Annotated in this window: 53 protein-coding genes (1 of these 53 only partly in view); 28 read left to right on the top strand and 25 right to left on the bottom strand. The window is 33.8% G+C overall.

Annotated elements, in window-relative coordinates; all coding sequences use genetic code 11:
* Window positions 1-52 precede the first annotated feature (52 nt).
* The 14 genes from RB618_RS08270 to RB618_RS08205 form a co-directional block, all read right to left on the bottom strand.
* Complete coding sequence (locus tag RB618_RS08270) at window positions 53-733, bottom strand: YiiX family permuted papain-like enzyme (protein WP_308068319.1); 681 nt, start codon at window positions 731-733, stop codon at window positions 53-55.
* A 99-nt stretch (window positions 734-832) separates the two neighbouring features.
* The gene (locus RB618_RS08265) at window positions 833-1,738 is read right to left on the bottom strand and encodes a hypothetical protein (protein ID WP_308068318.1); all 906 of its coding nucleotides are present in this window, start codon (window positions 1,736-1,738) and stop codon (window positions 833-835) included.
* Window positions 1,739-1,761: 23 nt separating this feature from the next.
* Window positions 1,762-2,580, bottom strand: a complete 819-nt coding sequence (gene kdsA, locus RB618_RS08260; RefSeq protein WP_111376987.1) for a 3-deoxy-8-phosphooctulonate synthase — start codon at window positions 2,578-2,580, stop codon at window positions 1,762-1,764.
* Window positions 2,581-2,810: 230 nt separating this feature from the next.
* Entirely contained in the window at window positions 2,811-3,146 is a 336-nt protein-coding gene (locus RB618_RS08255; RefSeq protein ID WP_308068317.1) for a hypothetical protein, read from the bottom strand.
* Between the two features lie 31 nt (window positions 3,147-3,177).
* Complete coding sequence (locus RB618_RS08250) at window positions 3,178-3,627, bottom strand: 2-dehydro-3-deoxyphosphooctonate aldolase (RefSeq protein WP_308068316.1); 450 nt, start codon at window positions 3,625-3,627, stop codon at window positions 3,178-3,180.
* A 19-nt stretch (window positions 3,628-3,646) separates the two neighbouring features.
* Complete coding sequence (locus tag RB618_RS08245) at window positions 3,647-4,333, bottom strand: lysoplasmalogenase (RefSeq protein WP_308068315.1); 687 nt, start codon at window positions 4,331-4,333, stop codon at window positions 3,647-3,649.
* Window positions 4,334-4,341: 8 nt separating this feature from the next.
* Window positions 4,342-5,613, bottom strand: a complete 1,272-nt coding sequence (locus tag RB618_RS08240; protein ID WP_308068314.1) for a sterol desaturase family protein — start codon at window positions 5,611-5,613, stop codon at window positions 4,342-4,344.
* A 287-nt stretch (window positions 5,614-5,900) separates the two neighbouring features.
* Window positions 5,901-6,176: an ATP-dependent Clp protease adaptor ClpS gene (locus tag RB618_RS08235; RefSeq protein ID WP_095927736.1), complete on the bottom strand. Its 276-nt coding sequence runs from the start codon at window positions 6,174-6,176 to the stop codon at window positions 5,901-5,903.
* A gap of 39 nt (window positions 6,177-6,215) precedes the next feature.
* Entirely contained in the window at window positions 6,216-7,049 is an 834-nt protein-coding gene (gene prmA / locus RB618_RS08230) for a 50S ribosomal protein L11 methyltransferase (protein ID WP_308068313.1), read from the bottom strand.
* 130 nt (window positions 7,050-7,179) lie between these two features.
* Window positions 7,180-7,932 (bottom strand): triose-phosphate isomerase, encoded by a 753-nt coding sequence (gene tpiA / locus RB618_RS08225; RefSeq protein WP_012025485.1) that lies wholly within the window; start codon window positions 7,930-7,932, stop codon window positions 7,180-7,182.
* A gap of 91 nt (window positions 7,933-8,023) precedes the next feature.
* Complete coding sequence (locus RB618_RS08220; RefSeq protein WP_308068312.1) at window positions 8,024-8,521, bottom strand: TlpA disulfide reductase family protein; 498 nt, start codon at window positions 8,519-8,521, stop codon at window positions 8,024-8,026.
* Window positions 8,522-8,845: 324 nt separating this feature from the next.
* On the bottom strand, window positions 8,846-9,511 hold the full coding sequence (locus RB618_RS08215) for an alpha/beta hydrolase (protein WP_308068311.1): 666 nt from the start codon (window positions 9,509-9,511) through the stop codon (window positions 8,846-8,848).
* 155 nt (window positions 9,512-9,666) lie between these two features.
* Entirely contained in the window at window positions 9,667-10,767 is a 1,101-nt protein-coding gene (locus RB618_RS08210) for a BT_3928 family protein (RefSeq protein ID WP_308068310.1), read from the bottom strand.
* A 72-nt stretch (window positions 10,768-10,839) separates the two neighbouring features.
* The gene (locus RB618_RS08205) at window positions 10,840-11,382 is read right to left on the bottom strand and encodes a DUF1599 domain-containing protein (protein ID WP_111283711.1); all 543 of its coding nucleotides are present in this window, start codon (window positions 11,380-11,382) and stop codon (window positions 10,840-10,842) included.
* Window positions 11,383-11,606: 224 nt separating this feature from the next.
* Here RB618_RS08205 and folP point away from each other — a divergent pair, with 224 nt between their 5' ends.
* The 3 genes from folP to RB618_RS08190 are packed head-to-tail and all read left to right on the top strand — an operon-like array spanning window position 11,607 to window position 13,942.
* The gene (folP, locus tag RB618_RS08200) at window positions 11,607-12,431 is read left to right on the top strand and encodes a dihydropteroate synthase (RefSeq protein ID WP_308068309.1); all 825 of its coding nucleotides are present in this window, start codon (window positions 11,607-11,609) and stop codon (window positions 12,429-12,431) included.
* A gap of 27 nt (window positions 12,432-12,458) precedes the next feature.
* A complete protein-coding gene (locus RB618_RS08195) occupies window positions 12,459-13,286 on the top strand; it encodes a DUF4919 domain-containing protein (RefSeq protein ID WP_308068308.1) in 828 nt (275 codons plus the stop codon).
* A 23-nt stretch (window positions 13,287-13,309) separates the two neighbouring features.
* On the top strand, window positions 13,310-13,942 hold the full coding sequence (locus RB618_RS08190; protein WP_308068307.1) for a hypothetical protein: 633 nt from the start codon (window positions 13,310-13,312) through the stop codon (window positions 13,940-13,942).
* Window positions 13,943-14,009: 67 nt separating this feature from the next.
* On the opposite strand, the gene RB618_RS08185 is transcribed toward RB618_RS08190, so the two are convergent.
* From RB618_RS08185 to RB618_RS08155, 7 genes are all read right to left on the bottom strand, one after another.
* Entirely contained in the window at window positions 14,010-14,483 is a 474-nt protein-coding gene (locus RB618_RS08185; RefSeq protein WP_308068306.1) for a CHRD domain-containing protein, read from the bottom strand.
* A 184-nt stretch (window positions 14,484-14,667) separates the two neighbouring features.
* Entirely contained in the window at window positions 14,668-15,141 is a 474-nt protein-coding gene (rlmH, locus tag RB618_RS08180) for a 23S rRNA (pseudouridine(1915)-N(3))-methyltransferase RlmH (RefSeq protein WP_111283719.1), read from the bottom strand.
* Window positions 15,142-15,328: 187 nt separating this feature from the next.
* Window positions 15,329-15,634: an antibiotic biosynthesis monooxygenase gene (locus RB618_RS08175; protein WP_308068305.1), complete on the bottom strand. Its 306-nt coding sequence runs from the start codon at window positions 15,632-15,634 to the stop codon at window positions 15,329-15,331.
* 173 nt (window positions 15,635-15,807) lie between these two features.
* Entirely contained in the window at window positions 15,808-17,223 is a 1,416-nt protein-coding gene (locus tag RB618_RS08170; RefSeq protein ID WP_308068304.1) for an adenosine deaminase, read from the bottom strand.
* Window positions 17,224-17,461: 238 nt separating this feature from the next.
* The gene (locus RB618_RS08165) at window positions 17,462-17,746 is read right to left on the bottom strand and encodes a GNAT family N-acetyltransferase (protein ID WP_308068303.1); all 285 of its coding nucleotides are present in this window, start codon (window positions 17,744-17,746) and stop codon (window positions 17,462-17,464) included.
* Window positions 17,747-17,751: 5 nt separating this feature from the next.
* Window positions 17,752-18,147 (bottom strand): OsmC family protein, encoded by a 396-nt coding sequence (locus RB618_RS08160; RefSeq protein ID WP_308068302.1) that lies wholly within the window; start codon window positions 18,145-18,147, stop codon window positions 17,752-17,754.
* 2 nt (window positions 18,148-18,149) lie between these two features.
* Complete coding sequence (locus RB618_RS08155; RefSeq protein WP_308068301.1) at window positions 18,150-19,031, bottom strand: pirin family protein; 882 nt, start codon at window positions 19,029-19,031, stop codon at window positions 18,150-18,152.
* A 247-nt stretch (window positions 19,032-19,278) separates the two neighbouring features.
* Between RB618_RS08155 and RB618_RS08150 the strand changes: the two genes are divergently transcribed.
* Entirely contained in the window at window positions 19,279-19,554 is a 276-nt protein-coding gene (locus tag RB618_RS08150; RefSeq protein WP_111376965.1) for a hypothetical protein, read from the top strand.
* Window positions 19,555-19,575: 21 nt separating this feature from the next.
* On the opposite strand, the gene RB618_RS08145 is transcribed toward RB618_RS08150, so the two are convergent.
* Entirely contained in the window at window positions 19,576-20,676 is a 1,101-nt protein-coding gene (locus tag RB618_RS08145; RefSeq protein ID WP_308068300.1) for a DNA alkylation repair protein, read from the bottom strand.
* 205 nt (window positions 20,677-20,881) lie between these two features.
* Between RB618_RS08145 and nadC the strand changes: the two genes are divergently transcribed.
* The 5 genes from nadC (at window position 20,882) to priA (ending at window position 26,431) form a co-directional block, all read left to right on the top strand.
* Complete coding sequence (gene nadC / locus RB618_RS08140; RefSeq protein WP_308068299.1) at window positions 20,882-21,739, top strand: carboxylating nicotinate-nucleotide diphosphorylase; 858 nt, start codon at window positions 20,882-20,884, stop codon at window positions 21,737-21,739.
* A 93-nt stretch (window positions 21,740-21,832) separates the two neighbouring features.
* A complete protein-coding gene (locus RB618_RS08135; protein ID WP_308068298.1) occupies window positions 21,833-22,756 on the top strand; it encodes a YihY/virulence factor BrkB family protein in 924 nt (307 codons plus the stop codon).
* A gap of 1 nt (window position 22,757) precedes the next feature.
* Complete coding sequence (locus RB618_RS08130) at window positions 22,758-23,186, top strand: DUF2147 domain-containing protein (RefSeq protein ID WP_308068297.1); 429 nt, start codon at window positions 22,758-22,760, stop codon at window positions 23,184-23,186.
* A gap of 10 nt (window positions 23,187-23,196) precedes the next feature.
* Complete coding sequence (bla-B1-FLAV, locus tag RB618_RS08125) at window positions 23,197-23,955, top strand: subclass B1 metallo-beta-lactamase (protein ID WP_308068296.1); 759 nt, start codon at window positions 23,197-23,199, stop codon at window positions 23,953-23,955.
* A 25-nt stretch (window positions 23,956-23,980) separates the two neighbouring features.
* Window positions 23,981-26,431, top strand: coding sequence for a primosomal protein N' (priA, locus tag RB618_RS08120; protein ID WP_308068295.1), 2,451 nt, complete (start codon window positions 23,981-23,983; stop codon window positions 26,429-26,431).
* Window positions 26,432-26,438: 7 nt separating this feature from the next.
* Here the strand turns inward: priA and RB618_RS08115 are convergent, their stop codons facing one another.
* Window positions 26,439-27,137, bottom strand: coding sequence for a LytTR family DNA-binding domain-containing protein (locus tag RB618_RS08115; protein WP_308068294.1), 699 nt, complete (start codon window positions 27,135-27,137; stop codon window positions 26,439-26,441).
* Window positions 27,138-27,314: 177 nt separating this feature from the next.
* Here RB618_RS08115 and rpsF point away from each other — a divergent pair, with 177 nt between their 5' ends.
* From rpsF to RB618_RS08070, 9 genes are all read left to right on the top strand, one after another.
* Window positions 27,315-27,656 carry a 30S ribosomal protein S6 gene (rpsF, locus tag RB618_RS08110; RefSeq protein WP_068842999.1) on the top strand — a complete coding sequence of 114 codons (342 nt, stop codon included), beginning with the start codon at window positions 27,315-27,317 and terminating at the stop codon, window positions 27,654-27,656.
* 5 nt (window positions 27,657-27,661) lie between these two features.
* Entirely contained in the window at window positions 27,662-27,958 is a 297-nt protein-coding gene (gene rpsR, locus RB618_RS08105; RefSeq protein WP_002987043.1) for a 30S ribosomal protein S18, read from the top strand.
* A 68-nt stretch (window positions 27,959-28,026) separates the two neighbouring features.
* Window positions 28,027-28,467: a 50S ribosomal protein L9 gene (gene rplI, locus RB618_RS08100; RefSeq protein ID WP_308068293.1), complete on the top strand. Its 441-nt coding sequence runs from the start codon at window positions 28,027-28,029 to the stop codon at window positions 28,465-28,467.
* A 128-nt stretch (window positions 28,468-28,595) separates the two neighbouring features.
* Window positions 28,596-29,069: a DUF6495 family protein gene (locus RB618_RS08095; RefSeq protein ID WP_308068292.1), complete on the top strand. Its 474-nt coding sequence runs from the start codon at window positions 28,596-28,598 to the stop codon at window positions 29,067-29,069.
* Between the two features lie 1,176 nt (window positions 29,070-30,245).
* Entirely contained in the window at window positions 30,246-40,670 is a 10,425-nt protein-coding gene (locus RB618_RS08090) for a gliding motility-associated C-terminal domain-containing protein (protein ID WP_308068291.1), read from the top strand.
* Between the two features lie 47 nt (window positions 40,671-40,717).
* On the top strand, window positions 40,718-41,650 hold the full coding sequence (locus RB618_RS08085; protein ID WP_308068290.1) for a type IX secretion system membrane protein PorP/SprF: 933 nt from the start codon (window positions 40,718-40,720) through the stop codon (window positions 41,648-41,650).
* Between the two features lie 11 nt (window positions 41,651-41,661).
* Window positions 41,662-43,599, top strand: a complete 1,938-nt coding sequence (locus RB618_RS08080; RefSeq protein ID WP_308068289.1) for an OmpA family protein — start codon at window positions 41,662-41,664, stop codon at window positions 43,597-43,599.
* A 244-nt stretch (window positions 43,600-43,843) separates the two neighbouring features.
* The gene (ligA, locus tag RB618_RS08075; protein WP_308068288.1) at window positions 43,844-45,847 is read left to right on the top strand and encodes an NAD-dependent DNA ligase LigA; all 2,004 of its coding nucleotides are present in this window, start codon (window positions 43,844-43,846) and stop codon (window positions 45,845-45,847) included.
* Window positions 45,837-46,529 carry a hypothetical protein gene (locus tag RB618_RS08070; RefSeq protein WP_308068287.1) on the top strand — a complete coding sequence of 231 codons (693 nt, stop codon included), beginning with the start codon at window positions 45,837-45,839 and terminating at the stop codon, window positions 46,527-46,529. The genes ligA and RB618_RS08070 overlap by 11 nt, the downstream gene beginning before the upstream one ends.
* On the opposite strand, the gene RB618_RS08065 is transcribed toward RB618_RS08070, so the two are convergent.
* Together RB618_RS08065 and RB618_RS08060 are read right to left on the bottom strand one after the other, a co-directional pair.
* The gene (locus RB618_RS08065; protein ID WP_308068286.1) at window positions 46,516-47,427 is read right to left on the bottom strand and encodes a metallophosphatase; all 912 of its coding nucleotides are present in this window, start codon (window positions 47,425-47,427) and stop codon (window positions 46,516-46,518) included. The two genes, RB618_RS08070 and RB618_RS08065, sit on opposite strands and share 14 nt — an antisense overlap.
* Before the next feature lie 133 nt (window positions 47,428-47,560).
* Window positions 47,561-48,340, bottom strand: coding sequence for a 5'-nucleotidase C-terminal domain-containing protein (locus RB618_RS08060; RefSeq protein WP_308068285.1), 780 nt, complete (start codon window positions 48,338-48,340; stop codon window positions 47,561-47,563).
* A 47-nt stretch (window positions 48,341-48,387) separates the two neighbouring features.
* On the opposite strand from RB618_RS08060, the gene RB618_RS08055 reads away from it, so the two are divergent.
* The 10 genes from RB618_RS08055 to coaE form a co-directional block, all read left to right on the top strand.
* On the top strand, window positions 48,388-48,900 hold the full coding sequence (locus RB618_RS08055; RefSeq protein ID WP_308068284.1) for a hypothetical protein: 513 nt from the start codon (window positions 48,388-48,390) through the stop codon (window positions 48,898-48,900).
* A 15-nt stretch (window positions 48,901-48,915) separates the two neighbouring features.
* A complete protein-coding gene (gene dapA / locus RB618_RS08050) occupies window positions 48,916-49,797 on the top strand; it encodes a 4-hydroxy-tetrahydrodipicolinate synthase (RefSeq protein WP_308068283.1) in 882 nt (293 codons plus the stop codon).
* Window positions 49,798-49,936: 139 nt separating this feature from the next.
* On the top strand, window positions 49,937-50,731 hold the full coding sequence (locus RB618_RS08045) for an outer membrane protein assembly factor BamD (protein ID WP_308068282.1): 795 nt from the start codon (window positions 49,937-49,939) through the stop codon (window positions 50,729-50,731).
* Window positions 50,732-50,740: 9 nt separating this feature from the next.
* On the top strand, window positions 50,741-51,058 hold the full coding sequence (locus tag RB618_RS08040) for a DNA-directed RNA polymerase subunit omega (protein WP_008463064.1): 318 nt from the start codon (window positions 50,741-50,743) through the stop codon (window positions 51,056-51,058).
* A gap of 7 nt (window positions 51,059-51,065) precedes the next feature.
* On the top strand, window positions 51,066-52,280 hold the full coding sequence (gene coaBC, locus RB618_RS08035) for a bifunctional phosphopantothenoylcysteine decarboxylase/phosphopantothenate--cysteine ligase CoaBC (RefSeq protein ID WP_308068281.1): 1,215 nt from the start codon (window positions 51,066-51,068) through the stop codon (window positions 52,278-52,280).
* Between the two features lie 70 nt (window positions 52,281-52,350).
* A complete protein-coding gene (locus RB618_RS08030) occupies window positions 52,351-53,235 on the top strand; it encodes a DUF4835 family protein (RefSeq protein WP_308068280.1) in 885 nt (294 codons plus the stop codon).
* 63 nt (window positions 53,236-53,298) lie between these two features.
* Window positions 53,299-54,951, top strand: a complete 1,653-nt coding sequence (gene recN, locus RB618_RS08025) for a DNA repair protein RecN (RefSeq protein WP_308068279.1) — start codon at window positions 53,299-53,301, stop codon at window positions 54,949-54,951.
* A 100-nt stretch (window positions 54,952-55,051) separates the two neighbouring features.
* A complete protein-coding gene (gene fabV / locus RB618_RS08020) occupies window positions 55,052-56,242 on the top strand; it encodes an enoyl-ACP reductase FabV (RefSeq protein WP_308068278.1) in 1,191 nt (396 codons plus the stop codon).
* Between the two features lie 126 nt (window positions 56,243-56,368).
* Complete coding sequence (locus RB618_RS08015; protein WP_308068276.1) at window positions 56,369-57,367, top strand: glycosyltransferase; 999 nt, start codon at window positions 56,369-56,371, stop codon at window positions 57,365-57,367.
* Between the two features lie 2 nt (window positions 57,368-57,369).
* Window positions 57,370-57,671, top strand: the 5' portion of a protein-coding gene (gene coaE, locus RB618_RS08010; RefSeq protein WP_308068274.1) for a dephospho-CoA kinase. 295 nt of this gene lie beyond the right edge of the window; only the first 302 of its 597 coding nucleotides appear in the window; its start codon is at window positions 57,370-57,372; the stop codon falls past the right edge of the window.

The raw sequence follows: 57,671 nt of genomic DNA, 5'->3' as shown, positions 1-57,671 counted from the left end.
TTAATTAGCAAATAAAAAAGCTAGAATGAATTAAGACTAGCTTTTTAAGATATTAATAAGTGTCTACGACTGTTTTCAATATAGTAGAATCGGCAATATCAGAAGGAGCAACGACTTTTTCCTCTAACGGAATATCGTTACCGTAACGTTCTTTTAGTATTTTCTGAACTCTTGGATCTTGCAAATTAAAATCTTTCAGCTCTCTAAGCTTAGATAATTCTATTCCTGCAGCATTTTTATAAATCTTCCAAATCAGTTCAGAACAATATATCCTGCTGTCCGTCCATTCAAAATAAGCATCATATTCTTTACCGTCGAATTGCTGACTATAATCTTTCATTTTCTGTAAAACCTGTGGACTTAAAACGCTATCGTCTTTTAATCTTTTTACCACATATTTGTTGTCTTTTCCATGTTTAATCCAATCTTCAAGAGGAGTAAGTTTTACTGGTTGAACGGCTTCAAAAACAAACCAATTTCCATCAATATCGTAAATAATGCCACAATGTGAGAATTTAGAATTCGTTGCAATTCGAACGGCTTCACATTGTTTAGATTCCGAAGTTTGAAAAATAAGATCACCATCTTTAAATTTAGAAGCAATTGTTTTTTCTTTTTCTTCTTTGTTTCCTGTAAATGGATTATTTGGAAAAACTTTTATAGCAACAAATAGCGCACAGCCAAAGCTTATGATAAAAGTAATGATCGGGAATAGATATTTTTTGAATTTCATAAAGTATAATTTAAAGTACTTTGAGTTGCAAAGTAAAAGATAAAAAAAATAGCTGCCAAATAAAATGACAGCTATTTTCTAAATATATTTTGCGAAATATTAGATTCTGAAAATACCTCCAACAGCAATGATTCGTTGGAAATAAGTAAAGTGCTGAGAAGCTTTATCCTCAGGACTTGTAGTAGTTTTAATATCTTGCATGTTGATATAACCTCCTTTTAACTCTCCTTGCACATAAAAATGTTTGAAAAAAGTAATGTTAAGACCTGCTTTTGCAGAAACCCCATAACCAGAAACATGAAAGTCATCATGACGTTCTTTACCTAAAATTGTAGTATTGGTTTTTGGATATAAAACCCCAGCGCCAATACCTTCAGTTAAGTTAATCTGGACTTTATCAATATTTGGTAAGCCAAACCATTTAGAAACATCATCAAATCTAGAAACTTCCGTATTAATGTAGTTTAAACCATCTGTATGTTCGTACATTAAAAAAGCTGGACCATTTACATTTATTTCACCATTGCCATAACCACCTTCTTTGGCTCCTCCTTGAGACATATCGACAGGAGTATTGTTGTAATTACCATTGTAAATTGATGCAGGATCATCTGAAGGCAAATTGATGTTTCCGGTAACATTTGCAATTTGATTCTGTGACATTACATATTTCATGTGGTCAACACCAATTGCAACACTATAATGATCACTGAAAAAATATCCTAATCTCAAATTAGTTTGAGGAATAGTCATATTTACAGGATTAACATAGTCTACATGCCATCCTTTTGGTTTATCATGAGCCGCCATATTCTCAACAGTAAAATTGTAATCTTTACCTCTAAAGTTTACATCAGATTTTGAGTAGCTTTCTCTATTACCGCCCCACATTACAAAGAATTTACCTTTGTTGTGTGCAGCGTATTTTTGTACAGGTATTTCTTCTTGAGCAAAGGTGTTTAAAGAAACACAAGCAAGAAGAAAAACTAAAATTTTTGTTTTCAAAGAACTTAAGTATTATATAATTATTAAAAGGCGTTTACCGTTTTTCTGATGGCTACCAACTTGTTCATTAAACCTTCAAAATAGTCTAAATGAAGCATATTAGCGCCATCACTTTTTGCATTTGCAGGATCAAAATGTGTTTCGATAAAAATACCATCAACACCAACTGCAATACCCGCTTTAGCCACTGTTTCGATCATATCAGGTCTTCCGCCAGTTACTCCAGCTGTTTGATTTGGCTGTTGTAAAGAGTGAGTTACGTCTAAAACCGTAGAAGCATATTGCTGCATAGTAGGAATACCTCTAAAATCAACAATCATGTCTTGGTAGCCAAACATAGTACCGCGATCTGTAACCATAACATTTTCGTTATTACAGTCTAAAACTTTCTGAACAGCATGTTTCATGCTTTCTGGACTCATGAATTGTCCTTTTTTCAAGTTTACCGTTTTTCCTGTGTTAGCAGCAGCCACAACAAGATCAGTCTGACGAACTAAGAAAGCCGGAATCTGCAATACATCTACATATTGTGCAGCCATATCAGCATCTTCATTGGTATGAATATCTGTTACAGTTGGAACATGAAAAGTTTCTGAAACTTTTCTTAAGATTTTTAATGCTTTTTCGTCACCAATTCCAGAAAAACTGTCAATTCTAGAACGGTTTGCTTTTTTGAAAGATCCTTTAAATACATAAGGAATCTGAAGATTGTCGGTAATACCAACTAGTTTTTCAGCAATTCTAAGAGCCATTTCTTCTCCTTCAATAGCGCAAGGCCCCGCCAATAAAAAGAAATTTCCGCTATCAGTATGCTTAATTTGTGGAATATGTTGTAAGTTCATAAAATTATTTTTTTGCAATGCAAAGGTAGTTATGATTTATGAATAGCAGATGAAGATTTAAGATTATTTTAAGAAGTCGAATAACTGACTAGGAGCTAAGTAGAATTGACGAATTGCTAAAATTTCTTTAGAATGATTAAATGCTTTTTCCGAGACAATATTAAAGCATGAAAAGAAACTAATAGATGACATTTATCATGTTTTAAAGTTTTGCAGTTTATTGCTGTTTTTTAGCTTTGAACGGCCTCTTTTTTTGATCTGTTTTCTCTCCATCTTTTGATCAAAAATTGTATTGCAATAATCAAAATCAGAATAAGAAGTAAAAAGAAAGAAGCCATAACAATGCCTAAAAGAGGCATTCCGCATCTTACTGGGTTTGGATATTGTTCGTATTGTTTTGAAAAATTGTAATTGACAATATAGCAAGAAATAATAGAGAACAAAATATAAGAAATAATGCTAATCCAAGTTACAGAACTAAGTGTAAGCGAAATTGGTTTATAGATTGTTTTAGTTCCTATTGTTAGTTGAAATAATACAGGAAGCAGAATTAATATAAAAGGCAATATTTCAAGTATAATTTTATACTTTGATGATTTATTGTTTCAACCTCAATCCTACTGGAACCATCAAAACTCCCTTTTCATAAACATTCAAATAAAGCTTAATCGGCTTTTTTTGCCCATCCCATTTCAACTCATAAACATTCAAAAACCCAGCCCCCATATTGCTTCTTTTAGTCGGAAAAGGGCAGCAGGTTTCTAATCTGGAATACGTTATTTTTTCGCCATTTGGGCCAGCTAAAGCGTTTAAGAAACGAGTTTCGTTTAAAGCTTCGTTGTTAGTGTTCTGAAAAAATATATTAATAGGATAGTCAGGATCGTAACCGTACTTTTTGTCTTTGGCAAATTGTGTTATAGAAAAAGTATTATCTTTTTTTAAAATCAAATCTGGCGCATTGTCGTCAACATTTTTTAATGTCGATTTTGTGCTTACACAAGAGGAAGCGCTGATTAATAAAACAATTAAAAGAGTTATTTTTTTCATGGTTGAGGTTGTTGGAAGATTAAACTGTTTGCTCTACTTTTTTCGGATTTAGTTTTAAAACACCAACTACAATCAGATATTGTGCCAGAAGATAAGTTAGCATGATAAAAAAAGAGCTTTTGGGAATTGGGACATAAAATTTATTTACAGCCAAAATGCTATCTGAAATTACAAAGAAAAGCGCACCAAAAAACACTAGCTGGTTTCCTGGTTTTTCCCAAACCAAAAATCCGTTGAAAGCAAATAAAAGCATGATTGAGATTATCGAAGCGTAAATAGAAACAGGAATTTCAAGATCTCCTAAATGAGGCATTAAAACAGAAATCATTCCAATTAAATATACGGCAATAAGAATGCTGCCAAATATAAAAAGTGGTTTGTTTTGTTTTTTTCTAATTCTTCTCTGTTTATTAAAAAGTATGCAATAGATAATATGTGCCATCAGGAAAAATACTAACCCTAAAATGAAATAAATCTCGCCAAGATCTGTAAAAAGCAAAATAACGTCTCCAAGCCATGAAAGTGTAAGTGCAGCCAATAAAATGTTCTGACTCGGAAATTTTCTGTAAAAATAAGCGCCAAACCCGATAATTGGTATCAAAATGGGTTTAAGAAAAAGGTCGAAACGTTCGTATCCTAAAAGTAGAATAAACAGGTAAACGATACTAAATACTGCATAAAGTTTAAAAAAAGAAGAATTTCTCATAATAGGGGTTATGAATTGATATATTGGTTTTGGTTGGTTTTAAAATCAAAATTTATAAAATAAAATGTAGTTAAAAAAGATAAGATCAGGTAGGTAAAAATAATATAATTACTAATTGGAATTACATGATTTAAACCAAACCAATCTCCATAATAACCAATAATACAAACTACAATTCCTAGTCGAATACCTTCCCATAAAAGGGCATGTCGATTTTTGTCCATTAACTCTGTGTAGCTATATATGGTTATAAAAATAAAAAAGCCATAGATAAAAATATTTGGAAGACCAATTTTGGCAATATTATCAAACAAATAGCTTACAAATAGCAATGTTATTAAAACTTGTGCAACAGACCAATATATTAATTTTTGAGAATTTTGTGTGCCGTACTTCTCAAAATTAAAAACATTTTCAATTTTGTTTACGGGATATTTTTCTTCAAAATTTTCAGGACGCCAACCTGTTGGTTTAAACCAAATAGTGAATTTGTCTTTCCACTTTGGAGCACGCCAGGCGTCTTTTATGAGTAAGCTCAAATGCTGAAAATTTATTTTAATTGGATTCCATGTGTTGGCAGGTCTCGTAATTCCGAAAACAGGAGGAACTTCGTCTAATTCTTCTTGGAAAGTGCCAAAAAGTTTATCCCAAAAAATGAAAATCTGCGAATGGTTTTTGTCCAAATATTCCGGATTAATGGCATGATGCACGCGATGGTGTGAAGGAGTTACTAAAATATGCTCCAAAAAGCCCATTTTTTTTATGTGTTTGGTATGATACCAAAATTGCAAGAATAAGTGAATAGGCAACGTAATAGCAATTACAGAAGCAGGAACGCCCAATAGCGCAGCTGGTATCAATAAAAAAGTAAAGAGATTAACTAAACTGGCAATTGGCTGACGTAGTGCGCAAGCAAGATTAAATTCTTCGCTGCTGTGATGTATAGCGTGTTTGTTCCAAAGAAAGTTAATCTGGTGTGCCAGTCGATGACTCCAATACCCGTAGAAATCAATAACAAAGAAAGCAATGCAATAGGAGAGAACATTGGTCTCTAAATGCTGGAATGCAATTTTAGAAACTAGCCATTCGTAAGAAAGAAAAGTTACGCTTAGCCCTAGAACGTCTTTAACTGAATTGGTAATTCCAGAACTTATACTAGATACGCTATCTATTAATGGAGCGGTGTCATTTTTTTTATAAATGCCATAAATTTTTTCAATAACAATTAAGGCTAAAAAAACCGGCATTGCAATAATCAATATCTTTCCGTATTCTTCCATAAAAAAAACATTCTATTTCGTTCAAATATAGAATAAAATCGAATGCTTTTTTAAATTATTGATAAAATAAAGCGTATTAATATGGTATTTTGATTTAAAATAAATTAAATAGAGAGAGGATTCTCAGACAATTGAAAAAGAAAAATAAACGGAATTGGAGTTATTGATCTCTATTTTTTTTTTGCAACAGTTTTTTTGGGAGGAGCTGAAATCTATAGAAATAGAAACGCATTCTATTCAATTCTAATGTAGAATAAAACAGAATGCGTTTTTTAATTATGAATCAATTAGACAATTTCGGCGCTAAGACCAGCTTCCAAAAGTTGTGTGCATTGAGGTTTAAGTTTTTCAATTGGCCCTGTTTTTACAGTGCATTTTCCGTTGTAATGAACGATTAAAGAACATTGCTCAGCTTGTTCAGCCGTATGGTCGCAAACACGCATAAGAGTATCGATTACGTGATCAAAAGTGTTTACATCATCATTATATACAATGATCTCGTTATTAAAAGCAATGGCTTCTTTTTCGCGAACTCTTTCTCTTACTTTTTCTTTAGTACTCATAGTTTTATGTTTTTTTGTACTGGGTTGATTATCAATTATCTAATTTACGTATTTTAGAGATACCCAGTTGTTTCTTTGAAACTTTTTAACATAAGTTAAACCTTTTTCAACACATGAAGCATCAATAAACGGAATGTCTTCTTCATAAAAACCACTAAAAAGAATTATTCCTTTTGGATTTAAAGAATCAACATACGCTTGCATATCATTCAATAAAATATTTCTGTTGATATTGGCAATAATCAAATCATATTTTTTGCCTGCCAATAATGCCGCATCGCCTTCATAAACGCTGATGTGTTTGCAATTATTGCGTTCCGCATTCTCAATTGAGTTTAAATAACACCAATTATCAATATCAATTGCATCGATTGGTTCAGCTCCTTTCATTTCAGCCAGAATAGCTAAAATGGCAGTTCCGCAACCCATGTCTAAAGTCTTAAGGCCCTTAACGTCCATTTCCAGCAAATGCTGAATCATCATGTGAGTGGTTTCATGATGCCCAGTTCCAAAACTCATTTTAGGCTCAATTACAATATCAAATTCAGCATCAGTTTTTTCGTGAAAAGGAGCGCGAACATGGCATTTTCCGTCAACATCAATTGGTTCAAAATTCTTTTCCCATTCTTCGTTCCAGTTTACCTGATCAATTTCTTCAATCGTATATTCAATTTTAAACTCTTCAGATTGTAGAATATAAATATCATCTAGAATATTCTCATCCCATAAATCCTTTTTCACAAAAGCTGAAATTCCGTTTTCTGTTTCTGTAAAACTTTCAAACGCTTTTTCGCCCAATTCAGCCACTAAAATTTCAGAACCCAATTCTTTCGGCTCAATTGTAAAATGATATCCTAAATAGATGTTTGACATAAATAAAAATTTTTGCAAAGGTAATCCTTAAATTATAAATTTTCAATTTAAAAATTCCAAATTCTAAAACGAAAAAACCATTCGCACAGCGAATGGTTTTTTGTAAAATCTTAGATCTTAGATCTAAAAATTAGATTGCTGTAACAATTGCTAAGAAATCGTCAGCTTTTAAAGCAGCGCCTCCAATTAAACCACCATCTACGTCTGGTTTAGAGAAGATTTCTTTAGCATTTTCTGGTTTTACAGAACCACCGTATAAAATAGAAACTTCATCAGCGATTTCAGCTCCAAAAGCTTTACGGATAGTTTCTCTAATAAATTCGTGCATTTCTTGAGCTTGCTCTGGCGAAGCAGTTTCTCCGGTTCCAATAGCCCAAACTGGCTCATAAGCTAAAACAATTTTAGACCAAGATTCTTTGGCGATATGGAAAACTCCATCACGTAATTGGTTCTCAACAATGTTGAAGTGATTTCCAGACTGACGGTCTTTTAATTCTTCTCCGAAGCAAAAAATTACGGTCATATCGTGTTTTAAAGCTGTATCAACTTTGTTTGCGATTAAAGCATCTGTTTCGTGAAAAATGGCTCTGCGCTCAGAGTGACCTAAGATTACTGTGTTAACGCCAATACTAGTTAGCATATCTGCAGAAATTTCTCCTGTAAAAGCACCACCTTCAGCTTGGTGAACGTTTTGTGCAGAAACTCCGATAGTTGTATTTTTTAATTTTGCAGCAGCAGCTTGTAAGTTTACAAAAGTTGGAGCTACAATTACTTGTGCATTTGTTTTCGCTGGAATTTTAGCAATTAATTCGTTTAATAACTCTTCAGTCTGTGCAGCATTTTTATGCATTTTCCAGTTTCCTGCAACAATCGATTTTCTCATTTTGGTAGTTTTTATTATTTTTTAATTTTTTGTTTTTTGAAGGGAGTCAAAATCGCAATTGAATTTTGACATTGTTATTGTTTTTGAAAGATTATTTCAATCCTTTTAAAGTTTCGTCGATTTTAGCAAAGTCAGTTTCTATTGCACGATAAAGAACAATTTTACCAGTTTTGTCAACAACAATGTATCTTGGAATCCAGTCTAAGTCAATAGCTTTTCCAAAAAGTCCTTTCATGCCATCGTTCATCATGTAGTGATCACCTTTGTTCAATTCATGTTTTTCAATTCCAGCTTTCCATTTGTCAGCAGTTTTATCAGCCGAAATAAACAAGTAAGATGCATCAGGATTATTAGCTTGTAATTCTTTTAATTTTGGCATTGCTTTTACACAGTCACCACACCAAGATGCCCAAACTTCAATAACCAAAGTTTTGCCTTTGTATTTTTTTAAGATGTTTTTGAAGGTAACCTGACTTCCGTCAGTGGCTAGTAATTTCTCAGATAAAGCCTCTTTAGAAAAAGCTGTTTTCTGAGCTTGTGTGCAAGAAAAAGAAATAAATGCAATTACGGCTAGGACTAATTGTTTCATATTTTACTAAAATTATTTTTTATTAGGGTACTGAATTCACAAAGTTAAACAAACAAATGAAATGCCAATTGTACATTAACAAAATTTGAAGAGTCGTTTATTTTGTAACAAAACGACGTTTTTTGGTTGAAAAAAGTGTTTTGAAATCGTAATAGTAGAGATGAAAAATGGTGTTTTTTTCTAATGGAGGTATTTTGCAAATAAAAAAATGATAAAAAAATTATTTTTAGAAAAAGATTTTAATCAAAAAAACGTCAGATTTCAAAAAAAAAGCCTTCAATAAAATCAAAATTATTGAAGGCTTCTTTTATGTTTTCTGAATGCTTAATTTAGTTCATAATTGCCATTTGCCCATTTTTTGCTTGGAGCAATCCAATTGTCTGCCGCTTTGTACAAAAAGCCATGTTTTAGGCCTGTGTTCAGTTCAATTTCTTTAAAATGTGCTATTTTACATTTCGAAGTTTCTTTTCTTTTAATGGCAGAAACTCCGTAAATATCTGATTTTTCATAAATGGTTAAAATATTGCCGCACCAATTAATATCTGGAATTTCTTGAATATCAACATCTCTAAAGCATCCAATGAAAACAAAATTCACATTTGGATTGGAGAGATAAGTTGAAACAAATTGAGCAATGTAACCGCCTTGTGACGTTCCGATTACTGTAATATGATTTGGTGAAACGCCTTTCTTTATAAGCTTTTTGATTTGTTTGGCCATTTTCTCGGCATATTCGGCAGAATTGGTGTTTTTCTTTCTTTTTTCACTAAAAACAATAAAACCATCTTTTCTATAAGATTCTAAAATTTCATTATATTCTGCTCTGCCATATTCTGGATGAACTGCATTTAAATCATTTTCTTCAACAAATTTGTTGTGAAAAAAGAAAATGTAACGTTGGTCTTTATTGATAGTTTTTTCTTGACTAAATGTGATGTTTGAAAGAAAAATAAAGGAGAATACAAAGAGGATTTTTTGAAGTGAACTCATAAAAAGGTTTTGTTTTTTTAATTGGTTTTAACAAATATATAAACTTAATAATCACTTTAATATTTTTCTTACTTCTTTGTGGAGGAGTTTTCTCAAAAAGAAGAACGCCAATTCATTTGAATTGGAGTTCTTAAAATTTATATTTTTTTGAAATATTATAATTTCAAATCATCTACATCATTATAATGTACTTTTTGAGCGATAGTTCCGTCATGTACAACCACAATACTTGGATTTGCTCTTTCGACTGTTTTTAAAGCTGTTCCGTCGCAGAAATAGAAATCGATGTCTAAAGCGTAATCTTTTTTAGCTTTAGCAATTTCGTCAGCCCCAGAAGCAGTCATTCCAATTACTTTGTAACCTTTTGCTTTTGCATCTGCTGTGACTTTTGCTAATTTTTTCATTCCTTCTGGATTTGATAAATTCAAATCGTAAGTTACAAAGATTAATAGTTTAGGCTCTTTTAATAATTCTTCTTTATAGTCAGAATCATCTTTTGTCATAGTAAAATCGTGAATAGGAGGAATGTAGCCTTCAGTGATTATTTTGTCTTTACGATCCACAAAAACAGCACCTTCAGGAATATTCATTAAATCTTTTTCTGTAAACTCTTTGTCAACACCATTTACTTTGTAGATAAAAATCATTTCTACAACCGATTTTGGAGCTCCTTCTGGAATTTCCATTCCTTTCTCGATGTTTGTTCCTACTTTGTAAGGACGGAAATCTTTGATAGGATTATGATTGATAACCCAAACCGCCATCAATACACAAAGAATAATACTAATCAATACGATAATATTGGTAACAAGTTTAGAAAACAAAGGTTTAACTAATTTTTTATTGATAAATAAAATCAAGATAAAAAATAATAAAACAACATCTTTTGTAAATGATTGCCAAGGCGTTAAATGTAAAGCATCTCCAAAACAGCCACAATCTTTTACTACATCAAAATAAGCAGAGTAGAAAGTAAGGAAAGTAAAGAAAACAATCAATAAAAGTAAAGCCCAAATTGTTAGTTTTGATTTATAGCCAACCAACAGCATTACACCTAAAACTACTTCTAAAATCACTAAAAAGATCGCTAATCCTAAAGCCAATGGTTCTAAAAATGGCATATTGAAAACGGGTTCACTGAAATATTCAGCCAGTTTATAAGAGAATCCAACAGGATCGTTTAGTTTGATTAATCCAGAAATGATAAATAGTACACCGACAAATAATCGGGAAAATTGAGTAATGATGTTTTTCATAATGAATATTTAAAAATTCAAATTCCAAATTCCAAGTTTAGCATTGGAATTTGGAATTTAAAATTTGGAATTTTACTTAGTAATTGGGTTTAAGATTAAAGCAAAAACAGAATAATTGATCATATCCTGATAATTAGCATCAATTCCTTCAGATACAATTGTTTTTCCTTTATTATCTTCAATTTGCTTAACGCGAAGGAGTTTCTGCAAAATCAAATCGGTTAAAGAACTTACACGCATATCACGCCAAGCTTCGCCGTAATCGTGATTTTTGGCTTCCATTAAATCTTTGGTTAATTTTACTTTAGCATCGTATAATTCAGTTGCTTTTTCAACGTCAAGATCTGGCTGATCTACAACGCCAAGTTCTAACTGAATCAAAGCCATGATAGAATAATTGATGATTCCGATAAATTCTCCTTTTTCGTCTTCATCCACTTTACGAACCTCGTTCTCTTGTAAACTTCTAATTCTTTGCGCTTTTATAAAAATTTGATCTGTAAGCGATGGCAATCTTAAGATTCTCCACGCACTGCCATAATCTTTCATTTTATTGATAAACAACGTGCGGCAAACCGCAATAACATTATCAAACTCTTGGGAAGTATTCTTCATTTATATGCTGTATATTTGCTAAAATTTCTTCAAAAATAAGGATAATTTTTTAAGAGTTTCAAGTTTAAGGTTCGCTTTGTTTCAAGTTTTTTCTAAACAAAGTGTTAACGGACAACTTGAAACAGAAAAATGTTTCAAGTTTCAGGTTTCAAGTTTTTCGTTCCAGAACTTGCGTAATCTGCATCAACTTGAAACGTGAAACCTGAAACAAAATAAAACAAACAATGACAATTAACTGTAAAGGAGAACTTATCGATTTGTCAATTCCTAAAGTTATGGGAATTCTTAATGTTACTCCAAATTCTTTCTTTGATGGAGGGAAATATAAAAATGAAAACGAAATTATTTCGCAGGTAGATAAAATGCTTTCAGAAGGCGCAACATTCATCGATATTGGAGCGTATTCAAGCAAGCCGAGCGCTGAATTTGTTTCAGAACAAGAAGAAATCGACCGAATTGTTCCAGCAATTGAATTAATTTTAAAACACTTTCCAAAGACTTTATTATCTATTGATACTTTTAGAGCTGAAGTCGCAAAAGCAAGTATAGAAAGTGGCGCGGCAATTATAAACGATATTGCTGCTGGAGAATTGGACGAAAAAATGTTTGATGTAATTGCACATTATAATGTTCCGTATATTATGATGCACATGCGCGGTAATCCGCAGACGATGCAGAGTTTGACGCAATATGAAGATATTATAAAAGAAATGCTTTTTTATTTTTCTGAAAAAGTGAAGAAAGCAAGAGCTTTAGGAATCAACGATTTGATTTTAGATCCAGGTTTTGGTTTTGCTAAAACTACCGATCAGAATTATGAAGTAATGCAAAAAATGGAACTTTTTAATTTGTTGGAATTGCCTGTTTTGGCTGGAATTTCAAGAAAGTCAATGATCTATAAAACGCTTGATATTACACCGCAAGAAGCCTTAAACGGAACAACATTCTTAAATACAATTGCTTTGACAAAAGGCGCTAAAATTCTTCGTGTTCATGATGTAAAAGAAGCGGTTGAATGCGTTACTTTGTTTAATAAAATGAATTCTTAAATTATCCTTTTTTTAATTTGATATTAAATGAAAAATAAAAAACACTTTGTTTTCTTTATTTGTTTTCTAGTTAATTTAAGCTTTGCCCAAGCACCACTGCCACCGCCGCCGCCAAAGAAAAATACTAAAACTAAAGATTTAATTTATGGAGATCCTTCTTATACAGATAACAAGGGAGATAAAAAAAGCACAGCAAAAATAAAAGAGGTAAAAAAACCTGTTGAAGCATACAAGGAAGATACTCAAAAAAGCGTTAAAAGTTTTAATTTATCAATTTCTGAATCAACAAATCCACATTCAATTTATTATTATAAAAATGTAGAAACGCTGCTTCAGAAATTAGATACTGCAGCAATAACCACGGCGCAAATAATAAGTTTGACTAGATATAAAATTCAGTCCAACTCAATAAACCCTACTTACTTAGATAGTTTAGCCACTAAAGTATATAAATTGAATGAAGAGAAAAACTATAATGAAGCAATTATTACTGCTAAAGAAATTCTAAAGCAAAGTCCGAACAATATTACGGGACATAAAGAATTATCTTACGCATACAAACGGCTTGGAAATGAGGAATTAGCCAATCGTTATTTTGAAATGATGGTAAAAATAATCACTTCAGTATTTCAATATGGAGAAGGAACTAGAAATACTCCTTATATTTTGAACAATTTCTTTGAAGGGTTATCAATTTACGAAGCTAAATTTGGTTGCTTACCTAGTAAAACGAGATTAATTCTTACCTCAAAAAAAGTGCTTTTAGCAGGTTACGACTGTTATCATATAATGAGATTTGCAAATTTGACGCATTGGTTTCCGATGCTAAAAGAGGGTGATTATAAAGTGGAGTAGAATTTACAATGAAAAATATATTTATGAAATACATTACTATAATTATAGCTTTTCTTCTTTTTTCCTGCGGAAAAAAAGAAGATGTCTTATTACCAAAATCAAATGTTTCAATTGTAAAAGATATACAAGATCATTCGCCAATTTACATCTTTTTCAAAATTGATGGGAAAGACACAATTGCCGATTTGAATCGAAAAAGTGCTATTATATCAACCAATTGGATTTTGAATATAGACAAACGTTTGCCGTTAAAAGCAGTAATTCCGCAGGTAATAAAAATGCAGGAAAAAAAGCGTAACGAAAAGATGCATCAAAACGAAGAATCTGAGAACTATTATTCTTATGCAGATTCTATTGGAAAGAATTTAGCCTTTTTGCCTTTCACGAAAGTGTTTTATAAAATGGAGAAACCTACTGCAGGAAGTTTTGTAGTTTATTTTAAAAAAGGAAAAAAGCAAGTTTTTATGGGAAATAAGGAAATAAAAATATCAGAAATACTGCAGCAGTTTTACAGTATAAAATTTGATAGAGTGCCAAATCTGGTATTTTTGTTTGATAAGAATATGAGTTATGAAGAATACATTCAATATAAAATTTTACTGCACAAACATGTGACTTACAATCTTGATAAGCTTCCAGTAGAATTTATTTTTTAAAGAAATTTAAATAAAAATAAAAAGCCTTTCAATCAAGAAAGGCTTTTGTTTTTTAGATTTTATGGTTTTAGTAACCGCCACCGCCACCGCCGCCACCATCTCCGCCAGATGTACCTGTTTTTATAAGTGTACCGCTGATTTCGCCATTGGGGTAAGCTGTGGTGTGTAAGTTTACATAGTAATGATTGATCAATAGTTCTGCCATTTGTGCACTAGTTATAGAGCCAGTTACAGTAAAAGGAGAAGTAGACACACTTGCATCAGAAAACGGAATTACAATTGAACCGTCTGCAGCATGTATATGACCATGTGTTGGTGTTAGCCCTGAATAGCTTACTGTAATTTCAAACGTTTTGGCAGTTTGATTTAATTTAAGTGTTGCGCTACCAGAAGCTGATGAGGTTACACCACTTGGAGGAGCCAAACTCGAACTAAATGTTACAGTAATTGGTGTCGAACTATTATTGTCGTCGCTATTGGAACATGAAATTCCAATAAAAAGCAATAATAAAACTGCTGAAAAATGAAGTAAAGATTTCATAATTATATGCTTTTTAGGTTAAAATGATTGGTTAAAAAACTATAATTATTAAATTTTATTAGGATTTAATAAAAGCACTATAAATTTACGCCTTTATTTTTTAGTATTCTTGTTTTTTAAGCTTTAAATTATTGACTCACAGTTATTTGTAGGTTTTGATTTACAATAAAAGGAATGTGGGGATTTATTGATGATGATAAGGTTCGTTTCTCAAAATAGTAAATCCTCGGTACAATTGTTCTATAAAAAATAAACGAACCATTTGATGCGAAAACGTCATTAGCGAAAGCGAAACTTTTCCTTGTGCTTTTTTATAAACTGTTTCAGAAAATCCGTAAGGACCGCCAATTACGAAAACTAAAGTTTTGACTCCAGAATTCATTTTCTTTTGTAATTCTTCAGAAAAGCCAACACTTGAGAATGTTTTTCCGTTTTCGTCCAATAAAATCAATTGATCGGTCGCTGAAAGTTTTGAAAGAATCAGTTCGCCTTCTTTTTCTTTCTGCTGACTTTCAGATAAGTTTTTTACGTTTTTAATGTCTGGAATAATCTCCAATTCAAATTTGATATAAAAAGACAAACGTTTGGTATAATCGTCAATCAAAGTTTGAAGCGATTTATTATCTGTTTTGCCTATTGCGATGAGTTTGATGTTCATTTGCTAAGTTTTTGCCACGAATTGCGGTAATTTAAACACATAGAGACATAGTTTTTTTTTGTCTGTAAAAGGCGTTTCACTAACTGCAATACACATAGCTATGTGTTAAAGCTTGCTTTTTCTGTAATCTTAAACGGAAACAATTATGCCTATGTTTCTATGTGTTTAATTTTTTACGCAAAGCAATTTATTGTTTTTTATTCTCAAAAACCGTTTCAAAATGTTCTACAATTGGAAAAGGTTCGTAATAATGATGTAAAATCTTTTTCCATTCCAAATATGCTTCAGAAGTTCTAAAGCCTACTGTATGATCTTCAAGCGTATTCCAATCGACCAGTAAGAGGTATTTGTTTTCAACTTCAAGACATTTTTCTAGACGATGTCCCAAATAGCCATCAATCGATGAAATGTATTGACTTGCTTTTGCAAAATCAGCCTCAAATGAATTAGCTAATTCTGGTTTTACATATAGAAATGCTGCTTCTAGAATCATATTTAAATGAATTTTATCTGCTTGATCTGCTAAATCTGCGGGAAAAAATTATACTCTCGCAGATTTAGCAGATTTGGCTGATTTTATTTTTATTGTTTTGTTTAAAAAGAATCTGTGATTATCGGCTTAAATCTGTTTGAAATCTGCGTGAAACTTTCGTGCAAATTGACGTTTTAGTTTTTAGAAAACTTCGCTTCAAAAGTTTTAAAACGACTATCTAAATCTTTAATTAATTGTTTTTTAACTGATGCATCTTGAATAAAACTATAATTGATGCTATTGTAAACGTATTTTTTGATCGTTTCGTAATTTACATCAGGATATCTTTTTGCCAATAAAACATATTGCTCTGTCATGCTGCTTCTTAAAATTCCCGCATCATCTGTGCTGATTACAATTGGCACATTAAACTCTTTGTAAAGCGTAAACGGATGTCTGTTTTCTTTTACTTTCAAAATGAATTCGTTGCTCACTAAATTAATCTCAATCGGAATATTGTTTTTAGACATATATTTCAGTAAATCATACGAATTGGCTTCATAAGCAATATCAACCCCGTGACCAATTCTGTTTGCTCCTGCAACATAAATTGCATCGTTGATATGCCAAGTCAATTCTTCTGGCTGAACCAAACCTAAAGTCAATTCTCCTGCGTGAAGTGTATATTTTACATCAGGAAATTTAGAGTGGCAGTATTTAAACATCACCATGTGTAGCCAGTAATCTTTCATAGAATTTTCGCCATGTTCTGGAGAAACGATGTTTACACCTGCAGTCAGTTTGCTTTCGCTTGACGAAATAAAAGCAATAACCAGATTTTTAAACAAATCTACAGGCTCCATAAAACGAAGCACAAAGTTCTGATAACGCATGGTAAATTTTTCGTCATCCATTTTTAAATCTTTGTGCAGTTTTGCTATGAAATTATTGTTGAAATCGACAGCATATTTTTTAGCCTCTTTTTGTTGAAGTGATTTATTCAATTCGTCCAAAAGTTTTAGAACTGTTTTTTCGTCTTTCTGTTCTGCAGCCAGGCGAAGTTTTGTATTGAAATCAGCTAAATCAGAAACATTCATATCGCACGGAATTGTTGATAATTGTGTTTCGATATAAGTAACATTTTCTGCAATGGCACGCTTTTTCAACTCAAGCATTCCTTCTGCAAAATGACCTTGAATTGTAGGTTCAAATTTCATGAAAGAATCAAAAAACTGATCATCAGAAGGAACAGCACCATTATAATCTTTAACCGACCAGGTTTGCATAATCTGCTGTTCGTAATATTCTAGTTTTCCTTTGTTTTTAAGAGATGAAAAGTTTTCCCAATTTCCGTTTACGGGTTTGGTTTTAGAAACGGCCATCGTTTCCAGATTTAAATAAAAGTCTTCTGCAATGGCTCTTTCCAAAAGAGGTTCTGCATAAACTGATCCCGAAAAATGGTGGTGTAAATCGCCTCCTTTAGGCATTTGTTGAAAGAAAGCTGTTAAGAGAGCTTCATTATTTCTGATTTTTTCTAAATAACTCTCAGCTGATTGAGAAAAGCCGATTTGTGCTATAAAAATACAGAAAAGCGTAATTATTCTTGTCATACTCTAAGATTAAATTACGCGCAAATATACGAGTTTTCGGAGAAATTTGAAAATCGAATTTCGTTATGTTGTTTTTTAACGCAAAGAACGCAAGGTTTTATTCCAAGCTTAACTTTATAAAAACACAAAGTTCGCAAAGCTTTGTCTAAAAAAAACTTTGCAAACTTTGCGTAATCCTTCGCGTTCTTTGCGGTTAAAAAAAACTTAGAACCTTAGCATCTCAGTACCTTAGAGCCTTTTATGAAAAAAGTACGTCATGTATTTCAGGAACCTTATCAAAAACGCTTTTAGCAAAAGGACAAAGCGGAATAATTTTTAAGTTATTTGCTCTGGCATAATCAACGGCTGCCATAACCAATTTTTTACCAACACCTTTTCCGTTAAAATCTGGACTAACTTCAGTGTGGTCAATAATGAATTTAGAATCTCCTGCCCAAGTGTAAGTCATTTTTCCTGCCTCTTTTCCGTCTTCTATAGCTTCAAAATGGCCTCTTCTTGTATCGTTTATTTGTTGAATTTCCATTCTGCTTATATTAATGTTGTTTTAATTTCGATTGAATGTGTCAATGTTTTATGAATTGGACAGCTGTTTGCAATCGTTTCTAATCTTTGTCTTTGTTCTTGGTCAACTTCGCCAATCACTTCAATTTTTCTGGTAAATGAGGTGCAATTTCGTTCTGAATCTCTTTCAAAATCGATTTTGACATTGATTTCTTCGACGTTCCATTGTTTGCGATTAATGTACATTCGTAAAGTAATCAAAGTGCAAGAAGCCAATGATGAAGCTAAGAGTTCTGTTGGATTTAAACCTAAATTTTTTCCGCCTAAGGATTGTGGTTCATCTGAAATTAAAACGTTTCCACTTGCAGATGTAATTTCCGTTCGATACAAACGCGTATCTATTTTTGCTGATACTGTATCCATAATTATTTGATTCTTGGTTCTGGTAATGGTACAAATTCGGTTTCGCCAGGAACTTTCGGGAAAGTCTGTTCTGTCCAGTCTTTTTTAGCTTTTTCGATGAGGTTTTTATCAGAAGAAACAAAGTTCCAAAATATAAAATGTTCTTCAGGAAAAGGTTCTCCACCAAAAAGATAAACCGTAGAGTTTTCAGAAATTTCAAATTCGCAAAGAGAAGCTTCAGTTGTAATTAAAATCTGTTTCGGATCGTAAACATGTTCGCCATTTTTTATGCTTCCTTCTAAGATATATAAACCGCTTTCGCCAAATAAATGGTGCCCAATATTGATTTTCTTAGCTTCTTTGCTTTTAATTTCAATAAAATAAAGTGGACTATAAACAGGAACTGGAGATTTTTTTCCAAAAGCTTCACCAGCAATTAATTTGTATGAAACGCCATCTTCTTCCCAAGCTGGAATATCATCTGCTTCTACATGCGTGAAATTTGGATCCATTTGCTCCAATTCTTTTGGGAGTGCCACCCAAATCTGTAATCCGTGAAGCATCTTATCTGTATGTCTTAAATATTCTGGTGTTCTTTCAGAATGTACAATTCCTTTTCCTGCTGTCATCCAGTTTACGGCACCTGGTTTTATTTCTAATTCTGTTCCTAAACTATCGCGATGCATAATGCTTCCTTCAAATAAAAATGTAAGTGTTGAAAGTCCGATATGCGGGTGCGGAGGAACGTCCATATTTTCATGGTCACTTAGATGTGCAGGTCCCATATGGTCGATAAATACAAATGGCCCAACGGCTCTTTTTTCACGGAAAGGCAATAAACGGCCTACTAAAAAGTTGCCAATATTGGCAGCACGTTCTTCGATAATTAAACTGATATTTGACATGTGGTACTATTTGATTTGAAAACAAAATTACAGTTGTGATAGAAATCTGTAACTTAATTTAGATTAAGAAACTTGTTTTTGGATTTTTTTTTTGAATTATAAAAATAAGAAATCCGTTGAAGTTATTTTTGTAATGCAGATTAAATTTGGATACATTTGAAAAAAAACGCAGATGCATAGAAATAGATAGTATCTTATTTTCGCAAAAATAGTAACTAACAATAAGGACTTTGGATTCAAGATATAAATGAAAATATTAAAAAAAATAACTGGTGTGATAATTTTAATATTCACAGTTTTACTTTGCTTTCCTGCGTTTTATGCATTTCCAATACAATTTGAAAACTGTAAAAAGAAATTTGAAACTGGAGTTGTTGGTGCTCCAGGGTATGCGATTGGATTTCTCACTTGCTTAGTGTTTTATTTTCTTATTACATACTTCTTGATAAAGTTGAGTTTGAAACTAATTAGACAGAGAAAAAATAATATTGCATCAATTGATGAAATTGGTTTGAAAGAATAATGTTCATGCTTTCTTTAAAAATTATTCAATCAACTCAAACTCCAAAACTTCACTTTCAGTTCCATTAATTATAATAGACAATTGATGAGCTCCTGTATAAAAAACTCTTGTTGTAATTAACTTAAAAGACTGATTTCTTTCAATCTTAGTTAATTGATTTGGATGATAAATCTTTTCGCTGATTTTGAAGACTTTTTTCGCCAAATGTCCTTTTGCTTTTTTATAGTGAACGGCATATTCTAAACGAACCGTTTTTGGTTCTTCATTTTTATTATTTAAATGAAATTGAAACTGAAGATAATCCCCAATTTTTACAGTTGGAGTTTTAATCTCGAAAGACGAAAGTTCAATATTACTGCTTTCTAATCCATAATGGCTCAAAATTTCTGGATGTCCTTGTTTCAATAAAGTTCTAGATCCGTGTTTGATAATTCCGTCCGTTTCTTTGCTGTGGCCTTTCCACTTTGAAGCAATTTCTAAAACGATCTGTGGATTATCTTTGGCAATATCGTTTAAATTATTGGCAACGCTTCTTCGAACATATTCTGAAGAATCATTTTTTAGATTTTCCAAAATTGGAAGAATAGAAGAGGGATCTTTTTTCAAAAACGGAATTGCCATTGCCCACGGTAATCTTGGGCGTGAACCTTCGCTTGCTAAACGACGCACGTGATGGTTTTTGTGCAATGACCATTTTATCATTTCGTCAATCATTTGCTCTTTATATTTTAAAATGAAAGGGCGAACGGCAAACTCGCAGCTTATAAATTGAGTTATAGAAACAAAAGCATTCTTCGAAGTTTCAAAATCCTCTAAACCGTACATTTCTATATAATCGGCAAAAAAGATGAAAGCCAAATTGCTATCTGTGAAGTTGTTTTTCTTTAAGTTTTCTATGATTTTATCAATTAGAGAAACGGCTTCGGGGAAATTTTGAGGCATAAATTGATGAAACACAACAGTTGTATGTTTCATTCTTTCTTTCCATTCTTTTTGAGTAAAATCGCCTTCGTAAATTGCTTCAATAAATTTTTGTTTGTTGAATGCTGGATACACTTCGGCAACAGCCTGACCAAATTTTTCGTAAAAAGAAACCGAGTAAATGTCTTTAATTAATCCCATAAATTTTGCTTGATTGAACTTCAAAGATATTTAATTGAACGCTTATTAACAGATTAAGTTTTGTTAAGAATTGTAACTTTATTTTTCTGAATATCTTAATGGTTAAAAAAGAGATATTTAATGTTTTATGTAATTTTTCATGCTGGCGGAGCTTTCAAATCCATAAAATATATCCTAATTTAGCATTATTATTAAAAACAGAAAAATGATAAGCAAAGCTCAATTTCAAGCAGAATTAAAACTTTTAATCAGTAATGCTATTAGAGAAGATGTGGGGCCGGGTGATTACAGTTCGCTGGCTTGTATTCCAGATAATGCTCATGGTCAGGCAAAACTATTGGTAAAAGATCAAGGAATCATTGCCGGAGTTGAACTAGCCAAAATGATATTTGAACATGTAGATCCAAAACTAAAAGTAAAAACTTTTATTGAAGATGGCACACGTGTAGAATATGGCGAAATTGTTTTTGAAGTTTCTGGAAGTTCTCAATCTATTTTGAAAGCCGAAAGGGTTGTTCTGAATACGATGCAGAGAATGTCGGCAATTGCTACAAAAACTAACCATTTAATGGGGCTTTTGGAAGGAACAAAAGCAAAAATATTAGATACGCGTAAAACTACTCCAAATTTTAGAGTTGCAGAGAAATGGGCTGTAAAAATTGGCGGTGGCGAAAATCATCGATATGCTTTGTATGACATGATTATGCTGAAAGACAATCATATTGATTTTGCTGGCGGCATTACTCGTGCTATTTCGAAGACAAAAGAATATCTAAAAGAGAATAATCTTGATCTGAAGATTATTGTTGAAGCTCGTAATTTGGATGAAATCAGAGAGATCTTATTGAGTGATGGTGTTCACAGAATCTTGATTGATAACTTTAATTATGAAGATACTAAAACGGCTGTTGAATTAATTGGTACAAAATGTCAAACAGAATCTTCTGGAAATATCAGTGAAAAAACAGTTAGAGAATATGCTTTATGCGGCGTGAATTATATTTCATCTGGTGCTTTAACGCATTCTGTTTATAATATGGATTTGAGTTTGAAAGCTTTTTAATGAAGTTTTGAATTTTGAGTTATAAGTTATGAGTTTTGTAAATCTATCCCGATAGCTGTCGGGACTGAACTCTAAAATCTAAAATCAAAAAATATGTCGAAAGAGATAGAAGATCGGATTGAGAAATTGCCTGTAATACGCAATCTAGTCCGACTTTTCAAAAGAATAAAATTCCCTTGGTTAGAGGGATTTTCTTTGTATGATTTACTGGAAATGTATACCATCGGAATTATAGATGGTGCATTCTCATATCATGCAAGTGCGGTTTCTTTTAGCTTTTTTATGGCTTTATTTCCTTTTGCGCTATTTATTTTAAACTTGATTCCGTTTATCCCGATAGATAATTTTCAGGAAGATTTCTTGCAGTTTGTTCAGCAAAGTGTGCCACCAAATACTTTTGATGCGATTAGTAAAATTATCAGCGATATTTTAAATAATAGTCACTCGGGTTTACTTTCGTCTGGATTTTTTCTTTCGATATTTTTAATGGCAAACGGAATTAACGGTATTTTAAGCGGTTTTGAATCTTCAAAACATGTTTTTGACAAACGCGGATTCTTGCATCAATATTTGGTTGCGTTGGCGATTTCGCTCGTAATGACAATAATTTTGTTTGTTACGGTTGCCACTATCGTAGTTTTTGAGGTTTTTATTCAAAAAACAATTATTCAAGATGTGTTAAGTGATCGAATTCCGCTTATAATATTAGGACGATATTTATTTGTTGTTTTAATGATTTTGATAACATCTTCAATATTATTGCGTTATGGTACAAAACAGTATAATAAAGTGCCTTTTATAAGCATTGGTTCTGTTTTTACAACGGTCTTAATTGTTATATCTTCGTTCTTTTTTGGAATTTGGGTTATAAAATTTTCAAAATATAACGAACTTTATGGTTCTATTGGAACATTATTAATTCTAATGTTTTATATTTGGATAAACTGTATGATACTGCTTTTAGGGTTCGAACTAAATGCTTCTATCAGAAAATTAAAACAAAAAAAAACTTACTAGTATGAAAAATTGGATGTTAACAATCGGTGTTTTTTTCTTTGCGCTAACCATGCAAAGCCAAGGTGTAATTGGGAAATGGAAAACAATTGATGACGAAACAGGTGAAGCAAAATCAATCGTAGAGATTTACGAGAAATCAGGAAAAGTGTATGGCAAAGTAATAGATATACTTCGTGAAGGCCACAAAAAAGATGTATGTGTAAAATGTGATGGGGCTGAAAAGAACAAACCAATTTTAGGAATGGTAATTATGAATGGCCTTAAAAAAGACGGTTCAGAATATAATGGAGGAACAATTTTAGATCCAGGAAGCGGAAAAAAGTATAAATGTTACATTACTTTGGAGTCTGCAGATAAATTGAAACTTCGCGGATATGTTGGGGTTTCTCTAATGGGAAGAACACAATATTGGACAAGAGTAAAAAACTAATTAAAACTTAATGCAAAAATTAGCTTCGATAATTTTATTCTTAGTTATAGTTTCAAATAGCTTTGGACAATCTAAGAATTCGCCATTACAAATAAGTCATCTTACGGGTGACTTTTATGTTTATAGAACTTTTAACGATTATAAAGGGGTTAAAGTTTCTGCCAATGCCATGTACGTAGTTACCAAAGAAGGTGTTGTTCTTTTTGATGCTCCATGGGATAAAACGCAGTTTCAGCCGTTGTTGGACAGTATTGAGGCAAAACATAACAAGAAGGTAGTAATGGTTTTTGCCACGCATTCGCATGAAGATCGTGCAGGAGGATTGGATTTTTATAAGCAAAAAGGAATTAGAACTTACTCGGGTAAACTAACAGACGAAATCCTCAAAGAGAATAATGAAGGGAGAGCTGAGTTTATAATTCCGAATGATGCAACTTTTACCGTAGGACAATATAATTTTGAAGTATATTACCCAGGTAAAGGACATGCGCCAGACAATATTGTAGTTTGGTTCGGAAAAGAGAAAATTCTTTACGGAGGATGTTTTATAAAAAGTGCCGAAGCAAAAGATTTGGGCAATTTAGGAGATGCTGATGTTAAAGAATGGGAAAGGTCTATAAAAAAGGTTCAGTCAAAGTTTAAAAATCCGAAGTATGTTATTCCGGGACATGATGACGGAACGACAAGTGAATCTATAAATCATACTTTGAAGCTAGTTCGTGACTATAATCTTTCAAACAGCGCTTCTTCCAAATCAGGTCAGAAATAAATCGACTGACTTATAAAAAAAATCCATGCATTTCATAGAAGTCATTTTACCGCTTTCTTTAGCTAAAACATTTACATACCGAGTTTCTGAGGCTGAATTTCATTTCATTAAAAAAGGAATGCGGGTTGCAGTGCCTTTTGGTAAAAGTAAAATATATACGGGGCTCGTTTTAGATGTTCATGAAAATGCTCCAACATTATATGAGGCAAAAGAAATTCACCAGATTTTAGATGAAAAACCTATTGCAACCGAGATTCAGATTAAACACTGGCTTTGGGTTGCAAACTATTATATGTGTGGCATTGGAGATGTGTATCGCGGTGCATTTCCGAGTGGATTATTGTTGGAAAGCGAAACTATTATTTCGCATAAACCCGATGTTGTGGTGAATGACAGCGAACTTTCTGATGATGAGTTTTTAATTTATGAAGCTTTGCATCATCAGAGTTCATTAAAGGTTCAAGAAATTACTTCGATTTTAAATAAAAAAAACATACTTCCGATTTTGCAAAAATTAATTGCGAAGGATGTTATTTTTTTAGATGAAGAAATAAAAGAAACTTACAAGCCAAAGTTGGTTCGATATGTGAAATTACACTCAAAATACGAATCTGATAATGGTTTGGAAGAATTGATGACGGTATTGAAAAATGCAAATAAACAAAAGGAAATTGTTTTAGCGTATTTTCAAATTAGTGCATCGGAGAAAAAGCCGATTACAGTTAAGAAGCTTATTGAAGTCTCTAATGCTGGATCTACAGCCGTAAAATCATTAGTTGAAAAAGAAATTTTCGAAGAATATTATTTACAGCACGATCGTGTTGTGTTTAATGGAGAAGTATCTAAAAAAGAGTTACAGCTAAGTGAAGCTCAAGAAAATGCCTTTTCTGGCATAAAAAATAGCTTTTTGACAAAAGAAGTTTGTTTGCTTCATGGCGTAACTTCGAGCGGAAAAACGGAGATTTATATTAAACTAATCGAAGAGCACCTGGAAACAGGAAAACAAGTCTTGTATCTGTTGCCAGAAATAGCGCTTACTACACAGTTGGTTTCAAGATTACGCCTTCATTTCGGGGATAAAGTTGCTGTTTTTCATTCTAAATATAGCAATAATGAAAGGGTTGAGGTTTGGAAGCAAACGCTTGAAAATTCTCCAAAGGCTCAAATTGTAATAGGAGCCAGATCGGCGTTGTTTTTGCCTTTTAATGATTTAGGATTATTAATTGTTGACGAAGAACACGAACAAACCTTTAAGCAGACAGATCCAGCACCAAGATATCATGCGAGAGATGCGGCAATTGTTTTGGCTAATTTTCATAAAGCTAAAGTATTGTTAGGTTCTGCAACGCCAAGTATTGAGACGTATTTTAATACGCAAAACGATAAGTATGGGTTGGTAACGCTTTCTGAGCGATATAAAAATGTTCGTTTGCCTGAAGTGCTTTTGGTTGATTTAAAAGACAAACATTTTAGAAAAAAAATGACAGGGCATTTTAGTGATCTTTTAATTGAAGAAATTGCAGAATCAATGTCGTTGGGCGAACAGGTTATTTTGTTTCAAAATAGGAGAGGATATTCGCCTATTATAGAATGTCTGACTTGCGGGCATGTTCCGCATTGCCAGCAGTGCGATGTGAGTTTGACCTATCATAAACATAAAAATCAGTTGCGATGCCATTATTGTGGTTATTCGATTGCAAAACCTACTAACTGCCACAGTTGTTCAAGTATTGATTTGACTACAAAAGGCTTTGGTACAGAGCAAATAGAGCAGGAGTTGTCTTCGCTTTTTCCGAAAGCGAAAACTGCTAGAATGGATCAAGATACTACTCGAGGCAAATTTGGTTTTGAGAAGATAATAGACGCATTTAAGAATCGTGAAATTGATATTTTGGTGGGTACTCAAATGCTAGCCAAGGGACTTGATTTTGATAATGTGGGGTTGGTTGGGATTATGAATGCTGATAATATGCTGCATCATCCAGATTTTAGGGCTTTTGAACGTAGTTTTCAAATGATGACGCAAGTTGCAGGAAGAGCAGGAAGATCAGAAAAACAGGGAAAAGTTGTCATTCAGACTTATAATCCAAATCATAATACAATTCAGCAGGTTACAAACCATAATTATATTGGTATGTATAAGGAGCAATTGTATGATAGACAGATCTATAGGTATCCGCCTTATTTCAGGATTATAAAGCTTACATTAAAACACAAAGATTTCGATAAGCTGAAAGAAGGAGCAATGTGGCTGTATCAGGTTTTAAGCCAAAACTTAGGAATGCCTGTTTTAGGGCCAGAAGAACCGGCAATAAGCAGAATAAGAAACGAGTACATCAGAACTATTTTGATAAAGATTCCTCATAATCTTCATTTAGGAAACACAAAAAAAACTATTCAGAAAATGCTGAATAGTTTTGAGGCTGTGGCTCAATATAGAGCTATAAAAGTTGTGATTAATGTAGATTTCTATTAAACAGCATTTACGAAGAAGTTGAAAGAGCTTTTACAAGATCTTCTTTTTTATTGCGGCTTAAAGGTATTTTGGTGATGCCTATTTCGGCAAATTTGCTGTTAAAGCGCTCAACCTTGTCTATATTAATGATGTATGATTTGTGAACACGGATAAATTTGTCTTTCGATAAATCATTTTCAAAAGATTTCATGGTAGAAAGAACCAAATTGCTGTCGTCCTCAGTTACTACTCTTACATAATCTCCAAAAGCTTCAATCCATTTTATTTTTGAAGTGAAGATTTTAAGTTTTTTTAGATTACTTTTGATGAATATATGCTCGCCTTCTTCTTCTTTGACATCTTTTTTCAGCAGATGCATATCGATTGCCCTTTTTACAGAAGCATTAAAGCGATCTACTGCAATTGGTTTTTGAAGATAGTCGGTAGCGTCATAGTCGAAAGCTTTCAAAGCATATTCGGCTTTGGAAGTAATAAATATAATTTGAGGTTTTGATTTTAATCCGTCAAGAAAATCAAAGCCATTAATAACTGGCATTTCTATATCAAGAAATATTAAATCGATATTATTTAATGAGATACAACTTTTTGCTTCAATTGCATTAGAAAAATCCCCGATTAAATGCAAGCCTGGGTGATTATTTACCAATTTGGCAATAATTGTCCTTTGTATAGAACTATCATCTACAACAACACAGTTTAGTTTCATAACATTTAAATTTAGAATAAATTCAGGATAGCAGTAGTAAATGTATTATTTTTTTGTAAAAAAAACTAAAGTTGAGGCATCTTTTTTGCATTATGACGAATAAAAGAAAAAAAGTGTTGGATATATAAATTAAATGCTTACTTTTGCACCCAATTTTAACAAATAAATTTTTTATTTATGAATCATTATGAAACTGTTTTCATTTTAAATCCCGTTTTATCTGAGGTTCAGGTGAAGGAAACAGTAACGAAATTTGAAGAATTTCTTACTAGTAGAGGAGCTGAAATGGTATCGAAAGAGGATTGGGGTCTTAAAAAAATGGCTTACGAAATCCAAAACAAAAAAAGTGGTTTTTATCACTTATTCGAATTCAAAGTAGCTGGAGAAGTTCTTTTAGCTTTTGAAACTGAATTCAGACGTGATGAAAGAGTTATGCGTTTCTTAACTGTAAGTTTAGATAAACATGCTATTTCATGGGCTGAGAGAAGAAGAGCAAAATTAAAATCTACTAAAGCGTAATTATTATGTCTACAATTGAGCAATCTGCAAAAGGAAAAAAAGACGGAGATATCAGATATTTAACGCCTTTAAACATTGAAACTAACAAAACTAAAAAGTATTGCCGTTTCAAAAAATCAGGAATCAAATACATCGATTATAAAGATGCTGATTTCTTATTGAAATTCGTTAACGAGCAAGGAAAAATTCTTCCACGTCGTTTAACTGGAACTTCATTAAAATACCAAAGAAAAGTTTCTGTAGCTGTAAAAAGAGCTCGTCACTTAGCTTTAATGCCATACGTGGCCGATTTATTAAAATAGTATAAAAAAATCTAGTCGCTGGTTTCTGTTTAATCAGAACCTAACTTCTAAAATATAAGGACAACAACATGGAAATTATTTTAAAACAAGACGTACAAAACCTAGGGTTTAAAGATGATGTAGTATCTGTAAAACCTGGTTACGGTCGTAACTTTTTAATTCCTCAAGGTTTTGCTACTTTAGCAACTCCTTCTGCTAAAAAAGTTTTAGCTGAAAACCTAAAACAAAGAGCACACAAAGAAGCTAAAATTGTTGCTGATGCTAAAGCATTGGCTGAAACTTTAAAAGCTCTTGAAATTAAACTTAGTGCAAAAGCTGGTGGAGAGAAACTTTTTGGTTCTATCACTAATATTGATATCGCTGAAGCTCTTGAGAAATCTGGTAATGCTATCGATAGAAAATTCATCACTAGCGGCGTTGTAAAACGTTTAGGTAAATACAATGCTTCAGTTCGTTTACACAGAGATGTAATCGTTGAATTGGCTTACGAAATTGTTGCTGAAAAGTAATAGTTTTTAAATCTATACTAAAATCCCGATGTAAATCGGGATTTTTTTTTAATATAAACTGTACTAATAATTAGATTTATAGCTGAGGCTTAGAGCTTGCAGCGTAAAGTATAAAGCTTAAAAAGAAAATGAAATACGCAAGATTAACAAAAGAGCAGTTTGATGAATTACATGCAGAATTTGCAAGTTTTTTGGCAACACAAGCAATAGATAGAAAAGAGTGGGAAGAACTTAAAGTTAATAAACCAGAAGTTGCAGAACAGGAACTTGATGTTTTTTCAGATTTGATTTGGGAAGGGGTACTGAGTAGAGCGGAATATTTAGAGCATTTTTCTAAAAATCATATCTTTTTATTTCATTGTTTTGATACCTATATTCAATCTATTGTTTTAAAATCGTTTTCTCCTGAAGTAGATTTTTTGACTAAAGAGGGGCTTCAATGGTTGAGCGATAATATGTTTACAGACAATATTGAAATGAAAGTAGGAAAGAAGGTATTTACTGAAGAACGAAATTCTTCGATTTTTGAATTGATTAAGCAAGGTGCTTTTTTAAGTGATGGCCAATTATTTAAGCAGATTAATACCATTATCGAATCATAGTTTTAGTTTTTATAGTATTGAAAAGGCGGGTAATTGTTAATTAATTACCTGCCTTTTTTTTTGTTTTTTAACTTTTGTTTAATCTTTTTGTGAATTTTAACCACGTATTTCTACGTGTTTATTTTTAATCTTTCAATGTATTTTAAGAAATAGACTTTTTTTATAAAAAAATGTTGCATTTGGTCTTAATAGCGAATATTTTGGTCGATAAATTTATATATACTGTAAGATTATACTTTAATTATATCGATTTAACATATTTTGTTCAATATTTTGCTTAGCGAATAATTGGCGACAAAAATATGTTAAATGTAGCGATTTTTCTAATGTTCTGCTCTGTTTGTAATTTTGAAATTAAAGTTTTAAGAATAAATTATAAGAATTTTAGGTTTGTTTTGTGTTTTTGTTTTTCCTAATTTTAGGTAACAAAAGTTAAACAAAGTTTTTCTTTTGTTTTTTTACCTAAAAGGTAGAAATATTTTTACCTTAATGTTGAGATTGAAATTAGAAAGAATTAAATAATAACTTAATAAGTCTGTGTATGGAATTGACAATTACTTTCTTTATCAAATTTACTTTAGTTGTTTCCTTTATTTTAGCTTTACTTTTTACCTTAGTAAGCTTATCTCGTCTCGACGATAATCTTAATCGTTACACAATATTTAATTTTTTTTCAAAAGGTTTTAATTTTAGTTTGCTGTCTTTTAATTACCCCATTAGGTGTGCTGATTATAAGGAGTAAAAATTTTATTGAATATAATGTAGATTCTAATCTGGTTTTTGAAACTGGATATTTTAGGGAAGGACTAATCAACTTTCTCTAAAAGAAAAATGAATTGACTATATATAAGAATTCCCCAGTTCTACTTTCAACTAAAAATTTTCATTATGAAAATTAGACCTGCAACAAATCACTCCTCTAGGAAAACTGACTACAATCATTTTTCCTCAAAAAAAGTGGAACTTATTTTGTCTCAGAGAGATCGAATTTGTTCTCCAGTATATTTTGATATACTGAATTCAGCATAATTTTTTTTAAAAACAGAGTTTACAGCTTTTTTATAAGCTGTGATGTTTTGTTTTAACTGGTTCATTTTTAATTGATTGTTTAATTGCGTAGGTGCATACACTTACTGCAAGAGGTGTTTTATTGTCCATTTTCTAATCTTCCAAATTATGAAAAAAAAATTTACTTTTTGTAATCTCAATCCTCAAATGAGATTATTAGGACTTTTAACTTTATTCTTTATATGCACAAATGCATTCTCTCAAACTATTTGTAGACCTGTGTCTCAGACAAATAGTGCTGGAGGAGGGCTTTTGTGTATTGGAGTAGATGTTGATAGTCCAGCCAATGCTTTTGATGGCGCTGGCTTATCCACCTATGCGACCTTATCAAATGGTGTTGCTGTAGCTGGATGTTTTGCAGAAGAAACATTGACCTTAAATCAAACGGCCCGAGCCGGTGACCAAGTAGCTATTTACTTTGGTACAGGTAATGGTTTGCTTGATTTAAGTTTATTATCAAATGCTTCGATTCAAGCTAAAAATTCTGGAACCAATGTAGGTTCAAGTGTGGCTTTAAATAGTCCGCTTTTGAATTTAAGTTTGCTAAGCGGCAATACGGTTGCCGTTGCAAAATTTCCTATTACGGGTGATGCCAACCAAATTCAAATTCAAGTTGGAGGAGGTGTTTTAGCTCTTCTAACAAGCTTAAGAGTTTACGATGTTAGGCTTGAATTTGCTCAGCCAACTGTATCTGGTGGTTTAACACAGACTGTCTGTGCTGGGGTTCCAACAATTCTTACTGCAACACCTGCAGCAGGTACTACATTAGCGTGGTATAGTTCTGAATTTTCTACGACAGCTTTAGCAGTAGGAAATACATATACAACTCCTGCTTTATCAGGAAATACGACATACTATATAGGAATAACTAGAGCTGCAGGATGCGAAGGAAATGTTCGCGTACCTGTTGTTTTAAATGTTTCTAATCCGATTGCGCCAGCAATTAGCAACACGGGGCTTACGGTTTGTTCCACAGGAGCGACACAGCAAACTACTTTATCGGTTGTAAATCCTGTTCCAGGAACGACTTATTCTTGGTATGCAGCTTCAACGGGTGGGCCTGCATTAGCAACAGGCACGACTTATTCGCCAACTGTTCCTTTAGGGACTACTCCATTTTTTGTGGAAGCTTCTATTGGAAGCTGTATAAGTAATAGAATACAAACGAATGTTGTTTCTACAGCTGTACCAGCCACACCGACAGTTTTGACGCAAAGTGTTACTATACAATCAGGTCAGAATGCAACTTTAAATGCCACAACCTCAGAAGTTGGAGCACAATTAAATTGGTACGAAACGCCTACTGGCGGAACTGCAGTTGCAACAAATACAGCTACTTTTACTACGCCAATTTTAACAGCTACTAAAACTTATTATGTTGAGGCGCAAAGTCCAAATGGAAATTGTGTTAGTGCAACTAGAGTACCTGTTACGGTAACCGTTCAACCATCAGCTTTGGGCGGGTGTCTTGAAGCGAGCAGTCAGGTAACTACTCAGGTAGGCATATGTTTATTATGTAGTGCAACTAACTTGAGTAATTCTGTAGATGGTAATCCAGCAACAGCTGCGACTTTAAGTGTTCCAGTTGGAGTTGCTGCATCAATACAGCAGACATTGCAATTTAATAATCCTGGAAAAGCAGGTGATATTGTTGAGGTAGACTTGGAATTGCCGGGCGGTTTGGCCGATCTTACCTTATTAGGTGCTGTGAGTTTGGCAACTTATAATGGTGCAACATATAATAATGACAGAGTAGCCATAACAAATCCGTTAATTACTTTGCAATTATTATCGGGAAACCGCTTTAGAGCGAGTGTGACTGCAGGCGCTAATTTTGATCGTGTAGAAATTAGATTAGGGGCTGTGGCAGCGGTTTTATCGAGAGTTGATATTTATCAAGCAACTTATAAATATAAAGAACCTGCAATTACAGGAAATACAACGATCTGTAGCGGATCAACTACGACTTTAACTGCAGCACTTGCAGTAGGGGAAACAGTTAACTGGTATAATGTAGCGACTGGCGGCACTTCTTTGGCGTCGACAGCATCTTATACAACGCCAGCTTTAACTGCACCCACGACTTATTATCTTGAAGTTACAAGAAATGGCTGTGTGAATAGCGAAAGATCTTCGGTTCAGGTATTGATCAATAATCCTGTTGCGCCAACTGTTACGCCAACTCCAGTGAATCTTTGTGCTGGACAGATATCTACTATTACAGTGCAGGCACCTGTGGCCGGGACTACATATAATTGGTATGATGTAGGCGGGAATTTAGTATTTACAGGCAATGTCTTTACAACTCCTGCATTGAATGCGACGACAGATTATTTTGTCGAAGGAGTAATAGGAAATTGTTCTAGTCCAACTCGTACTAAAGTTACGCTTAATGTTAATCCAATACCAGCTGCGCCTACTGTAGCATCGTCAACAGTAGTTATTCAGTCAGGACAGGTAGTGACTTTACAAGTTTCTAATCCTGTTCCTCAAATTGCTTATGACTGGTATGATGTACCAACAGGAGGAATAGCTCTCGTAACTGGTAGCCCTAGTTACACACCATCACCAGCTTTAACAGCTGACAAGACATTTTATGTTGTTGCTAGAAATAATTCTGATTGTGTAAGCGCTACTAGAACAGCAATTAATGTTGTAGTTACTCCTGCAGCGGTAATTACTTCTTGTTTACGACCTTTTCAGCAAACAATTTCTACAAATGGATTATGTATTGGTTGTACAGCTGTTTTAGGTACTGAAGGAAATTCAGTAGACAATGATTTTGATACTGCAACGACTCTTAGAAACGTAGTTGGCGTGGGAGCTTATATACAGCAAAAACTTGATTTTTCAAATTTTGGATTTGCGGGAGATATTATTGAAGTAGAACTTGGCTTGCCTACGGGAGTTTTAGATATTGGTGCCCTTTCATACATTACTCTAGAAAGTTATAATGGAGGAACAAATAATGGTGACGGAGCCTCTATAAATAATCTTTTAAATGTGCAGCTTTTAGGAGGAAATCGTTTTAGAGCTAGTTTTGTTGCTGGGAATACTTTCTCTGGAGTGCAAGTGCGTTTAGGAGGGGTTGCTTCAGTTTTAAGCGAATTGGATATTTATGGTGCTTCATTTAAATATAAAGAAGCTGCTATTACGGGTATATCGCCTGCAATTTGTTCTGGACAATCGGCAAATTTAACAGCCACTACTACTGCAGGAGATACGATTAATTGGTATGCTGACGCGAGCGGTGGAACTGCTTTAGCAACAAATACAAGCACTTATAATACTGGTGCATTAACAGCAACAACTACTTATTATATAGAGGCGGTAAGAGGAATATGTATAAATAGTGTTCGTCAGCCAGTTACTGTTCCTGTTTTACAAATCCCAACAGAGGCAAATATTGTAATAGCAAGTCCGATTGAAGCTACTTGTACTGGAATAGCGGCTATAGCACCTACTTCAACAATTGCTGGAGCTACATTTAGATATTATAAAGATCAAAATAAAGCAACAGAAATTGTAGATGGAAGTATAGATGGAAGTATAACATTTGCAAAAGATCCTATTACTGGTGATCTTTCATTAACTGGTTTGACTGCTTTGAATTCTCCTTACAATTTATATATATCTGCAGTGAATGGAGGTACTTGTGAGAATGTGAATGGAGATTTAAAACAAGTAACAGTTAATTTCCCTTCAACAACGTCTTTAACTGTTATCGCTACTCCATTGGAAGTTTGTGGAAGTGCTAATTTGGTAAATGCAATCACTAATTTTGATTCATCAGGAGCTACTACTTATACTTTTTATGATCCTTCAAATAATGTGATAACTGCGGATGCGGCGGCGAATATAACATTAGGAGGGTCTTATTCAATAGAAGCGCAGCTTGCAGGCGACACTTGTCCTTCGGCTAAACAAACAGTAACGGTTATAATTAATGCGTTGCCAAGTTTGATAATAACTACACCGCAAGAATCTGTAAATGTAGGAACTGATGTTCCATTAAATGCAGTTTCTACAGGAACAGTTGCATGGTTTGATCCGCAAGGAAATCCAATTGCCGGACCTCCATTTACAACTGGAGCATTAAATATTCCAGGAGTTTATACTTATACAGCTGTTGCAAGTGATGGAAGAATTTGTACTGCAACTGCCACTAAGGTAATCAATGTGATAGACCTTACAAGCTGTCAAAACTTAACAGAACGAGTTTATGCAACAGGACAAACTGAAGGCACTATAATTAGCGGGGATGTTACAAACAATACAAATGCAGTTGACGGAAATCCTCAGACATTCTCTACAATTACTACAGGTTTAGGACTTTTGGGAGTTGGTACAACATGGCAGAATTTAACATGGGCAACTCCTATTGCTAAAGGTACTCCTGTAACAGTCAAATTAGGATCTGAATATAGTTTATTGGCGGTTGGCGAAAACTTATCAGTAGTAGGAACTATTGGAGGTAGTCTTATTGGAGCAATGCAGCCTGTGTCAGGATCGCTATTAAAATTAATTTCTGGTGATAATACGTATGAGTTTACTTTTGTTCCTTCAGATGCATCAGGTCCGCAAGATTATGATGGTATTCGTATTGTATCTTCTTCACTTCTAAGTGTTGCACAAAACACAAAAGTATTTGAAGCCCATTATAAAAAGCCAGTTACATCGGTAACTTGTACTCCGGGAGATATTCAGGATATCTTTTATGGAGCAACAGATATAAATCTTCCAGTTGGTGCAGCAACTGCATTAATAGGAGTGAGTGATGCTTGGAATGTTGCTGACAATGATGTGACTACTTTTGCAACAATGTATAGTGGGGCAGGAGTTTTAGCGGCTGCAGATTTAACGGTGCAATTTAAAACACCTTCTGTTCTTAGTGATACTTTAAGAATTGTGGTTTCTAAACCAGGCACTCTTTTAAGCGTGAATCTACTTACAGGGTTTTCAGTTCAACGTTATTTAGGAAATGTAGCAGTTGGTGCTCCAATCCAAAATACTAGCACTTTATTAAGCATAAAATTATTGCCAGGAAATACATTGGCGATGGTATTGGTATCTTCTCCAACAGAAATTTATGATAGAGTTAGAATTCGTTTGGGAGGCGTTGCAGGAGTGTTAGATTTCTTAAGAGTTCATACTGTAGAAAGAACAGCTAACACAACTGTGATAGGTGCAGATCCGCAGAATAAAATTACGGTCTGTCCAGGAACCGAAATTGAGCTTCAGATTCCTGAAGTCGCCTGTTCTACTTATCGATGGTATGATGCTGAAACAGGAGGTAATTTGGTTGCCACAGGACCTACTTTTACAGTACCAGATAATTTGACTGCAGGTATTTACAGATATTATGTACAGCCAGTACGTTATGGCTGTGAAAATTATGCAAGAGGAGAAGTTACTGTTGAAGTAAAAGCTTCTGCTCCAGTAAATGCTTTGACAGATATTACTTTAAACGGAGGAACAGCAACATCAATTTGTTCTGCTTCTGGAACTGTAACTTTAGCAACAAGTTTAAATGGGACACCAGTTTTAACAAATCCTGTTTATCATTGGTATCGTTTTGATGGAACAACAAGTCAATTAATTGCAGGTGAAACAACTGCACAGTTGATAGTAAACGGATTGGTTCCTGGAACTTATACTTATTTTGTTGGAGTGAGTTCCGATGAATTTTGTGAAACTGCGGCAGCAGACAGAAAACAAATTACATTCACTATTTTGCCTCCTTCAACAGTAAACGATATTACAGTTGACGATGTAACAGTTTGTAATGGTGTTCCAGCATCTTTAACTCCGTCGGCACCAACATTAACTAGTCCAGTATTCACTTGGTATTTAGATGCTAATAAAACACAGCCAATTACAAACGGAGCTGTAATAGCAGGAGTTACTTATGCAATAGATGCAGCTGGTATTTTAACTGCTACAGGTTTAACAAAAGCAGTAAGTCCGATAACTTATTATGTAGCTGTTGCAAGTACTAATACTTGCGAAAATTTAGCAGGAACATTACAAGATGCGGTAATTATTGTTAGCGATCCAAATACGCCAACAACTTCAAATAGCACTCAGAATTTCTGTTTGATAAATGCACCAACTGTTGCAAATATTCAAGTTAATGAAAGCAATGTAATTTGGTATGATGCAGCGATAGGAGGAAATATAATTGCTTCGGCTACTCCATTAGTAAGCAGAATTTATTATGGAGCAGCAACTGATGCGATTACAGGATGTGAAAGCTCTTTAAGATTGCAAGTAACTGTTAACGTCAATGATCCAGGAACACCTACATTAGTAACAGCAGGAGTGCAAAACTTCTGTAAGGAAGATCTTCCGACATTTGCAAGCGTTCAGTTCAATCAAGCAAATATTGTTTGGTATACAGCCATAACAGGCGGAACGTTGATTCCATCTAATACGGCTCTTACAACAGGCCAGTATTTTGCAGCAATTTTAGATCCAGTAACAGGATGCGAAAGCGCTTCAAGATTAACGGTAGATGTGATAGTAAGCGACCCAGGAACACCGACTTTAGTAACTGCGGGACCACAAAGTTTCTGTAAAGAAGATCTTCCAACATTTGCAAGTATTCAGACAAATGAAACCAACATAGTTTGGTATACAGCGATAACAGGAGGAATATTGATCCCATCTACAACAGCTTTGACAACAGGACAATATTTTGCGGCAATCTCAGATCCAGTAACAGGCTGCGAGAGCGCTTTAAGATTGACAGTTGATGTGATAGTTAATGATCCAGGAACGCCAACACTGGTGACTGCAGGAGTTCAAAACTTCTGTTTAGCAAACGCACCGACATTTGCAAGCATTCAAATCAACGAAAGCAATATTGTCTGGTATACAGCTTTAACAGGCGGAATATTGATTCCATCTGCAACAGCTCTAACAACAGGCCAGTATTTTGCGGCAATTTCAGATCCAATAACTGGTTGCGAGAGTGCTACAAGATTGATAGTTGATGTGATTGTAAGCGATCCTGGAACTCCTACATTAATTACAGCAGGAACACAAAACTTCTGTTTAGCAAATGCACCGACATTTGCAAGCATTCAGACAAACGAAGCTAATATTGTTTGGTATACAGCCATAACAGGCGGAACATTGATTCCATCTGCAACGGCTCTAACAACAGGCCAGTATTTTGCGGTAATTTCAGATCCAGTAACAGGATGCGAGAGCGCTTCAAGATTAACGGTAGATGTGATCGTAAGCGATCCGGGAACACCGACTTTAGTAACAGCAGGACCCCAAAGTTTCTGTAAAGAAGACCTTCCGACATTTGCAAGCATTCAGACAAATGAAACTAATATTGTCTGGTATACAGCCATAACAGGGGGAACGTTGATTCCGTCAACAACAGCTTTAACAACAGGCCAGTATTTTGCTGCTATCTCAGATCCTGTAACAGGCTGTGAGAGTGCTTTAAGATTGACAGTTGATGTAATTGTTAATGATCCGGGAACACCAACATTGGTGACTGCGGGAGTTCAAAACTTCTGTCAGGAAGATCAGCCAACATTTGCGAGTATTCAGATTAACGAAAGCAACATTGTGTGGTATACGGCTTTAACAGGTGGAACAGTGATTGCACCAGCAACAACCTTGACAACAGGCCAGTATTTTGCGGCAATTTCAGACCCTGTAACAGGCTGTGAAAGTGCTTTAAGATTAACAGTAGATGTGATTGTAAATGATCCGGGAACACCGACATTGGTGACTGCAGGAACTCAAAACTTCTGTTTGGTAAATGCACCAACGTTTGCAAGTGTTCAGTTTAATCAAACAAATATTGTTTGGTATACAGCTTTAACAGGCGGAACATTGATTCCATCAACAACAGCTCTAACAACAGGCCAGTATTTTGCGGCAATCTCAGATCCTGTAACAGGTTGTGAGAGCGCTACAAGACTGACAGTAGATGTAATTGTAAACGATCCGGGAACACCAACACTGGTGACTGCGGGAACACAAAGTTTCTGTAAAGAGGATCTTCCAACATTTGCAAACATTCAGATAAATGAGACAAACATTGTCTGGTATACAGCTGCAACTGGCGGAACATTGATTCCATCTTCTACCGCTTTAACAACGGGACAATATTTTGCAGCAATTTCAGATCCGACAACGGGCTGTGAAAGCGCTGCAAGACTAACAGTTGATGTTATAGTAAACGATCCAGGAACACCAACATTGGTAACGGCAGGAACACAAAACTTCTGTTTAGCTAATGCTCCTACTTTTGCGAGCATTCAGACTAATGAGACTAATATTGTTTGGTATACAGCTTCAACTGGAGGAACCGTTATTGCGCCAACAACAGCTTTGACAACTGGGCAGTATTTTGCGGCAATCTCAGATCCAGCAACGGGCTGTGAGAGCGCTTCAAGATTGACAGTTGATGTGATTGTAAACGATCCTGGAACTCCAACATTGGTAACGGCAGGAACACAAAACTTCTGTTTGGTAAATGCACCAACGTTTGCAAGTGTTCAGTTCAATCAAACAAATATTGTTTGGTATACAGCTCTAACAGGTGGAACAGTAATCGCACCAACGACAGCATTAACAACAGGCCAGTATTTTGCAGCAATTTCAGATCCTGCAACAGGCTGCGAAAGCGCTTCAAGACTGACAGTTGATGTGAATGTAACAGATCCAGCAACACCAACAACAAATGCTGCAGCACAGACTTTCTGTACAGGTACAAATCCAACAGTAGCTAATATTCAAGTGAATGAAAGCAATGTAGTTTGGTATACAACACAAACTGGTGGAACTGCTTTAGCTTCAACAGCAGTATTAACAACAGCTACTTACTTTGGAGCAATTAAAGATCCAGCAACAGGATGCGAAAGCAGTGTAAGATTACAAGTAGCAGTTACAGTTGGAAATACAATAAATCCAACAACAAATAATACAGCTCAAACTTTCTGTTCTGCAAATGCACCAACTATTGCAAACATTCAAGTAAATGAAAGCAATGTAACATGGTTTACAGCAGCAACAGGAGGAACTGCAATTCCTGCGGGAACAGCGCTTACTTCTGGAGTGTATTTCGGAAACATTGTTGATCCAACAGGTTGTGAAAGCTCAACTCGTCTTCAGGTAACAGTAACGGTGGTTGATCCTAGTCCAACACCTACTACTGCCAATACAACTCAAAACTTCTGTACTTTAAATTCGCCAACAGTGGCAAATATTCAAGTAAATGAAGCAAATGTAGTTTGGTATAACACAGCGACAGGAGGAACAGCGATTCCGCCAACAACCGCCCTTGCGACAGGTACTTATTATGGAGCAGTTTCAAGTGCTATAGGTTGCGAAAATCCGGCAAGATTGGCTGTTGCGGTAAATGTAAATTCACCAAGTGTAATTACAACGCCAAGAACAACGCAGACATTCTGTTTGTCTGCTTTGCCAACATTAGCTAATATTTTGGTAAACGAAACAAATGTGGTTTGGTATGCGTCTGCAACTGGCGGAACACCATTGGCAAATACAACTCCACTTACTGCAACTACTTATTATGCAGGATCGTTGGCTAATACATTTAATGGCTGTGATAACGGACCAAGATTAGGAATTACAATTGCATTCGAAAATGATGCTGCAGTTCAACTTGCTACTACAGATGATACTCCATGTGTATTCAAAGGGGTGACCTATTCAATTGCAAATGGTAAGTCTAATTATGTATGGACTATTAGCGGCGGTACTATTGTTTCTGGCGGCGGTATAAACGATGGATCTGTAACTGTTTCTTGGTCAGATATTGGGCCAGGAACTGTAACGGTGGCTTATGTTAACAATTGTGACGAAAGAACAATCAAAACTTTAAATGTTACGGTAGCAAGCTGTTCAGATTTAACGATTACTCATACGGTTGATAATCCAACTCCAAATTTTGGTGATCAAGTAACCTTTACTATTACAGTAAACAATGTAGGAGAAGGTGATTTCATAAACACTCTTGTTAGTGATTTACTTCCTAGCGGTTTGCAATTAGTAAGTTCATCTGCAACATCGGGAACATACGACCCAGCAACACAGCTTTGGACAATACCTACGTTAAATGCAGGTCAGAGTGTTGTATTGACAATTGTTGCAGAAGTATTGCCAAACGGTACTTATACAAGTGTGGCAACTGTAGAAACTTCAACTCCTTTAGATGTTGATGCTTCAAATAATTCAGCTTCGGTTACATTAGAACCAATTTGTTTAACTGTTTATAATGAGTTTACTCCAAATAATGATGGTAAAAACGATTTGTTCAGAATAGACTGTATTGAGTCTTATCCAAACAATGAGCTGAGAGTATTTAACAGATACGGAGCGTTAGTGTATAGTAAAGCAAGTTATGAAAATGATTGGAACGGAACAGCAAATGTATCCGGTGTAGTTAATAGAGGAGATATGCTGCCAACAGGTACTTATTTTTATGTGATAACCATTGGAGATGGAACGGTTAAAAAAGGCTGGTTGTCTATTATGAGATAACCCACTTCTATTAATCATCTAATTAATTAAACTAAATAAGTATCGTTATGAAACTATATATAAAATCATTAGAAACATATTTCATTTTAATATGTTCTTTTATTACGGTTTGCGCTTCGGCACAACAAGATCCCGAGTATACGCAGTATATGTATAACACTATGGCGGTAAATCCAGCGTATGCTGGATCTACCGGAACCATAGAAGCAGCACTTTTATATCGTTCTCAATGGGTTGGAATGCCTGGAGCACCAGAAACACAATCTTTCTCCGTTCATTCTCCACTTAGAAATGAACAATTAGGAGTAGGTTTAAGCGTTGTAAATGATAAAATCGGACCTTCAAATGAACTGTATCTTGATGGAAACTTCTCTTATTCATTGCCTCTTGGTTACGAAAAAAGATTGGCTTTTGGTATTAAAGCTGGTACAAGAATGTTAAACATCGATTGGTCTAAAGGAAGATATTATGATGATGACGATGTTTTGTTAAATCAGAACATAAACAATCAGATGAAACTTGCTGTAGGCGCGGGGATTTACTATTATACAGAAAAATGGTATGTAGGATTTTCTGTTCCAAGTTTTATTCAGAATGATTACTATGACGATGTTCGTGAATCTATTGATTATGATCGTTTGCATTACTATTTAATGGGAGGTTATGTTTTTGATTTGAATCCGAATTTGAAATTTAAACCAGCATTTTTAGTAAAAGCAGTAAGTGGGGCTCCAATTACTGCAGATATATCGGCAAATTTCATGATTCAGGAAAAGTTTGTTATAGGAGGAGCGTATCGAACAGATGATTCTGTAAGCATACTAGCAGGTTTTCAAATTTCACCAAGTTTCTTCCTTGGATATGCTTTTGATTATACTGTAAGCGAATTGAACAAATATAACGATGGTTCTCACGAGTTCATTTTACGTTATCAATTTGTGCAAAAACAAAGTAAAATTAAATCTCCTCGATTCTTCTAAAACCAAAACTTATGAGAAAACTATATATCCTATGTTTAATTTTGAGCGTTACGTTTAGTTTCGCTCAAAAAACTAACTTAAAGAAAGCTGATGCTTTGTTTAGAAGCTTTTCTTATTTGGATGCTTCTAAAGCTTACGAAGAATGTTTGCAAAACATAAAAGATCCATCAGCGCAGACTTTGAAGAATGCGGCAGATTCCTATTACTTTATTTCTGATTCTAGAAATGCACTTAAATGGTACAGAAAACTATATGAAGTGCAAGGAAATAATTTGACTGATATTTACTATTTGCGTTATATCCAATCCATGAAAGCAGTTATGGATTACGATGAAGCAGATAAAATCACAAAAGAATATTTAGATAAAAAGGGTGATAAAGCAGAGATTAACCGATATGTTGCGCAAAAGAAATACATGGACAGCGTAGCAAAGGCCAAACCTCTCTATACTATTAAAAATTTAGATATAAATACAAGTAAATCAGATTTTGGAGCAACATTTTTTAAAGACAATATAGTATTTACATCAGCTCGTGATACCACAAAATTCAGTGAGAAATTGTATACTTGGAACAATCAGCCTTTTCTTAATCTTTACATCGCAGAAAGAAATCCAGCAGACGGAAGTTTATTCAACGAAACAGTTTTCCTTCCCAATGTAATGACTAAATATCATGAAGCAACGGCAAGTTTTGATAGCCAGGGGAAAACAATCTATTATTCGACCAATATTGTAAAGAAAAACAAATTGGTTGTTGATGAGGCTAGAGTAAATAATTTCCAGATTGTCAAAGGATCGATCGTTAATAATAAATTAGAAAATCCAGAGAAAGTATTTTTTGACAGCGATGAGTATTCTGTTGGACATCCAGCACTGAGTGAAGACGGAAAATTGTTATTCTTCGCTTCAGACATGCCAGGAGGACAAGGAGAAACGGATCTTTATATGGTAAAAATTGCGGAAGACGGTACAATGAGTTCTCCTCAAAATCTTGGTCCAAATATTAATACTATTGGTAACGAAGTGTTCCCATTCTTCCAAAACGGAGTTTTGTATTTTTCTTCTGATGGACATTATGGCTGGGGAGATTTGGATGTTTACGAAAGCAAGCTTCAGGCAAATGGAACTTTTTCAGTGCCCAAAAACCTTGGAGCACCAATTAATAGCAATAAAGACGATTTTTCTTTTATAATTGATAAAACAGATGCTTATGGCTATTTTTCTTCAAATAGAGCAGAAGGAAAAGGTGATGATGATATCTATTCTTTTGCAAAAGGAAAACCGGTTTGTAACCAAAGCATTTCTGGGATGGCTATCGACCGTAAAACGAAAAAGCCTTTAACAGATGTTACCATAATGGCATATAACTCTTTTAGTGAAGTTTTAGGAGAAACCAAAACAAATTTTGACGGAAAGTATGCAATTGAAGTTCCTTGCAACAAAGTAATCAAAATGATTGCCGCAAAACCAAATTACAGCAGCGACGATAAAACTGTAGAAACCACTGGTCAAAATGGAGGCGAAATAAAAGATGTGAATTTCGAATTAAGCAATTACGATGATTTGGTCGTTAAAAAACAAGGAGTAGAAAAAGTAGATGTAAACCCAATTTATTTTGACTACGACAAGTACGATATTACGCCAAAAGCTGTAGAAGAATTGTCTAAAGTGGTTTTCATTATGCAAAAATTTCCGAACATCAGAATCAAAATTGAATCTCATACCGATTCACGCGGAAAAGATGCATACAACCTAAAACTTTCAGACAATAGAGCCAAATCAACAAGAGATTATATCCTTTCGCAAGGCATAGACGCTTCTCGAATAGAAAGTGCCATTGGGTACGGAGAAACTCGATTAATTAATAAATGTAAAAATGGTGTAAAATGTTCTGAAGAAGAGCATCTTTTAAATAGACGTTCAGACTTTATCATTATTCAAAAATAATTTTATATTTTCGCTGTAAGATATTGATTTTCAGTTAAAAATATAAAACGTTGAAACCATTTGGAAGTTGGTTTTTTTTAATTCTTTTTTAAGAATAATGGACAAGGAGGAAATCAGATTGCATGAATTTGCAATCTGATTTTTGATTTTCTAAAACTTTTATTTTTTCTGCATTTGAACAAAAATAAATTCTAATTTTGATATTCAGTTTTTCATTACAATAATCTGCAATATTTTACTATTTATGAGCATTCAAGAGACCATTCAAACATTACGAAATGAACTTAATCAGCACAACTATAATTACTATGTGTTAGACAATGCCACTATTTCAGATTATGATTTTGATATTAAACTGAAAGAACTTCAGGATTTAGAAAATAAGCATCCAGAGTTTTTTGATGAAAACTCACCAACGCAAAGAGTAGGTGGAGCAGTAACCAAAAACTTTAAAACGATCGCGCACCAGTACAGAATGTATTCTTTAGACAATTCTTATTCTAAAGAAGATCTTTTAGATTGGGAAAACCGCATTCAGAAAGTTTTAGGAAATGTTAGTTTGCAATATACTTGCGAATTAAAATATGATGGAGCTTCAATAAGCATTACTTACGAAAACGGAAAACTAGTTCAAGCTTTGACGCGTGGCGATGGTTTTCAAGGAGATGAAGTAACAAATAACATCAAAACTATAAAATCAGTTCCATTACATTTAAAAGGAAATTATCCTGATAAATTTGATATTCGTGGTGAAATTATTCTTCCCCATGCTGGTTTTGAGAAAATGAACCAAGAGCTAATCGAAATTGGAGAAACACCATATTCAAATCCTAGAAACACAGCTTCGGGAAGTTTAAAATTGCAAGACAGCGCTGAGGTTGCCAAACGCCCGCTGGAGTGTTTGCTTTATTTTGTAACAGGAAACAATCTGCCTTTTAAAACTCAATATGAAGGATTAGAGCAGGCTAGAAGCTGGGGATTCAAAGTTCCGAAAGAAGCAAAATTAGCCAATAGCATGGATGAAGTTTTTGACTTTATTGATTATTGGGATGTACACCGTCATAATTTACCTTATGAAACAGATGGTGTTGTAGTAAAAGTAAATAGCATTCAGTATCAGGAAGAATTAGGTTATACAGCCAAATCGCCACGTTGGGCAATTGCTTATAAATTTAAAGCGGAACAAGTTTCAACTGTATTAAAATCAATTTCGTATCAAGTTGGTAGAACTGGAGCTATAACACCAGTGGCAAATTTGGAGCCTGTACAGCTTGCAGGAACTATTGTAAAGAGAGCTTCGCTTCATAATGCCGACCAGATTGAAAAATTAGATATTAGAATAAATGACACCGTTTTTGTTGAAAAAGGGGGAGAAATCATTCCAAAAATCATTGCGGTAGATTTAGATAAACGCCCGGAAGATTCTCAAAAAACGCATTATATAACACACTGTCCTGAATGTGAGACAGAACTAGTTAGAAACGAAGGAGAAGCCAATCATTATTGTCCAAATTTCTACGGATGTCCTCCGCAGATTATTGGGAGAATTCAGCATTACATTTCAAGAAAAGCAATGGATATTGAAGGGCTTGGCGGAGAAACGGTTGCTTTACTTTTCAAAAATAATCTAGTGCATAATTATGCAGATTTGTACGAATTGAAAGTGGAGGATATTCTGCATTTGGAAAGAATGGCTCAAAAATCAGCAGAAAACTTGGTAAATGGAGTTCAGAAATCAAAAGAAATTCCGTTTGAGAGCGTTTTGTTTGCGCTAGGAATTCGTTTTGTGGGAGAAACAGTTGCCAAAAAACTAGCCAAACATTATAAAAATATAGATGCTTTAGCTCAAGCTTCTTTAATGGATTTAGTTTTGGTTGATGAAATTGGAGAAAGAATTGCTAAAAGTGTGATTGAATTCTTCGAAAATGAAGAGAACAAGAAAATTATTGAGCGCTTAAAGAGTTATGGAGTTCAATTTGAAATTGAAGAAAAAATAAACCCAAATGCTACCGATAAATTTGCTGGAAAAACTTTTGTGGTTTCTGGAGTCTTTAGTCAATTTTCTAGAGACGACCTAAAGAAAGCCATTGAAGATAACGGAGGAAAAGTAGGAAGCTCAATTTCTGCAAAAACAGATTTTGTAGTAGCAGGAGATAATATGGGACCAGCAAAACTGGAAAAAGCAACAAAGTTGAATATCACTATATTGTCAGAAGAAGATTTTATAAACAAATTAAATGAAGCCTAACAAACCATCATTAATTTTGTTCTTTATTGGCTTGTTTTGTACAATCATTTTTGATTGGACAGAACAAGACGTTTTTGCCACATATGCAAAAGCTATTGTTCTCCCTGCTATTTTTATTTATTATTTAATTAGCAGTGAGTTCGAAATTAAAAAAACAGAAGGAGTGATTTTCTTTTTTTGTTTTGTAGGACAAGTTTATGATTTAATGGATGTTGAAAGCTCTGAATTAGGAGGCGTAATCAGTTTTCTAGTTGTTTATAGTTTAATTGTTACCATATTTATTAGGGAACACGAGAGAATTAGATTAACCAAACGGGATATCCTGCCTATTTCTATAGTAGTGGTGTTTATAGTTTATTTATTAATCTCTGTTTTGAGTCTGCAGCTCGACAGTATGCGGAAATTTATTCTAATTTATACCGTTTACGGAATAGTTTTGAGTGTATTGAGTTATTTCTGTTTTGTAAGTTACATCACAAAAGGAACACATATAGCATTGCTCATGTCGCTCATGGCCATAAGCTACATCTTCTCTGATATTTTCTATATTTTTAATCAATTTTTCTCGTATTCTATTGTTTTAGTTTTAATACGAGATACAACTCAAATTCTAGCTTATTTCTTTATGGTAGAATACTTTTTAGAAAAAGCTAGAATTCAAAAAAAGACTATACCACAATAGTGGTGCTTTGGTTTGTATGTGCTTTGTTTTTATCAAAATAAAAGTCAATACGACCTAAATTGATTCCATAACATCCCACTTGATTTACTAGCACATCTTTTCCAGCCTTATTTTTTACAACAGTAGGTTTGTCTAAGAAAGTGTGCGTGTGTCCTCCAATAATCAGATCAATATCCTGTGTTTGTGTGGCAAATGTCAAATCGCTAATTTTTGTTGGATCATCTTTATACTTGTAACCTAAATGCGAAAGGCAAATTACCAAATCACATTTTTGTTCTTGTTTTAAAAGTTTTGTCATATCCTGAGCAACTTCAACAGGATTGTTGTAAACTGTTTCCAGGTATAATTTTTTATCTACTAAACCTTGAAGTTCAATTCCAACACCAAAAACACCAACCTTAATTCCGTTTTTATTAAAGATTTTGTACGGTTTCACATGCCCGTCCATAACCGTGTTTTTAAAATCGTAGTTAGAGTTGATAAAGTCAAAAGTTGCGTGCGGAAGTTGAGCATATAATCCGTCTAGACCATTGTCAAAATCGTGATTTCCAATTGTAGAAGCATCATATTTCATCATGCTCATCAATTTAAACTCCAATTCGCCTCCATAATAGTTAAAATATGGTGTTCCTTGAAAAATATCACCTGCATCCAATAAAAGAACATTCGGGTTTTCTTTACGGATGGTTTCAATCAACGTTGCGCGACGCGACACACCACCTTTATTAGGATTACGCGGATCATCAGCAGGAAAAGGATCAATGTGGCTGTGCACATCATTAGTATGTAGAATTGTTAGATGCTTAATATCGTTACTTTCAAAACTGCTCAAAGACAATCCTAAACTTAATAGGGCAGTACTCGCTGCTGTTTTTTCGATAAACTCTCTTCTTTTCATTTTATATATTTTTTTGCCAGAGGCTCTATGTCGTTTTAATTTTTTTTAGCCACCAATTTCACGAATTAACACGAATTGGTTTTTCAATCATTTAAAAATTTGTGCAAATTGGTGCAATTCGCGACAAACTCTTTTATTCTTCTGTGATTCTGATATTTTTTGGAGCAACTACTGTGTCTACTTCTTTAAAATAATCAATCAGCACATCTCTAAGTTTATAATTTAGATCAAACTTTTGAGTGCTTTTTGCAAAGAAAGTCATACTGTCTCCACCATTTGCTAAATAATCATTTGTAGCAACATAATATATTTTGCTTAGATCAAGCGGTTTGCCTTGCACCATGATATCTTTTGCTTTATTATCTTTTGTAATGGTAAACGTCATTCCAGACAATGGCTGAGGTTTTTTCTCCTTAATAATATAAGCCGCAATTTCTGCGATTTGCTCACCTTTTAAAGCCATAACAACCAAACTGTTTTCAAAAGGCATAATTTCAAAAGCTGATCTTGTTGTAACATTTCCCTTTGGAAGAATGGCACGAATACCACCATGATTTAAAAGACACAAATCAATATTTTTCTTTTCGCGAGCGTTAAAAACAATGTTTCCTCTTTGTACGCAAACATCGGCCATCAAGCTTCCAATGCCAGTTTGCCATTTTCCAGTGCTTTTGTCGAGAGTTTCAGGGCAATAAGCCAATACATTATCCAAATCCTTATTAATGTGATCGCGATAAGGTTTAATAAAGTTTTCAATTTCAGGAGTTTCCCCAGTTTTTTCGGTAACAGGAAGTTGTTTTCCTTCAATTTTAGTTAGATTGTAGTTTTTCGTACTACAGGAAGAGATTGAAAAAAGTGTTAAGAATATAACAAAAAGTTTTAAAAATCCGTTATACTTTTTTAGTTTTACCATTTTAAATGCAACTTAAATAATTAATTTTGTAATCTAGTAAAAGTACTATGTTTTTGAATTATATAAAGGAATTTTTTGTAAAAAAATCATTAAATGTTAATTTAAATAATGAAAAAAGCGGAGTATTTACTAAAAACATTCAAACAATTGGTTTATTGATAGATGAGAGTTTTTTTGAATCTTCAGAAGCATTAATTAAGGAAATCACACTCCAAGGAATTGCTTTAGAAAACATAAAAGTTCTTGCCTACAGAGAAAAATTTAAGGAAAAAGAAGCTTATCCGCGCCCAACTTTTGGTAAAAAACACATCAATTGGAACGGCGAAATTACAGAAGGTTTCTTAAAAGAATTTATAAATGCAGAGTTTGATCTTTTGCTCAGTTATTATGACGTTGAAAATATTTTTTTAATGTTGGTTACAAGCAAGTCAAAAGCTAAATTTAAAATCGGATTTTCGGCTGTAGATCAAAATTTAAGCCGTTTGATGATTAATACAGAATTAGGAAACTATAAATTATTCGTTTCAGAATTGTTTAGGTATTTAAAAAATATAAAATAAATTATAATAATTAATATGCAATCATTGATAGGAACTGGTGTTGCGCTTGTAACGCCATTTAAAAAAGATTTTTCAGTTGACATTGAGGCTTTACAGAGAGTTGTAAACTTTTCTATAGATGGCGGAGTGGAGTATCTTGTTGTAATGGGAACAACGGCAGAAAATGCAACCCTTACAACAGAAGAGAAAGAATTGGTTATAAAGACTGTAATCGATGTGAATAAAGGAAGATTGCCTCTAGTTTTAGGAGTTGGAGGTAATAATACTATGCAGATTGTTGAAGAATTAAAAACAAGAGATTTTTCTGCTTTTGAAGCGATATTGTCTGTTTCTCCTTATTATAATAAACCAACACAGGAAGGAATTTATCAGCACTTTAAAGCAATTGCTGAAGCTTCTCCAGTTCCAGTAATCCTATATAACGTTCCAGGAAGAACGGCAAGCAATATGCTTCCTTCAACAGTGGTGCGTTTGGCTAACGATTTTAAAAATGTGGTAGCAATTAAAGAAGCTGCTGGAGATATGGCTCAAGCTATGCAGATTATTAAAAATGCACCAAAAGATTTCTTGGTGATTTCTGGAGATGATATGTTGGCGCTTCCAATCGTTTTAGCGGGTGGAGCAGGAGTTATTTCTGTAATTGGACAAGGTTTTCCTAAAGAATTTTCAGAAATGATACGTTTAGGATTGAATAAAAAAGCGGCAGACGCTTACAAAACACATTACTTTTTATCAGACAGTATCGATATGATTTTTGAGCAGGGAAATCCAGCTGGAATCAAACAAATCTTCCAAGCTCTTGGAATTGCTGAGAATACGGTTCGTCTACCATTAGTTTCTGTCGATGAATCTCTAGCGGCGAGACTAAATGACTTTGTAAAAAACAGCATTAAATAATTGTTAAAGTGTTAGTATTTTAAGATACTAAAAAATTATTTTGCAGTAGCTAAATTAATAACTAAATTTGCCACCGAAAGTTCGGTGCGATTTCACTTTGGCATAATTAATTGTCTGAGATTGTAATAACAGTAAGAAAATGAAAAAAACAGTATTGCTTTTAATTGTTGTAACTCTTTTTTATTCTTGTGGAGAATATCAAAAAGCGTTGAAAAATGAAGATGTTGCAGCAAAATTTGAAATGGCAACAAAAATGTATGATGCCGGTAAATACACAAAAGCGATCCGTCTTTTTGAGCAATTAGCAACTTCATATCGAGGAAAACCTCAGGCAGAAAAGCTTTTTTACATGTTTTCACAGTCCTATTATAAAACAAAACAATATTATCTAGCTGGTTATCAGTTTGAAGCATTTGTTTCGGGTTATCCACGAAGTGAAAAAGTGCAAGAAGCAGCTTTTTTAGGAGCTTACAGTTATTCTAAATTGTCACCAGTTTATAGTTTAGATCAATCAGATACTGTAAAAGCAATAGAAAAATTGCAGACTTTCATTGATAATTATCCAAACTCTGAATATATTCCTCAAGCAAATGAGGCGGTACAGAAGCTAAATGGAAAATTGGAGAAAAAAGCATACGAAAATGCTAAAGGATATAATACAATTTCAGATTATAAATCGGCATTAATTGCTTTTGATAATTTTATCGCTGATTTTCCTGGAACGCCTTTAAAAGAAGATGCATTGTTTTATAAATACGATTCAGCATATCAATTGGCTATTAACAGTGTTCCTTCAAAAATGGAAGAACGTCTGCATGTTGCGCAAACGGCTTATGCTAACTTGATGAAATTTAAAAGCGATACAAAGTATAAAGAAAAGGCAGACGAAATGAATGCCAGAGTTGAAACAGATTTACAAAAATTTACTAAATAAAATAAAGTCATGGATTTAAAAAAGACGAATGCTCCTGTAAACACAATAACTTACAATAAAACAGTTATTGAAGAGCCAACAGGAAATGTGTATGAGGCAATTACCATTATGGCTAAAAGAGCAAATCAAATTAATTCAGAGATTAAAAAAGAATTGACTGAAAAATTAGAAGAGTTTGCTACTTACAATGATAGTCTAGAGGAAGTTTTTGAAAATAAAGAGCAAATTGAAGTTTCTAAATTTTACGAAAAATTACCAAAACCACACGCTTTAGCTGTTCAAGAATGGTTAGACGGTAAAACTTACCACAGAAGTTCAAACAAATAATAGTACAATGTCAGTTTTAAACGGGAAAAAGATTTTGCTGGGTGTTTCCGGTGGAATTGCAGCCTATAAAACAGCCACTTTAGTACGACTTTTTATAAAAGCAGGTGCACATGTCCAAGTGATCATGACACCTGCTTCTAAGGATTTTGTAACCCCACTTACATTATCTACTTTATCAAAAAATCCAGTACATTCAAGTTTCTTTAATCAAGACGATCAAGATGAGGTTTGGAACAATCACGTAGAATTGGCTCTTTGGGCAGATTTTATGCTGATTGCGCCTGCGACTGCAAATACTTTGTCTAAAATGGCGACAGGAAATTGCGATAATCTTTTAATTGCCACATATTTATCGGCAAAATGTCCAGTTTATTTTGCACCAGCAATGGACTTGGATATGTACAAACATCCTTCAACTTTATCTAGCTTTGCTGCGTTAAAACAGTACGGAAACATTATGATTCCTGCTGAAAGCGGAGAATTGGCAAGTGGTTTGTCAGGTGAGGGCCGAATGGCTGAACCTGAAAATATCGTTGCTTTTTTAGAAGCTGATTTGGAAAGTAAATTGCCATTAAAAGGAAAAAAAATATTAGTTACGGCTGGCCCGACATACGAAGCGATAGACCCTGTACGTTTTATTGGAAATCATTCTTCTGGAAAAATGGGGTTTGACATTGCTAATGAAGCGGCAAGCTTAGGGGCGGAAGTGTTTTTGATTGCAGGGCCAACTCATTTGAAGGCGAAAAACAGTCTCATAAAAGTGGTTGATGTTGTTTCGGCTCAAGAAATGTACGATGCTTGTCATTTGCATTTTAATGATGTTGATGTGGCAATCGCGGCTGCAGCTGTTGCAGATTATAGACCGAAATTTGTTGCAGATCAAAAGATTAAGAAAAATACAGAAGAATTTTCGATAGAGCTGGAAAAGACAAAAGATATACTGTCTTCTTTGGGGGCTATCAAAAAAAATCAGTTTTTGATTGGCTTTGCATTAGAGACTGAAAATGAAATTGAAAATGCTAAGTTGAAAATTCAGAAAAAAAACTTAGATTTGATTGTTTTAAATTCCTTACAAGATAAAGGTGCCGGTTTTAAAAAAGAAACCAATAAAGTAACGTTTATTGATAAAAATTTTGAAATTGAGCCAATGGAATTGAAATCAAAAGAATCTGTAGCGGCTGATATTTTGAATAAAGTTATTCTGCATTTTTCAAAATCATAAATTTAGAATATACGCCGAAAACATAAATTGGAAACGACTTATGTTTATAAAATTTAACATCTAGACGATTATGAATAAGATAGTTACGCTATTCGTGTTTTTAAGCTTTGGTTTTGTGCAAGCGCAACAGCTAAATTGTACAGTTACTATTAATACAGAACGTCTAACAAATCCTAATAATCAGGTTTTTAAAACGCTCCAGACTTCTTTGGCTGAGTTTGTAAACAAAACAGATTGGACAGGTTCTATTTTAAAACAAAATGAGAGAATAAACTGTTCAATGTACATTACTCTGTCTTCTAACAGTTCAGATCAGTTTACAGGAACCATTCAGGTGCAGTCTTCTAGGTTGATTTTTAATTCTACTTATTCTTCTCCTGTTTTAAATTACAACGATAAGGATTTTAATTTTAGATACACAGAGTATGAACCATTGCTGTTTAATCCAAACACTTACGATTCAAATCTGGTTTCGGTTATATCTTTCTACTGTTATGTGATTTTGGGAATGGATGCTGATACCTTTCAAATGGGGGCAGGAAATCCGTATCTTCAAACTGCACAAAATATTGCTAATGTTGCACAGCAAGGCGGGTTTAAAGGATGGAACCAATCTGACGGACTTCAAAACCGTTACTATTTAATTAATGATATGATTGCGCCAACTTATAGCGATTTACGTCAAACAACTTATGCTTATCATACTGGATTAGATGCAATGACTTTGGATCAAAAAGCAGCAAAAGAAAAAATTAAAAATGCTTTGCTATTAATTGGAAAATTAAATTCAGTAAAACCAAATGCTTTTATAACCCGAGTTTTCTTTGATGCAAAATCAGATGAAATTGTTTCTATTTTTTCTGGCGGGCCAAGCATTCCAATTACCGATTTAACGGATGTTTTGAATAAAGTTTCGCCGTTAAACTCTACAAAATGGTCACAGATTAAATTCTAATCTCGCTTTTCCGTTTTACCATCTTTATTATCATTATAACTTTTATTTTTACAAAACTGCCCTATGATTACGTCACTGTCAATTAAAAATTATGCTCTTATCGAAAAGCTAGCCATAGATTTTTCTAAAGGTTTTTCTATAATTACAGGTGAGACAGGTGCAGGAAAATCGATTATTTTGGGAGCTATTGGCCTTGTTTTGGGCAAAAGAGCAGATCTTACTTCGTTAAAAAATAAAGAAGAAAAATGTGTCATTGAAGCACAGTTTGAAATCGGAAAATATAATTTAAAAGAATTTTTTGAAGCCAATGATTTAGATTATGAAGATGAAACCATAATAAGAAGAGAAATTCTTCCGTCTGGTAAATCTCGTGCTTTTATAAATGATAGTCCAGTAAATCTTCAGGAATTGCAGGATTTAAGTTTGTATTTAATTGATATTCATTCACAGCAGCAAACTCAAGAGTTGTCAGATGAAAGCGTACAGTTTAAAATTATTGATGCTATTGCTAATAATTCAGATGTAATTGCTGAATATCAAAAACTGCTTAAATCTTATAAAGCTGATAAATCAAAATTAAATGCATTACTGAAAAAGCAAAGTGATGCAGGAAAAGAGCAGGAATACCACATATTTTTATTAAATGAATTGGTTGCTGCACAGTTAAAGTCTGGAGAGCAGGCAGAATTAGAAGCTGATTACGAAAAGCTGAATAATGTTGAGATCATTAAAGAATCTCTAGATAAATCTTTAGCGATTGCAAATGAAGAACAATTTGGCGTTTTTCATAATTTGAATGAAATCAAAAATGCATTGCAAAAAGTAGCTCCTTTTTCACCCGAATATCAAAATCTATTTGAAAGAATTACAAGTTTAACGATTGAGTTTGATGATATTTCTAAAGAATTAGAAAGCTGTTCAGAGAAGTTGTTAAATGATCCGGCGCAACTAGAATTGATAAATCAGAAATTGCAATTAATTTATAATTTGCAGAAAAAGCATCAGGTAAGTTCTGTAGATGATCTTCTTCAGATTCAATCAGATTTAGGAAATTCTTTATTGGAATTGGATAATATGGATGAAGAAATTGCTTCTTTGTCTAAAATTATTGAAGAAAAGGCGGTTGAATTGGATAATTACGCATCGAAAATACATGAAAACAGAGTAAATGCAATTCCGAGATTATCAGAACAGCTTGTTTTTATTTTAGAAACTTTAGGAATGCCAAATGCTCGCTTTAATATGGAATTGTTGCCTTCGGAAACGTATTTCCTAAACGGAAAAGACGAACTGCAATTTTTGTTCTCTGCAAATAAAGGAACTGATTTTGGATTGCTTAAAAAAGTAGCTTCAGGAGGGGAGATGTCTCGTATCATGTTGGCTGTAAAAGCAATCTTGGCTAAATATTCTAAATTGCCAACTTTAATTTTTGATGAGATTGATACAGGAGTTTCTGGAGAAATTGCAATCAGAATGGGAGAAATCATGAAAGAAATGAGTGCGACAATGCAAATATTTGCCATTACGCATTTGCCTCAAATTGCTGCAAAAGGAGATTCTCATTTTAAAGTTTCTAAATCTACAGTTGGAGACGATACGCAGTCTGAGTTAAAGCTTTTGTCTCAGGATGAAAGAGTTATAGAAATTGCTCAAATGCTATCTGGTGCAGTCGTTTCTGATTCAGCTTTAAATCATGCGAAAGCCTTGTTGAACTAAAGAAATACTTTATATTTGTCATCGAAAAAATAAGTAAACAAACGGTAATAAGCGCTCATTTACTTAATAAATAGCTTATTAACGAATAAATAAAACAAGTATGATTATAGAACCTAGAATGAGAGGATTTATTTGTTTGACTGCCCACCCAACGGGAGCTGAGCAAAATGTAAAAAATCAAATCGAATACGTGAAATCTAAAGGACAAATTGCCGGTGCTAAAAAAGTTTTAGTAATTGGTGCTTCTACAGGTTTCGGATTAGCTTCAAGAATCACTAGTGCTTTTGGTTCTGGTGCAGCGACAATTGGAGTATTTTTTGAAAAACCGCCAGTTGAAGGAAAAACAGCTTCTCCAGGTTGGTATAATTCTGCGGCATTCGAAAAAGAGGCTCATAAAGCAGGTTTATATGCAAAAAGCATTAACGGAGATGCATTTTCAAACGAAATTAAGAGAGAAACTTTAGATTTAATTAAAGCAGATTTAGGACAAGTAGATCTTATAATTTATAGTTTAGCTTCTCCAGTACGTACAAATCCAAATACAGGTGTTACACACCGTTCAGTTTTAAAACCAATTGGGCAAACGTTTACAAACAAAACAGTTGATTTCCATACAGGAAAAGTTTCTGATGTTTCAATCACTCCTGCAAATGAGGAAGATATTGAAAACACAGTTGCTGTTATGGGAGGTGAAGACTGGGCAATGTGGATTGACGCTTTAAAAGCTGAAAATTTATTGGCTGAAGGAGCTACAACAGTTGCTTATTCTTATATCGGGCCAGCATTGACTGAAGCGGTTTACCGTAAAGGAACAATCGGTCGTGCAAAAGATCATTTAGAGGCTACTGCATTTACTATCGGTGATTCTTTAAAATCTATTGGAGGTAAAGCATATGTTTCTGTAAATAAAGCATTAGTTACACAAGCAAGTTCTGCAATTCCAGTAATTCCATTATACATTTCTCTTTTATATAAAATCATGAAAGAAGAAGGAATTCACGAAGGATGTATCGAACAAATCCAGCGTTTATTCCAAGACAGATTATACAATGGTTCTGAAGTTCCTGTTGATGAAAAAGGAAGAATCAGAATTGATGATTGGGAAATGCGCGAAGATGTTCAAGAAAAAGTGGCTAAACTTTGGTTAGAAGCTACAACAGAAACATTACCTGAAATCGGTGATTTAGCAGGATACAGAAATGATTTCTTAAACTTATTCGGATTTGAAGTTCCTGGTGTTGATTACAACGCAGACACTAACGAAGTTGTTGAGATTGAAAGTATCAAATAATACTAGTTTACATAGTAAATCGAAAAACCATCAGCCAAAAGTTGATGGTTTTTTTGTGAATATACCATATCTTTGTTAAAATTTTACAACACTAAAAATATACCCTTTAATAACGCGCATTCTGCTATGATTTTTTCTTTAATTATACCCGTGTATAATCGTCCAGATGAAGTTGATGAGCTTTTGGAAAGTCTCTCAAAATCTGATTATAATGAAGCTTTTGAAATTGTTCTTGTCGAAGATGGATCTTCAGTTCCATGTCGAGATGTGGTGATGAATTATCAAGGAAAATTAAATATTTCATATTATTTTAAAGAAAACTCAGGTCCAGGAGATTCTAGAAATTTTGGAATGCAGAGAGCCAGAGGTGATTATTTTATCATTTTTGATTCAGATTGTATCATTCCATCGCAATATTTGACAGAAGTGCGTAAAGAGTTAGATGCAAATTATGTGGACTGTTTTGGAGGGCCAGATAAAGCATTGGACAGCTTTTCGGATATTCAAAAAGCAATCAATTTTGCCATGACTTCTTTCTTAACGACTGGCGGAATTAGAGGAGGCTCCGAGAAGATCAACAAATTTCAGCCACGTAGTTTTAATATGGGGATTTCTAAAAAAGCTTTTGAAGCTTCAAAAGGTTTTGGAAACATCCATCCTGGAGAAGATCCTGATTTATCTATCCGTTTATGGAATCTTGGATTTGAAACAAGACTTTTTAAAGAGGCTTACGTGTATCATAAGAGAAGAATCGATTGGGAAAAATTCTCTATTCAGGTGAATAAATTTGGAATTGCTCGTCCAATTTTGAATAGCTGGTATCCGGAACATAATAAGTTAACTTTTTTCTTTCCGACTTTATTTATACTTGGATTATTATTAGCTTTTTTATTGTTAATTTTCAATATCGATATTTTATTACAATTATATTTCGTATATTTCGTTATAATTTTTCTTACAGCTAGTATTCAAAATAAAAGTATCAAAATTGGATATCTATCTGTAATAGCGGTGTGGAAGCAGTTTTATGGTTATGGAACAGGATTTTTAAAATCATATGTAAAGGTGATTTTGTTAAAGAAAAAACCGCAGGAAGCTTTTCCGCGTATGTTTTTTAAATTATAAGAATGACAAAAGTTATTGGTCTTACAGGAGGAATTGGCAGCGGAAAAACTACTGTTGCAAACTATTTTGAAGAGATGGGCGTTCCTGTTTATATCGCTGATGACGGTGCTAAAAGAGTAATGCAGTCAAAAAATATTCTTGCAGAAGTGAAATCTTCTTTTGGTGGCAATGTTTTTGATGGAGAAGTTTTAGATCGCGCCAAGTTAGCGCAGGTAGTTTTTAATGATAAAGAACAATTGGCGAAATTGAATGCAATTGTCCATCCAGCAGTAAAGTTAGATTTTGAAGATTGGCTTGAAAAGCA

It is taken from the genome of Flavobacterium sp. LHD-85, from assembly GCF_030929595.1.
In the GTDB taxonomy this organism is placed as follows: Bacteria; Bacteroidota; Bacteroidia; order Flavobacteriales; family Flavobacteriaceae; genus Flavobacterium.
Note: the sequence above shows the minus strand (reverse complement) of the source record. Positions and strands in the feature narration are given on the sequence as shown.

Bases quoted from the DNA above. Each gene is read 5' to 3' on its own strand.
- RB618_RS08245 (WP_308068315.1), bottom strand. From the start codon at position 4,333: ATGAGAAATTCTTCTTTTTTTAAACTTTATGCAGTATTTAGTATCGTT.
- fabV (WP_308068278.1), top strand. From the start codon at position 55,052: ATGATTATAGAACCTAGAATGAGAGGATTTATTTGTTTGACTGCCCAC.
- RB618_RS08115 (WP_308068294.1), bottom strand. From the start codon at position 27,137: ATGAAACTAAACTGTGTTGTTGTAGATGATAGTTCTATACAAAGGACA.
- RB618_RS08185 (WP_308068306.1), bottom strand. From the start codon at position 14,483: ATGAAATCTTTACTTCATTTTTCAGCAGTTTTATTATTGCTTTTTATT.
- RB618_RS08015 (WP_308068276.1), top strand. From the start codon at position 56,369: ATGATTTTTTCTTTAATTATACCCGTGTATAATCGTCCAGATGAAGTT.
- RB618_RS08090 (WP_308068291.1), top strand. From the start codon at position 30,246: ATGAAAAAAAAATTTACTTTTTGTAATCTCAATCCTCAAATGAGATTA.
- RB618_RS08060 (WP_308068285.1), bottom strand. From the start codon at position 48,340: ATGGTAAAACTAAAAAAGTATAACGGATTTTTAAAACTTTTTGTTATA.
- recN (WP_308068279.1), top strand. From the start codon at position 53,299: ATGATTACGTCACTGTCAATTAAAAATTATGCTCTTATCGAAAAGCTA.
- RB618_RS08210 (WP_308068310.1), bottom strand. From the start codon at position 10,767: ATGAAAAACATCATTACTCAATTTTCCCGATTATTTGTCGGTGTACTA.
- ligA (WP_308068288.1), top strand. From the start codon at position 43,844: ATGAGCATTCAAGAGACCATTCAAACATTACGAAATGAACTTAATCAG.
- RB618_RS08205 (WP_111283711.1), bottom strand. From the start codon at position 11,382: ATGAAGAATACTTCCCAAGAGTTTGATAATGTTATTGCGGTTTGCCGC.
- RB618_RS08250 (WP_308068316.1), bottom strand. From the start codon at position 3,627: ATGAAAAAAATAACTCTTTTAATTGTTTTATTAATCAGCGCTTCCTCT.
- RB618_RS08080 (WP_308068289.1), top strand. From the start codon at position 41,662: ATGAGAAAACTATATATCCTATGTTTAATTTTGAGCGTTACGTTTAGT.
- RB618_RS08055 (WP_308068284.1), top strand. From the start codon at position 48,388: ATGTTTTTGAATTATATAAAGGAATTTTTTGTAAAAAAATCATTAAAT.
- RB618_RS08175 (WP_308068305.1), bottom strand. From the start codon at position 15,634: ATGATTCTAGAAGCAGCATTTCTATATGTAAAACCAGAATTAGCTAAT.
- RB618_RS08065 (WP_308068286.1), bottom strand. From the start codon at position 47,427: ATGAAAAGAAGAGAGTTTATCGAAAAAACAGCAGCGAGTACTGCCCTA.
- tpiA (WP_012025485.1), bottom strand. From the start codon at position 7,932: ATGAGAAAATCGATTGTTGCAGGAAACTGGAAAATGCATAAAAATGCT.
- RB618_RS08165 (WP_308068303.1), bottom strand. From the start codon at position 17,746: ATGGAAATTCAACAAATAAACGATACAAGAAGAGGCCATTTTGAAGCT.
- rpsF (WP_068842999.1), top strand. From the start codon at position 27,315: ATGAATCATTATGAAACTGTTTTCATTTTAAATCCCGTTTTATCTGAG.
- folP (WP_308068309.1), top strand. From the start codon at position 11,607: ATGACAATTAACTGTAAAGGAGAACTTATCGATTTGTCAATTCCTAAA.
- RB618_RS08040 (WP_008463064.1), top strand. From the start codon at position 50,741: ATGGATTTAAAAAAGACGAATGCTCCTGTAAACACAATAACTTACAAT.
- RB618_RS08145 (WP_308068300.1), bottom strand. From the start codon at position 20,676: ATGGGATTAATTAAAGACATTTACTCGGTTTCTTTTTACGAAAAATTT.
- RB618_RS08150 (WP_111376965.1), top strand. From the start codon at position 19,279: ATGAAAATATTAAAAAAAATAACTGGTGTGATAATTTTAATATTCACA.
- RB618_RS08190 (WP_308068307.1), top strand. From the start codon at position 13,310: ATGAAATACATTACTATAATTATAGCTTTTCTTCTTTTTTCCTGCGGA.
- rplI (WP_308068293.1), top strand. From the start codon at position 28,027: ATGGAAATTATTTTAAAACAAGACGTACAAAACCTAGGGTTTAAAGAT.
- RB618_RS08160 (WP_308068302.1), bottom strand. From the start codon at position 18,147: ATGGATACAGTATCAGCAAAAATAGATACGCGTTTGTATCGAACGGAA.
- RB618_RS08085 (WP_308068290.1), top strand. From the start codon at position 40,718: ATGAAACTATATATAAAATCATTAGAAACATATTTCATTTTAATATGT.
- rpsR (WP_002987043.1), top strand. From the start codon at position 27,662: ATGTCTACAATTGAGCAATCTGCAAAAGGAAAAAAAGACGGAGATATC.
- rlmH (WP_111283719.1), bottom strand. From the start codon at position 15,141: ATGAACATCAAACTCATCGCAATAGGCAAAACAGATAATAAATCGCTT.
- coaBC (WP_308068281.1), top strand. From the start codon at position 51,066: ATGTCAGTTTTAAACGGGAAAAAGATTTTGCTGGGTGTTTCCGGTGGA.
- nadC (WP_308068299.1), top strand. From the start codon at position 20,882: ATGATAAGCAAAGCTCAATTTCAAGCAGAATTAAAACTTTTAATCAGT.
- RB618_RS08135 (WP_308068298.1), top strand. From the start codon at position 21,833: ATGTCGAAAGAGATAGAAGATCGGATTGAGAAATTGCCTGTAATACGC.
- RB618_RS08155 (WP_308068301.1), bottom strand. From the start codon at position 19,031: ATGTCAAATATCAGTTTAATTATCGAAGAACGTGCTGCCAATATTGGC.
- RB618_RS08235 (WP_095927736.1), bottom strand. From the start codon at position 6,176: ATGAGTACTAAAGAAAAAGTAAGAGAAAGAGTTCGCGAAAAAGAAGCC.
- bla-B1-FLAV (WP_308068296.1), top strand. From the start codon at position 23,197: ATGCAAAAATTAGCTTCGATAATTTTATTCTTAGTTATAGTTTCAAAT.
- RB618_RS08130 (WP_308068297.1), top strand. From the start codon at position 22,758: ATGAAAAATTGGATGTTAACAATCGGTGTTTTTTTCTTTGCGCTAACC.
- RB618_RS08070 (WP_308068287.1), top strand. From the start codon at position 45,837: ATGAAGCCTAACAAACCATCATTAATTTTGTTCTTTATTGGCTTGTTT.
- RB618_RS08170 (WP_308068304.1), bottom strand. From the start codon at position 17,223: ATGACAAGAATAATTACGCTTTTCTGTATTTTTATAGCACAAATCGGC.
- RB618_RS08195 (WP_308068308.1), top strand. From the start codon at position 12,459: ATGAAAAATAAAAAACACTTTGTTTTCTTTATTTGTTTTCTAGTTAAT.
- RB618_RS08095 (WP_308068292.1), top strand. From the start codon at position 28,596: ATGAAATACGCAAGATTAACAAAAGAGCAGTTTGATGAATTACATGCA.
- prmA (WP_308068313.1), bottom strand. From the start codon at position 7,049: ATGTCAAACATCTATTTAGGATATCATTTTACAATTGAGCCGAAAGAA.
- dapA (WP_308068283.1), top strand. From the start codon at position 48,916: ATGCAATCATTGATAGGAACTGGTGTTGCGCTTGTAACGCCATTTAAA.
- RB618_RS08240 (WP_308068314.1), bottom strand. From the start codon at position 5,613: ATGGAAGAATACGGAAAGATATTGATTATTGCAATGCCGGTTTTTTTA.
- RB618_RS08030 (WP_308068280.1), top strand. From the start codon at position 52,351: ATGAATAAGATAGTTACGCTATTCGTGTTTTTAAGCTTTGGTTTTGTG.
- RB618_RS08270 (WP_308068319.1), bottom strand. From the start codon at position 733: ATGAAATTCAAAAAATATCTATTCCCGATCATTACTTTTATCATAAGC.
- RB618_RS08215 (WP_308068311.1), bottom strand. From the start codon at position 9,511: ATGAGTTCACTTCAAAAAATCCTCTTTGTATTCTCCTTTATTTTTCTT.
- RB618_RS08045 (WP_308068282.1), top strand. From the start codon at position 49,937: ATGAAAAAAACAGTATTGCTTTTAATTGTTGTAACTCTTTTTTATTCT.
- priA (WP_308068295.1), top strand. From the start codon at position 23,981: ATGCATTTCATAGAAGTCATTTTACCGCTTTCTTTAGCTAAAACATTT.
- RB618_RS08220 (WP_308068312.1), bottom strand. From the start codon at position 8,521: ATGAAACAATTAGTCCTAGCCGTAATTGCATTTATTTCTTTTTCTTGC.
- kdsA (WP_111376987.1), bottom strand. From the start codon at position 2,580: ATGAACTTACAACATATTCCACAAATTAAGCATACTGATAGCGGAAAT.